This is a genomic window from Gottfriedia acidiceleris (assembly GCF_023115465.1).
Taxonomy (GTDB): Bacteria; Bacillota; Bacilli; order Bacillales; family Bacillaceae_G; genus Gottfriedia; species Gottfriedia acidiceleris_B.
Map to the genome: position 1 here is coordinate 2,248,285 of NZ_CP096034.1, position 57,671 is coordinate 2,305,955.

Genomic DNA, 57,671 nt, shown 5'->3' on the forward strand with positions numbered 1-57,671 from the left:
AAAAAATCCTTGTAGGCTTTCCGAGCGAAATCATACCAAGCCTTCAATTGACTGCTTCTGATTCTGCTATTATCATTACCCATCAATTCCAAAAAGACAAGGAAATATTAAATCATATTTTAAATAGTAATCTTAAGTATTTAGGTGTTCTTGGTGGAAAAAAACGAATCCAACGACTTTTGGAAGGTAAAAAAGGAGAGACAGAAATAAATAGTCCAGCTGGCCTGCAAATTGGGGCTGAGGGCCCAGAAGAGATTGCAATCAGTATTGTTGGTGAATTAATTCAGAGACAAAGAATCAAGAAGTTATCTAAGCATGAAGAATAATAGAATCATTGCAATTTTACTTGCTGCAGGTAGTAGTAAAAGAATGGGACAGAATAAAATGTCACTTCCATTAGGTAATTCCACAATTGGAAGTTTCGGTTTACGTAAATTTATCAATTCTAATATTGACCATGTTTTTGTCGTCACAAAAGAAGATGATTCACTAAATTGGATTAGCAAAGATCTTTTTCAAAAACCTTATAAAAATTCATGGACACATGTTCCATGTACAAGTGCTAACGAGGGACAATCATATTCTTTAAAATGTGGTTTAACTCAAGCCCTAAAAACAAAGCCTTTAGGAATCATGATTCTCCTCGCAGACCAACCTTTTTTATCGAACCAAACGATTAATGAATTACATCAAATTTATTTAAACCGTGTTAGTGAGAATTCAACAATTCCTTTTTTAGCAGCAAGCTTTCAAAGTATACCCAGACCCCCAATCATCCTTTCTCCAAATACGATACCTGATTTATTCATGTTAAATGGAGATGAAGGAGCAAGATCAATTATTCGCAATCATACTAATTTAGAAGGTTTGTTAGTTGAATTTGAAAATAAGTGGGATTTTTTCGATATTGATACAAAAGAAGCGTATGATGTAGCGAAAGGAATTGAGCTTAATGGTGATTAATCAAGGACATGCAAACTTTCATTATCCTGCTGTATGGATTCCAGATACACTTGAAAAAGCATACAAATTAAAACAGGAATTCCTTAATGACTCATGCATAATCGCAGGTGGAACTCTTTTACAAACTTATTGGGAAAAGGGAGTACAGTATCCTAAAAATCTAATAAGTATTGAAAACGTAAAAGAATTGCAGGAGTATAAGTTGGTGAAAAATAATCGTCAAACCTTTATCCTAATTGGAGCATTAACCACTTTAGATTGTTGTAGGAGTAAACCAATTTTCCTTAAAAATGTCCCAATATTAGTTGAAGCCATTCGCAATATAGCATCTCCAGCTATTCGAAATAGAGCAACAATTGGGGGAAATATTGCAAATGGTAATGGTGATGTCATTCCTGCATTATTAGTACTTGATGCGAGTCTTATATTATATGATGGACATCATATGCGAGAAATAAAGTTAACAGAATGTATAAAAGATGAGAAATATCTATCAAATTCCATTCTCGTGAACGTTAAAATACCTGTACAAACAAAGAAAGCTAGTGAAAATTATTTCTATAAAAAAATAGGATTAAGAGAGAGTTTTTGTCAAAGTATTGTGAGTATATCTGGTTATTTCAAAATTGGCAAAAAAAAGGTGATTGAACAAGTTTACCTAGCTGTTAGTGGTAGCTCTTTTTCACCTCAGAGGCTAGTAGACACCGAAGAGATGATTAAAAAGTTATACCTACCATCTTATCAATTAAAGGAAATAGCTCAAGCAATCAAAAAGGAATTCAAACCTCCTTCTGACCATTTTACATCCTCAAACTATAAACAGGAGATTACAACTAATATTATTGTTTACGAGATTACTAAAATAGTTAGTAAATAAGAGGTGGACAATGAGTGAAAATTTGATTCCAACAGAAAAAGAAAGAAGAGTTCGTCCGGATGGTTTAAGCAAGGTGAACGGTGAAATGAAATATCTAACAGACCTTTCCTTCCCAAACATGTTATATGGAAAAGTATTAAGAAGCACTGAGCCGCATGCAGAGATTTTATCTATATCAATTGATGAAGCTGAAAAACTTTCGGGGGTTAAAGCGATTGTTACTTATAAGGATATCCCTGGTTTAAATGGTTTTGGTTTAATATTCCCTGACCAACCCGTTTTTTGTAAAGATCGAGTAAGATATGTCGGTGATGCAATTGCTGCTATTGCCGCTGATACAGAAGAAATTGCTGAACAAGCATTGGAATTGATTAAAGTCGAATATAGAAAGCTACCTGTTATTGATAGCCCTGAAATGGCTCTCCGCAAAGAAGCTCCTAAATTACATGAACAAGGAAATATTTTACATCAAGCTAAATATCAAAAAGGTGATGTTTACCAAGGCTTTCGTGATTGTAGTACGATTGTAGAAGAAACATATGAATTACCTAGACAAATGCATGCCTATATGGAAACAGAAGGAGGAATCATAGTTCCTGAAACAAGTGGGAATCTAACAGTATATGTTGGAACACAGCATGGTTTTAAAGATCGTTTTCAATTGTCCAGAATCCTAAATATGCCAGAAGGAAATATTCGAATTATCTCCAGCCCAATGGGTGGTTCATTTGGAGGTAAAGATGAGTTAAATATTCAACCATATGGAGCATTGTTAGCATTAAAAACTAAATGTCCAGTCAAAATTCACCAAAGTAGAAGTGAATCTGTTAAGTCTGGCATAAAGCGTCATCCAATGAAAATTACAATGAAAACGGGTGTAAATGTAAATGGGGAAATTGTGGCACATAAAGTAAAAATTATTGCCGATACAGGTGCATACGCAACATTAGGTCCCGCTGTTTTAGATTTTGCTATCGAGCATGCTCCTGGACCATATATTATCCCTAATATTGAAATTGAAGGATTTTCAGTATTTACAAATAATGGAGTTGCTGGTGAATTTAGAGGATTTGGCGGAAATCAAATATCGTTTGCTCTTGAGGGACAAATAGACCGAATTGCTGAAAAACTAAAAATGGATCCAATTGAATTTCGTTTTAAAAATTTAAGAAAAAAAACTGATTTAGGACCATTAGGTCAAAAGATTGTACCAACAAATGGTGCTTATGATGTATTAAATCAAATATCTAAAAGACTTATACAAAATAATCATAATGAAAAAGATCTTTGTCAGCATTGGAAGTTATATGGAAAAGGAATTGCCCTTACAATGCATGGTGGGGGACTTGGATATGAAAGAATAGATCCAGCTGGAGGTCGGATATCGTTTACGAGAAAAGGTAAAATTGAAGCGGCATTTGGATTTGAAGAATGTGGTCAAGGTTTACTCGCTGTTATCCAAACATTATTAATTGAAGAATTTAATTGTACAATCCAAGATATTAATATTATTATAGGCGACACTGAACTAGTGCCAATTAGCGGTTCTTCAACAGCTTCTAGAGCTACAAGCATGGTGTGGCATTCTCTAAAAAGAATGAAAGATTCATTTAACAATCAGATTCTTGTTCTAGCCCAAAAAGCTACTAGAATACCTATGAATATTCTTAAAATGGGACCGAATGGAATTTGGTTGAAAGGTAAAGGTAGAGAAGATAAATTTATTATGTCTTATAAAGAACTTGCTCAAAAAATGCCTCAAAAGCAAGATATAATCGTTCAAACTTCTTTTGATTTTCCTACAAGTCCTGATGCATCTGTCGGAGGTAGTCACTATCTTTATACGTTCTCAACTGTTTTGGCACAAATTGAGATTGACCTCCTTACAGGTAAAATTAAGATACTTGATCTAGACCAGGTAGTTGCTGCTGGACCAGTTGTTAATCCTTTAGGGTATAAAGGACAAATAGAAGGTGGAGGTGTAATGGCTTTAGGGTATACATTGATGGAAGATTCGTTAATGGAAAATGGAGTTTATGTTTCTGATAACTTTGATACGTATCTAATACCAACAATTTGTGATGTACCTTGTAAATTAAATGTAGAACCAATTGAAAAACTTGATGAAGAAGATTCATTTGGACCTAGAGGAGTTGGAGAAATCGGAACAGTTGCTGTTGCTCCTGCAATTGCTAGGGCAATTTTTGATGCAACAGGTTGTTGGATCAATAAATTACCAATTTCACCAGAATATTTATTGAAATTAATAACTTCAAGGAGATCAGATAATGGGTATGAATAAATATGATCAAGATCAACCTATTCATTTGCTTGAACTTAATTTAAAAATAAATAATATTGAAAAACAACTACATGTTGCTCCAACAACGCGTCTTATTGACATTTTACGAGAACATTTAAAAATGACAGGAACAAAAATTTCTTGTGAAATTGGTCGATGTGGTGCGTGTGCTGTTCATATGGATCATAAACTAGTTAATTCATGTTTAATGATGGCTTATCAAGTAAATAATACTTCAATTTGTACAATTGAAGGGATAGCAGATGTAGAACTCCATCCTATACAGAAAGCTTTCTTAGAAGAAGGAGGGTATCAGTGTGGATACTGTACTCCGGGTATGATTATGGCTGTAAAAGCACTCATCGACACAAATTCAAATCCAACAGAGGATGAAATCAAAGAAGCATTATCGGGTAATCTATGTAGGTGTACTGGATATACAGGAATTATACGCTCGGTCCAAAAAGCAATTGCAATGATAAATCAGATTTAATTATTTAAGTATAAATAACACTAATTTTAAATTTTGTCCTTCTATATTTCCCCTATAGTAAATAGTGGAAATATGAGGGGATTTTTTGCGTTTAGAGATATTTTTTAATTTTCTTTATGGTGCAAATCCTGGTTTTTATACTTCGAATATAATAATCAATCTGGTGATTAATAATAATACAGATAAACTGTCCCTATTTTGTTTGTTTATTTCTTTTAAATATTTTGATGAAATCATAAATTGGTTAATTGTTTTTACTAACTGATCAGTAAAACTAGGTTTTATTTCCGAAAATTCAGAAATATGATATTCTAAAATAGACTGGGTAGTTTAGATTTTTAGTCATCAAAAAAGAAAGGGGATGATGACTTGGTTTCAAATTGTAATTTATCATTAAACGAAGAAAATCAATTAATTAGTCATGTTGACCTACATGAGGTTTTTAATAACATGGCGGAAGGATGTTACTATTTAAATTCAAAAATGGAATTTGTTTTTATTAATAAGGCTGCTGAAGCAATGATTGAAAAGCCGAAAAAAGAGTTAATCGGTGTTTGTTTGTGGGATGCATTACCTAATTATGTAGATACAGATGTATATCATTATTACAATATGGCCTATAATGAACAAAAAATTCAATCATTTGAAACAATAACGGAGTACTCGCTTATTCCATATGAAATTAGGGTCATACCCGATCAGAATGGGATATTAGCAATTTTTAGTAATATATCTGAGAAAAAAATACAGGAAGAAGAGCAGAGATATTTTGAAAAATTAAAAATAATAGGAGAAATGGCTGCTGGTGTAGCGCACGAAATTAGAAATCCACTTACTACAGTAAAAGGATTTTTACAATTAGGGTTACAAAATAAAGATTTTGAAAGCTATCGTCAAATATTTGAAGTTATGATCGATGAAATTAATCGGGTAAACGCAATTATTACTGAATTTCTCGATATTGCAAAGAAAAAGCCTAACAAGCTTGAAGAACATAATTTAAATCAAATAATAAATACTTTATATCCATTACTTGAAACAAGAGCATTAAAAGAGGACAAACTCATTATAAGAGAGCTAAATGAAATTCCTAATTTAATCATTGATCAAAATGAAATTAGACAACTACTTTTAAATATGGTTAGTAATTCTTTAGATGCAATGGATATTAGAAAAATTGTAAAAATACATACTTATATTGAAGACGATAAAATTGTTATGTCAATTAATGATGAAGGAAATGGCATTCCACCAGAAATAGTCGAGAGAATATCCACCCCATTTGTCACATCAAAAGAAAGTGGAACTGGATTAGGATTAGCAATTTGTTATGCGATTGCTAAGCGAAATAACGCAACGATTGATTTTACAACTAGTGAAAATGGTACGAATTTTAATATTAGATTTAATAGATAAGTACTTTGTTAAAGCTTTGTCTAAATTTAAATTAATTGCTATATATTCCTTATAATTTGGTTAAAAGTCATTAATTCTTATATTATTAGCAATCGTTGTCATTACACTTTCTGACATCAATTAAAAATTTTTATTGTAGTCTTAATGTTCATTAAATGGGGTGCCGAAAAGTTCGGTAAAACTGAAATTTCGGCACCCCTTATTTATTGATTAGCAGGAACTTAAAAAGCTACAATTAATACATAAATAAAAGTTCATTAAGACTAACTAACAAAGTCTGATATAATTCATAATTTAAAAAGAAGAACTTCTATTTGGCTAACAGACAAAAGGAGTGTGTAAGATGGAACGTAAAAAAATAAATAAGCTTTTAATTTGGATGGTAATTTTATCTCCGGTTTTATTCTTCCTAATACCGGTATTAGTCGGTTTAATTTTAACACATCCATTTAGACGAAAAACCGAACAAACCCCTGCCGATTATAATTTGCAATTTGAAGAAGTTGAATTTAAGAGCAATCTTGATCAAGTTGTGCTAAGGGGATGGTGGATACCAGCAAAAAATTCAACAGCTAAAACCGTCATTACTGCACACGGGTACACAGATGAACGAAGTCAAAAAAAGATTAATGGTCTTCGAATAGTTCAATCAATTCATGATCAAGGGTATAATGTATTGATGTTTGACTTCCGTAATAGTGGAAAATCAGGTGGACGAACAACAGGAATAGGATATTATGAACAGCATGATTTATCGTCGGCAGTGGAATATGTGATTAACCAACGAAATCAACAAGAAATTGTTTTGCTTGGATGGAGTATGGGTGGGGCGACATGTTTACTGGTTGGTAGTCTTCATCCACAAATTAAAGGAGTTATTGCAGATAGCCCATTTCATGATTTACAAACGTATTTGGAAGATAATTTAAGTGTATGGTCAAAATTACCTAAAAAACCTTTTACGTCAATTATTTTACGTTCGATGAAACATTTATTAAAGATTGACCCAAAAGAAGTGTCACCAGTTATATCAGTTCAAAAAGGAAATTCAACAAATTATTTATTAATTCATGGAAAGAATGATTTGAAAGTACCATTCAGTAGCAGTGAAATGATTTATGAACAAATCCCTAATGAAAACGAAAAAACATTATGGCTAACAGAACATGGCCATATTACTACATTTATTGAAGAACCAGAACCATATACGAAGAAAGTTATTGATTTTATTAATAAGACGTTTTCGTCCTATACAAATTAAATAACTAATTTGATTTTGTAAAACAGATTAACCTTAAAGAGTGGTTGATCTGTTTTTTTTATTAGAGAAAGATATTCTTCAGTACATGAAAGTTGAGCGTGTAGAAAATACTATTATTTATAAATTGGTTTAAATAAAAAGTATAATTTTTGCCCAAAAAAGCTCTATTTTACTAAAAAGGCAGGCGAACTAAGATGGCAAATGAATATCGTTCGCGAGAGGAACGTAAACGGCTGGAAAAGCCTTCTAAAATTTCCAATAAGTCTGAAGGCTTATGGAAAAAAATTACTGTAACATTATTATCAATCGTAATTGTTTTCATACTGATTGGTGTAGGAATATTTTCATATTTAGTTAGCGGAGCACCCGCATTAGATGAATCAAAACTTAAAGTACCGCTCTCTTCTACTATTGTTGATAAAGATGGCAAAGTTGTAGCAGAGTTAGGTAGAGAACAACGTACAAAAGTGTCCTACAATGAAATTCCTAAAGTTGTAGAAGACGCATTTATTGCTACCGAAGATGTGCGTTTTTATCAACATAAAGGCGTAGACATTCGTCGGGTATTCGGTGCAGTTTTAGCGAATATTACTGGAGGGTTCGGATCGCAAGGTGGAAGTACAATCACTCAGCAAGTAGTAAAAAACTCATTTTTATCATCTCAAAAAACAATTAAGCGTAAAGTTCAGGAATGGTACTTAGCTTTTAAATTAGAACAAAGATACTCTAAACATCAAATATTAGAAATGTATTTAAATAAAGTTTACTTCTCAAATGGTCTTAAAGGGCGAGGAGTATATGGTATAGCTAAAGCTTGTGATACTTATTTTAGTAAAGATTTATCTAAAATTACATTACCAGAAGCAGCAACATTAGCAGGTATGGTGAAAGCTCCAAATAGCTATAATCCTGCAAAGCACCCTATTGAGTCACAAAATCGTAGAAATACAGTTTTAAGTCAAATGAAAAAATATGGTTATATTACAGAAGAACAATATACAAGTGCAAAAGCAATACCAATGAAATCATTAGTAAAGGTGCATGAATCTGGTGAAACAAAATACAATTCATTTATCGATGTAGTCGTAAATGAAGTAGAAAAAAACAGTGATGCAAATGTCTATACTGATGGACTAACGATTGAAACAACATTAGATCCTAAAGCTCAGGATAAAGCAGATGAAATATTAAGTAGAGGTAAAAGCTTCTATCCTAGTGATGAATTTCAAACTGGTTTTGTATTATTAGATACGAAAACGGGTGAAATACGAGCAGTAGGTGCTGGTAGAAATACAAGTACTGGTGGTTTAAACTTTGCAACTGATATTAAAAGACAGCCGGGCTCTTCAATTAAACCTATTCTTGATTACGGTCCAGCTATTCAGTATTTAAAATGGTCAACTTATCATCAAATCCTTGACGAGCCTTATACATATTCTAATGGTACACCTATTAGAAACTGGGATCGAAAATATAAAGGTAATATTTCAATTCGATTAGCATTAGTCGACTCTCGAAATATTCCTGCATTAAAGACTTTCCAGGCTGTAGGAAGTGATCGTTCTAGAGAATTTGGAAATGGTTTAGGATTTAATTTTTCGAAAAATACATATTATGAATCTTATTCTATAGGAGGATTCACAGGTGTATCAGCAATGGAGATGGCAGGAGCTTATGCTGCATTTGGAAATGGTGGAATATATACTAAGCCTCACTCCGTTAAAAAAATTATTTATCCTGATAATACTGAAAAGGTATTCGCAACTGAGCCTAAACAAGTAATGAGTGATTATACCGCATATATGGTTACAGATATGCTTCGTGATGTAGTAAAAACACCACTTGGTACTGGTAAGAGAGCAAATGTACCAGGTCTTGATATGGCAGGTAAAACAGGTACGACAAACTATTCTGATGAAGTAAAACAAAAATACGGATTTCCGGATAACGCAACTCGAGATAGTTGGTTTATTGGTTATTCTTCTGATGTAACAATGGCTGTTTGGACAGGGTATGAAAAAAATAAAAAGAATAATTTTCTTGGTAAAGGGTCAACGAATATTGCAAAATACATTGCAAGAGATATGTTAGCGGCCAATGGAGATCGAAACGCTATATTTAGAAAACCTTCATCAGTTGAAGAGATTCGAAACGAATTATACATCCGAGGGGAAAAAGTAGATGATATTCCTAAAGATATAGTAATTGAGTCTGCAAAAAATGTTAAGGCAAATTATGACCCTGTTACAAGTAATATTTCATTAAATTGGACGTATCCTGCAAATCTGCTGCAAAAGACGTCTTTTGAAGTAAGTTATACTGTAAATGGTGCAGCGGGACAAACTCAAAAAATTCAGAGTACAGCAACGAGTATTAATGGAATTGTCCCTGGAGATATTGTAAAAATAACGATTATTGCTATGAGTGCTGAAGGTAAGAGTGGACCTGTTACAGTTACTGTTGATTTATCTTCAACTGAACAACCAACTACTCCACCTGCAAATGAAGGTGGACAAGGAAATGGAAATGGACAGGGAACTGGGAATGGAAACGGGACAGGAGAAGGTACAAAGCCAGGTGATCAAACGCCGGGTACAGGCGGAGAGAATGGAGATAACATTGTCAATCCAATCGTCCCTAATCCCAATAATCCGCAATAAATCTAAATTTAAAACGCATTGAGAAATATCAATGCGTTTTTTCAAGTGAATAAAGTTAAAGGAGTATTAAAATGGAAGATAAAATAAGTATTAATATTTTTTTAAAAGAGTCGGATAATCCATTTGCAAGCTATTATAGCGAAGACTATTTACACTTAAGCTCTGATTTAGAAGATTTTATATTATCTAAACTACTTAGTGCTAAAAGAAAAAAGATAGAGCTCCTTTTTGTTGGTCAAAATAAATTTGATGAAAATTCATTAAAGTCTGCAACGTTTAACTCTTTTTCTAATCTCATGAGAACTGATGAACGAATTTATGCTAGAAATATTAAAAAGACAATTATTTTATTTGTTTTTGGTATTATCATCGGCTTGTTCTATTTAAAGCTTCAAAATAGTCACGCCTATATCGGAGGCATATTAAGCATAATATGTTGGGTATTTATTTGGTCAGGTACTGAAGTATATTTCTTTGAAAATATGCAAATCAAACAAAAGATTAGAAAATGTAAGAACATTCTTAATGCAAATATTTATAAAAAATGACAATGCTAAAGCCCCCGGAAAATCAGGGGCTTTAATTGATTATCTTTATTTTTTACTATTTAATAGGACCAGCTTTTTTATAAGTATCTTTCAAGATGAAGTACGATTGTTTTAGACGTTCATGATAACTAGGCTTTTGCCATTTTTTCCAAGTAAAAGAATAAAAATCATCCGTTAAAAGTTTTCCGTTTTTTTGTCTAACAGTAGAATAGGATAATTCCTTGGTGAACTCAGTAGGACGATAAGTAAGAACTGCTACGTGAATTTTTTTTACATTTTCGTAGCTTTGAAGACCACCTTTCCATAAATCACCCATGATTTCACGTGTACTTGGATCTCTCACATTTAATAATTGCCAAGGGATACGAATTTCTAACACATGATCTTTTTTGTTTAAGGATACATCAGTTAAAGAGTTAAAATCTTTATGATGTGGGTTTCCATCTCCGTAAATTAGTTTACCTGTTTCGTAAGACTCCAAAGGTAAGTTTAGAGATTCCCCGTTTAAATTTGGGATTACTAGTGGTTTATTTAATCCAAGCATGACTTTATGATAGATGCCATTATTTATTAAATTTACTTTCGGTTCAATTGGTGCATAATGTAAAAGATGGGCGTATTCATAATAAAATGGATCATAATAGCTATCCACAAGAACTTGAGATTTATTAGGTCCATTTAAGTCAATTACAAAATCGATTCCATTTTCAGCATTAACTGTTTTAACATTTGGAAGTTGATGTTGTCCTTGACCTGGAATTGTATCCAGTAAAAGCATAATGCCCGTTTTTGACCAATCAAAAGGTTGATTCGTTTTTTCAAAATTTAAAAGAAAATTAATCGTTCGCTCGTCGCTAGACATTGCCCAATTCTTTAATTTCCGTTCATTATCGTTTTGATCAAGAGAATGAATAAAATTAGCATTTTTCATATTTGCGGTTTTGATTTTTTTCCAATCACTTGGATCACCATCTACAGAAATGACATTTTTTGAACTGTTAGGATCAAAAGATAATAAACCAAATTGCTGCTCACTTGTTTGAACATTTGACCAATATGGTCGACGTTCAGGATCATCTAATTGCATATTATTCCATGTTCGTTTAAACCATTCATCTTGCCACGAAAATACAACTCCGCCAGCCATTTTCTCCATTTGAATGTCTTCAAAAAGATGAGCATTAATTTGTCCTTGCTCAGTTTCATTATGAAATCCTTGGTTCCATCCATAACGATTGCGATGAGTCATACCTCTAGAAGATGGTACACCAAATTCTGAAATTAAAACTGGCATATTATGTACCTTCCTTAGATCATGTAAATATCCAGCATAACTATTCTTCTTACCCCGGGAATCAACATAATTCGTATAAGCTAGTTCATAATTTAAAAATTCCGGGTAATATGGGTATACGTGATAGGAAGCAAAATATCCAGGATATAATACTGACTTTGGTTTGACATGATTCGGATTTAATGAAACCATATCTTCATTTTCCTCCGGTTCACTTGGATGATGAATAGGATCTGTAGTTACCCAATTCGCAAAGCTAATTGGACGCTGCCAAGCATATTTTTCGGTTTCATATTTCACGGTATTATCTAATATACTTGCAAGCCAAACTTCAAATGGAGTTGCATTGTTTGTTTGAAAGTACTGACCATTAAAGTCAATTTGACCTTTATGTTTATCATTTGTTGATTTCATCATATTTGGGTCCCACTCTATACCTAAAATCCATCCAATAACGTATTTTGAAATGTTTGAATGGTACTTACCCGAAGCGTGACCTAGCTTTTGAGGGATTTGTGCTTTCCCATGAATTACATCAACAGTTTGACGTATATCATGTTGAAACTCTTTAGTCAGGCTCTCATTGTAAATATCGCCTAATGAATTCATCTTTTCCTCATTGATCCAAACACCGTGTAGTAAATAGAGAGGGTGTTTAGTTTTTTGATTGTATTCAAATAGTGCATCATAAAAAGCAGGAGGATGAAGGGTATATACTCGAATAACATTTGCGTGCATTTTTCCAATGGCTTTAAACCACCTTAGATATTCGGCTTTTGTAATAGCTGTTTCACCAGGAAAGTGTCCTGGATTTGCGATTCCAAGATTTACACCTTTCAGAAGGAAATCTTTTGGGGTTTTTGTTTTATCAAAAAGTTGAAAATAATTTTTACCGATTTGAGCGGGAATTGTAATATTATTTGTTTTATATGTGTATGTGTTAACTTTCTTAATAACTTTACTAGTATTTGTCTGATGAAATAGTATAAACGCCACACCAATCAATAGACAAAGCATCAGCAAAATCAGCCATCTTTTTTTATTTTGTTTCATCATTCTATCCTCCAAAACATTTAAAACTTAATTTATTCGTTTAGTATGCTAAAAGGTAATTTGCTATATGCGTTAGTAGTGAATAAGTTTAACGCCTTTTAATTAGCATTCTTTTGATAAAAAATAAAAGTAAGGTCAAATTATATATTGAAAATGTCGGTTAAAAAAAGTAAAACATGGTTAAATTAACGTTAAGAAAAGTAATTTAATTAAAATTCGTTATATTTTAAATCATGTGAGGAAAAATTATGAATAATAATGATGGAATCAAACCTTCAAGGAAATATGCTAATGGAACAGTACACGAGACTGCTAGTGGGAAATTTAAAGTATTAGATCGCTATTTAAAAGATGGTGTAATAATGATTAAGCTTCAATGGTTAGAAAGCAATGTAATTGAAGAAAACAAAGAAGTAAATGTGTCTGCTTCCATTTATAAATTTCAAAAAAGCAGAGGAATGAATGAAAATAGCGCTTTATCTCAGCCTGTAGAAGTACAATTACTACATGATATCAAAACTAGTTTAGACCGATTATTTGAAATTTTAGATTTAAGGACGGAACTTTCAAATCATGCACTAGAAAAAATTGATGAAAATAGAAAGAAAATTGACGAGAATAGAGAAACTCTAAAGACACAACAAAAAATGATTGAAGAACAAAATAAGAGAATTAACACAATCGTAGATAAGTTGATTGAAAAAATGTAATGATTAGACGAAAGATGACGATATTTTTTAAATAAACAAGTATCAACATGTTGGAGTTAAGAATGGTTTGTTTAGAGTTAACTGTAAAATAAAATACAAATTATAATGGCTCATTTTTCTCTGGTGTTTAACTTTTATAATTAATCAAAAAGACTGCTTAGCGGTCTTTTTTTTATTTGTTGAAAAAAATCATATCTAATAATTTTAAGTTAAGTCAGTATTTATCCAATTTTATTAAACTAAAAACTCAGAATGATAAATATAAATGAGTAATAGAGCATAAATAGAGTATAGCGGAGGAGTGAAGGATGATAAAGGGATTAAAATTAGTTGGGCTAATCGCTTTCATTTCAATTTTGAATGTGATTGTATTCTCTCCAGGTTTAATCGGAATCCAATTAATTAATGCGAGTGCATTTCAAACTGCATTTGGGGTATCGTTCATAATAGCGAATTTGTTAGTACTTCTATTTAGTATGTTTCAACTATATTTCAAGCCTGTTAAAGATAAGCCAATTAAGCAGCTAAAAACAAACGAAGATTTCGTTCTTGCTTTAAGTCGATATAAAAATAATAAAGTACTAAAAGAAGATATCATTACTTCAATTGAGCAAATCGAACGAATGAAAAAGAAAAAAGTCGTATTTTATAACTTATTAACCGATCGATTTTCTCCAACCGAAATTACATACAACAAGTTTGCATCTGTTGTGGACGAGGTTGAGACATTATTTTATTTAAGAATAAGAAACATCATAAATAAGATTAGTACTTTTGATGAACTTGATTATAAAAAAATAAAGGGGAAAGACGGATTACGATACTCAAAGTCATTAATTCAAGAGAAAACAAATCTTATTAATGAATATATCAAATTCGTAAAAAGGGCAATTGAATTGAATGAAGAGATTCTTGTTAATATTGATAAATTAATTTTAGAAATTTCAAGGCTAGATGAAATAGGCATCGATGATATTGAAAAAATGGAATGTATGAAAGAAATCGATACGTTAATTCAACAAACAAAATATTATAGGCAATGAATGGAAGGATGATAAAAATGAGGAAGTTTCTTTTTGCATCTATTGCAGTGATCGTTGTAGTTTTTCTTCTTGTCTATATTGGAATTAATATGACTTCAGAAGATAAAGTTGTGAAAATTACTGATAAAAATAAAAATCAGCAATTAGCTAAAATGATTTCAAAAATAAATATTTCCAAAGCAAAACCAATTAATGGTCAAATTGACTTAAGTACAGCTGATGTAGCAAGTGAACTCCCTGATATTTCTAAATTTCCTGTTTCTGTAGACAATACGACTGATCTTTTTGTTGAAATTTTTTCATCCACTGAAAAATCAAGTGATGGGAAAAATGGTTGGTTAAACGAAGTCGCAACTAAGTTTAATGATGCAAAATTCAATCTAGGTGGTAAGCAAGTATCTGTAAAAATTAGAAACATTGCATCTGGTACTGCAACAGACTTTATTAAATCTGGTAAATATGTTCCTGATGCTTTTACACCGTCAAATGAACTTTGGGGTCAAATGATTACAGCAAGTGGTGTACAAACAGAAACCGTCTCCTCGCGATTAGTTGGGAATGTTCCTGGTATTGTCATTTCAAGGACAAAATATAATGAGTTAATGAAAAAATATAGTAAAGTCAATCCGAAAACCGTCATCGAAGCAATGACAAAAAATGAACTCTCAATGGGGTATACCGACCCTTTTACTAGTTCAACGGGACTAAATTTTTTAGTTACGACTTTAAATTCCTTTGATTCAAATGATGTTCTTAGTGATACTGCTGTGAGAGGGTTTGAAAGCTTCCAAGCAAATGTGCCATTCACTGCTTCTACGACTCTACAAATGAGTGATGCAGCAGAATCGGGCGTTCTAGATGCATTTGTCTTAGAATATCAAACATTTGTTAATTTACCTAATTTAAAAAATAGTTACGAATTTATACCATTTGGAGTGCGACACGACAGTCCACTTTATGCTTTAGGGAATTTACGAAAAGAGAAAATGGATATTTTGAAAAAATTTGCAGAATTTACTGGTCAACCTAATCTTCAAGCACTTGCGAAACAAGATGGGTTTAATGGGTTGAATAGTTACAAATCACAGCTTAAAACGATTGATGGGGATACTTTAAGTGCTGCACAAAAACTTTGGAAAGGAAAGAAAAATACTTCAAATCCAATTGCTGCGGTTTTTGTAGCAGATGTTTCAGGTAGTATGGATGGTAAACCATTAAATGAGCTAAAAGAATCACTCCTTAAAGGGCAAAAGTATTTAGGAAGAGATAATAGCATTGGCTTAATCTCATACTCTGCCGATGTTACGATCAATCTTCCAATTGCAAAATATGATGCAAATCAACAGTCAAAATTTGTTGGTGCCGTATCTAGCCTCGATGCAAGTGGAGATACAGCAACAAACGATGGAATCCTTGTAGCAATTAATATGCTAAAAGAAGAAATGAAAAAAAATCCAAATGTAAGACCGCTCATTTTTGTCCTAACCGATGGCGAGACAAATCATGGGAATTCATTGAAGAATGTAAAAGGAATCATAAAAGCATATAAAATTCCAATTTATACGATTGGTTATAACGCTAATATTAAAGCGCTTGAAAGTATTTCAAATATTAACGAAGCTGCAAATATTAATGCTGATTCAGATGACGTAATCTATAAAATTCGTAATCTCTTTAATGTTCAACTTTAATTAGTAGGAGGATTTAAGAATGTCATTTTCTATGCAAGTTGTAAATGAAGAGGAAATCAAGGCAGTAATTGAAGAACAAGTAAAGCCTGTTCCAGAAGAATTAATGCAATTAAAAGCAACAGCGGATGCAAATGTAGCGATGATTATGGAATTAGACACTGTTTCAAAGGAAACATACGAAAAACGTAAGGAAATTCTTCAATCAATCGAATCATTTGGATTACAGACGATGAAATCTTCTTCAAATAAAAATTCTCTTCTAAAGGTTTCACTTGGCCAACTTGCTAAAAGTGGAGACGAAGGAGGGCAAGTTGCAAAAGGATTATCAGAGCTCCAAGTTCAATTAAAGGATTTAGATCCTAGTGCAATTAATTTTGCAAAATCGGGTTTTTTAGGTAAGTTATTTAATCCTATTCGTTCATATTTTCAAAGATTTGAAAAAGCAGATGTCGCAATCGCAGATATCGTAAAGTCACTTGATAAGGGGAAAAAAATTCTTGAAAATGATAACACGACATTAGAGCATGAACAATTATCACTACGTATGCTTTCAAAAACACTAGAAAAGGAAATCCAACTTGGAACATTAATGGATGAGTCAATTGAAAATCAAATTGAAAAAGCAAAAATCGAAGGGGAAGATCAAGAAAAAATTAAATTCATCTCTGAAGAAGTTCTTTATCCGTTACGACAACGAGTCATGGACCTACAGCAAATGTTAGTTGTAAATCACCAAGGAGATATGTCATATGAGGTTGTCATTCGGAATAATCGTGAATTAATTCGAGGTGTGGAACGTGCAAAAACGGTAACGATTTCTGCATTGAATACAGCTGTAACGGTAGCAAGTGCACTATATAATCAAAAAATTGTTTTACAAAAAATCACTGCTTTAAATCAAACAACAAATACAATTATTGAAGGTACTTCTAGATTATTAAAGGAGCAAGGTGTTGCAATTCAAAAGCAAGCGATGGAATCAGCCGTTTCTGTTGAAACACTTAAAACCTCGTTCACTAACGTCATATCAGCGTTTGAATCGATTAGTACATTTAAACAAGAAGCTTTGCCAAAAATGCGTCAAACAATCCTACAATTTCAAGAATTAGCTGAAGTCGGTTCACAACAGATTGAAAGACTTGAAAAAGGGAATCGGATTGGATTATAGGTGTTGGACTAAAAAAAACTAAGATTGCTTTGATCTTAGTTTTTTGCTTTTTCAATCTTATTAATAATTTGGAAGCACAATTAGGAGGAATAAGTTAACGAACTCTGCTTATTTTAATGCATAATTAAGTCAATCAAACATATCTTCAAAACTATAATATTACCATTTGACCTATGAGGAATTAAATTTAAAACCTTTAAGGGAGATATTCTCATGAAACTAATTGCATTAGACTTAGATGGTACTACACTCAACTCAAAAAAAATAATAAGTGAAGAAACCTTAAACTCGATTAAAAAAGCTCAGGTAGCAGGAAATATCGTTATGATTTTATCCGGGCGTTCACCAAGTTCAGTATATGATGAACTTTTAAAGTATGGTTTAAATTGTCCAGTTGGAGGCCATAACGGGACAGAATTATATGTAAATGGTAAATTAATTGAACTAAATTCCTTAGGGAGACCTCAAGTACAAAAAATTGCCTTAAATATTGAGAAAGAAGACTTACCGTACAATGTTTCTAATAATAAGGGAATATTTGCCCCTAGAAATTGGAATAAACGATTTGAACAACTTGTTTTATCAGGGCGTGTTCCTAAAGAATACTTCTCGAACAGACACTTCAAAATGTTTACTACACCTCCGAACGTATATGGACATTCTTATTTTAGCAAAGTTCAAGAAATAATTGATAATGAGGATTTTACAATTCAAAAGTTTCTTATTTTAACCCTTGATCCAAAACAAATGGAGAGACTTGAAAAAAAATTAAGATTCATAGATGAGATTTTTGTTACGAGTGCCTCACCTTTTAATCTTGAGGTTACTCATATAAATGGAAATAAAGGGTATGGTTTAAAAGCAATGGCATCCTATTTTAATATTCCATTAGAGAATACAGTTGCTATTGGAGATGAAAAAAATGACCTACCGATGTTTAATATAGCCGGATTATCAATAGCAATGGGAAATGCTGAAGAAGAAGTAAAGCTCTCATGTGATGTTGTTACTTTAAGTAATGATGAAAATGGTGTTGCTTATGCATTCGAAAAATATATTTTTAAAGAGTCTAATGTACTATAATAGTAAAGAAATCTAAATACATCTAAATATGCAATGTTTTCCTTGGCTAAATTAGTGTTGAATCATAATTTATCCAAGGGTGTTTTTATTTGTCTATTTTAACTTATGGATTAAAATATAGAATGGTGAGGGGGACTGAATATTGGTTAGAAGGATAAAAGATCTATTTACCATTAAGGGGTATAGTTTATTTGTCATCTGTTTGTTATTTGTAGGGATCGGACTTTCAATCACAACTCCTTATTTATCATTGTATTCTACAAAATATATAGGGATGAGCTCTGGAGCATTTGGTATCTTCATGGCAGTGATTTCATTAAGTGGTGTTTTAGTTAATACATTGATTGCTGAACGTTCTGATCGAGCAATTGACAGAAAATGGATTATTATGATTGCGATGATTTCATCGGCAATAGGTTATGCATCTTATTTACTATTTCATAACTATTATTTATTATTAGTTTTTGTTGCTTTATTTAATGGATTAGGTGCAGCGGCCATGCCACAAATTTTTGCATCCGCACAGGAGTCGGCAAATGCAAGTTTATCTAAAGACAAGACTTTAGCATTATCAACTTTACGCTCACTTGTTTCTTTAGGATTTTTAATTGGACCATTAGTAGGTACTTTAATTTTAAGAGCAAAAGGTTATCATGGACTATTTTGGAGTACATCTAGCATTTATGTCATGATTACTCTTCTAGTATTCTTCTTTTTAGAAAAGAGAAAACCAGTTCAGAACAATATTAAAAAGAAAAACAAGACAAAAGTCACAGTTGCTAAACGAAAACAACTAAGACTACCATTTATAGCTTTTATCTTATTATTTGCAGTTAGTTCGATAAATTGGATCAACACACCTCTTTTTATCGTCAATGAGTTACATGGTACTAATACAGATGTTGGATTAGTCGTTAGTATATGTGCAGGTTTAGAAATTCCAATCATGCTTGTGTTGGGAGTACTTTCTAAAAAAATCTCGAATCATGCATTGATGATCTACGGTTGCTTTATTGGTTTACTCTATTATTTTATCTTAAGCATTTCGACACATACATGGGAGTTAATCGTTGCACAATTGCTACAGGCCACATACATCGCAATCGTTATGGGTAATGGTATAAGCTATTTTAACGACCTACTACCAAATTCACCCGGCTTTTCTGCATCAATTTATGCAAATTGCTCGACAATCGGAAGTTTAGTTGGAAATTTAGGCGGAGGTCTGTTTGCACAAATAGCAGGGTATCGTAATGTTTATTTACTTTGTATATTATTTGTAATTTGTTCACTGTTTATATTATTTAAATCCAAAAACAATGTGGAAATGGAAATATCGACAGGTCATAGTCAATCTGTGTAGTTGATTGTTGATGAATGACACATAAATAACGTATGATTGATCGTTTTTATAAAGTTGATCATGCTCGAACAGGAAAAGGCACAGGACTTGTTTAGCCAATTGCTAAAAGTTTAATGGAAAAAATGAATGGTAAAATTACTGCAGAGTTTAAAGAGAATAAATTATTTATGAAATGTGAATGGTTTTAGAGGTAGTGTTAATTTTAAGTAAAGTCTAAGATGTAAAAATACTAAAATAGTTGAGAGTATAGGTTAAGTTCCCTTCTTGATTGGGACTTAACCTTTTTTTATTAAGTGGATAATTTAAGTAATTTACCTACTATTTATATATTTTTGTATAAATTTGGGAGTATAGAAAGTTATGAGAAGATTTTAAAACATTTTACAGAAGGATTACATTTTATAGATTTCAATTTAATAATAGGTAGATAAGATAATGATGTCCATGGGCAAATAAGAATTTAAAAACAGGAGTGGTAAGATGGGGAGGAGAAGGAAGTTGAAGCATTTATTTTTAATTATTATGTCAGTATTACTTATTTTAAGCAGTGTGAGCTACATACGACCAGTGTATGCATCTACTGATGGGTATAAGCTGTCAGAAGCAGAAAGTTTTATTTCTAGGTCGGGTTCAAATCTTAAAGTTGAAGCTTGTCCAGACGGTGGACAAAATGTTGGTGGAACGAATGATAACCAGTATTTGGAATACGGGAATTTTGATTTTGGAAGCGGTATTAATGGTGCTACAAATTTCAGTGCAAGAGTCGCAGTTAAGGGATCTAATGCTGGTGGAGACATTGAGATTTGGATTGACAGTCCTAATAGTACGAATGGTAAGAAAGTAGGTACCCTTTCAGTTACAGCAACTGCACCAGACAATTGGAATGTTTATCAAACTATGTCTACTGGTATTACTGAGGTTACTGGAGTACATAATGTCTATCTTGTATTAAAGGTTGCGGTTGGAAAAACATATGTTGCCAATATAAACTGGTTTCAATTTTCAAAATCGTTGAACAGTATTTCTCTAACAAAGCTACCAACGAAGACTTCCTATCGCATTGGTGAAAGCCTTGATCTTACGGGGTTAGAGGTCACAGGTACGTATATTGATGGTACAAAACGTGTAGAGGAGATTAGAGCTTCAGATGTGAGCGGAATCAATAGTTCTTCGGCAACAACTAATCAAACCTTAACGCTCACAATACGAGGTAAGAAAGTTACCTACTCAGTAAATATAAATCCATAGATTCTACAAAGTATTATCGCACCTCAATCAATCACAGGGGTAGAAAATGGCACAGCACCATCAATGGTCGCATTAGGTTTGCCTAGTAATGTAGATCTAGTTACTGATGGAGGAAATGTTAATGCACCAGTTAAATGGGATATTGACTCTTCAGGCTATAATCCAGCCTTAAAGGCAGAGCAGAGGTTTTCGATTTCAGGATTAGTAAACAAGCCTGAAGACATTACTAATCCAAATAATGTCGCACTGTCAACACAAATAAATGTTACTGTACTAGCTTCGTCAACTCCTGAAAAAGATACTAGTTATAAATTCAGTTTTATGGCAATTTCTGATACACATTCCAATGTAAAAGGTGATAGCAATGACCTTATATTAAATGAAACAATGCATGATGCGGTTAATAATAATGTGAAATCAGTTAGCGTCGTAGGTGACCTTACTGATTATGGGACAGATGCACAATACGATACTTTTATGTCAACGATGAATAAATATCCTGAATTAAATCGCAACTATGTATTTGGAAACCATGATGTAAGATGGATGAACGGATTCGAAACCGCTAAAAATAGATTTCTATCCCATACCGGAATGCCAGCTGTGTATTTTGATAAATGGATTAATGGATATCATTTTATTTATTTGGCAACCGAGACGGATGATAAGGACAGTGCTTACCTTTCGGATACGCAACTTAACTGGTTAAAAGTAAAATTGGCCGAGGGCGCTAAAAAATCTAAACCAATCTTTTTATTCGTTCACCAACCATTAGGTAATACTGTGTCAATGACAAGGCCAGAGGATGGCTATCAAAGTGATGAAGTACAGGACCAAAGATTTAAAGATATTGTAGGTGAATATCCTCAAAGCGTATTAATAACTGGACATGTTCATGATGATATTAGACTACCTGGTACTTTATATAATAAACAGTATTTTTCAATGATAAGAGATGGAGCAATAAAATATAACCCTTCTTATTCTAAAGAGCCAGGTGCTCAAGGGCTGATTTTTGATATATATGCCGATAGAGTTGTAATTAATGGAAGGGACTTTGCTAAAAAAAGTACAATTGCTACATGGACAATAAAAAATTATACGACGGATGCGCTTCAAGCGGATCAACAAGCACCAACTTCACCGTCAAATATTACTACAAAGTTAGTAACGGACAAAACGGCAATTCTATCTTGGAATGCATCAACAGATAATTTTAAGGGGAATGTAGGTGTAACTGGCTATGATATTTTTAACGCTGGGACTTTGATTGGTTCTACAACTGGTCGTACAAACTTTGAAATAACAGGACTAAAAGCTAATACAACATATCAATTTACAGTCAAAGCAAAGGATGCAGCAGGTAATTTATCAGAAGAAAGTAGTGCAATTAATGTTACAACATTAGCGTATGATCCGGCACCATACAATTTGACTTTGAACAAGACAGCTACAGCAAATGGTAGCTTAATAGGGAATGACCCTTCAAAGGCCGTTGATGGGTCTGCTAAAAATGATAGTAAGTGGTCTTCGAATACTAACGGAGACAAATGGCTAATGGTGGACCTTGGACAAGACTATGATATTAGTAGATGGATCGTGAAGCATTCTGGAGAAGGTGGAGAAAGCATATCTCTAAATACTAAAAATTATAAACTTCAGGGAAGTCTAGATGGAACTACTTGGAAGGATCTAGACACCGTTGCAGGTAATGTATCTAATAGCACAGACAGGTATTTTAATAAAACAAATGTAAGGTATGTCAGGCTTTACATTACGACACCTCAAAATTATGCTGAAACAGGTACAGCAAATATTTATGAATTTGAAGTATATGGACGAAGCATCGATGTTGATTCGCCTATGACAACCGCAACAACTAACGGGATTATTGGTGACGATGTGTGGAATATAAAGAATGTAAATGTTAATTTCAATGCTGAGGACAATCTGAATGGTACAGGTGTCAATCGTATTGAGACAAGGATAGACGAAGGCGAATGGGTATCCCAAAACCAATTAACTTTGACAGAGGAAGGCATACACAAAGTTGAATATCGTGCGATTGATAACGCAGGAAATGTAGAAGTAACAAAACAACTTATTATAAGTATTGATAAGACGGGACCAATCGTTACAGAATCTGTCCCGATCGATGGCAGTATTTTTGAAAATGATGAGGAAATTACGCCTAAGTTTACATTAGTAGACAATTTTTCAGGTGTTGATAACTCTAAAACAAAGGCAAAACTTGATACGTATGCATACAAAATTGGTTCACCGATTGCATTATATACATTGCCACTTGGTTTACATTCAATTGTAATCTATTCAGTTGACAAAGCTGGTAATATTGGTACAAAAACTATTCAATTTCAAACTATTACAACAAATGAATCTTTAAATGAATTAGTAAAGCACTTTGCTGATACCGAATGGATTGACAATGTAGGAATCGCAAATAGCCTCCACGAAAAGTTAGGAAATAACAATTTGAAAGGTTTCTTGAATGAAGTTAAGGCTCAAAGTGGTAAACACATCACAAATGAGGCTGCAGAATATTTACTTAGAGACGCTCAATATTTGTTGTCACAACAATAATTTGTACAAAAAGATAGAGTAGTAGTTTAAAGGATCCTCAATTTAATCGATTGAGGGTCTTTTTTACTTTCATATTTTATCAGTATAAATGGATTTGAAAATAAACATTTGAATAGTACTCTTTTACCCAATTCCACCTATTTTTAGGATAGAACTCAAAAATTACTATTTGTTAGTGAAAAATATCGTCCTATTTTCTTAGTCTGACATTCAAAAAAGGATATTCCGAATATAAAATTGAATACTTATATGGGCTATAAGCTTGAAAAATATTTTTAAAAAAGGATGTTCTAATTTGACTTTAAATTTAACACTTATGGATAACCAAGATTTTCAGAGATTCCTAGAAATAGCAACTGTTAATTTTGCAAATGATAAAGTGAAAAATGGAAGTTGGAAAGAAGAAACAGCTTTAGAACAATCTAAGGCAGCTTTTCAATCTTTATTACCAGATGGTGAAAATACTGAAAATAACTATTTGAAAAACATTGTTTTAAATGAAGAAACGATTGGTTATATTTGGTATTCTATTAACAAAAAACAAGAGCCAAATTATGCTTATTTATATGAAATTCTCATTTATCCAGCATATAGAGGTCAAGGATTCGGTAAAGAAACGATGAGTATGTGTATACAAGAAATTAATGAGTTAGGAGTAGATGATGTATGGCTACACGTTTTTGGTCATAATCAAGGTGCATTGAATCTCTATCAACAACTTGGATTTGAAATTACTGATTATAACTTAAAGGTTAGTTCTTCTCGCTTTAAATAAAAATAAAAGAATAAATTAATAGTTTAGAGGGAGCTGATCTTCATTCGTCATTCAGCTCCATTTTTTCAAATGTTGTACAGTAATTATTTAAATCTTTTTGAGGAGATATTGAGATAGAATTTTCAATCCAGAATCTAAATCCCCTAAAGATTGGGTAGAAGAAAGTGCAATACGTAAATACTTTTCAGAAGAAGATTGTCCACTCAGAAAACGATCAGAATGAAATACACGTACACCTAATTTTTTTAAATCTGCCTCTAAGTTTACTCCATTACTATGACTATGAATGGGGAGCCAACGGTAAAAACTAAGCGGATGACCAACCTTATTTACAGGGAAATAGGATGAATAGATATCGTTAACAGTTTCAGCTAACTGTTTCTTTTGTTGAACGATTTCATGTGCTTTTCCTGATAAGATCAGTTCAGTAATTACTTCCACATCAAGTGAAGATGTTTTTACGTTAAGATTAAAAATAGCCTTCAAAATTTTTTCGCGTAATACATCCCCAAAAACCATATAAGCAACTCTCAATCCAGAACAGATGGACTTTGATGTACCACAAATATATACGCTTTGTTCTGGCAGTAGGTTATACATAGGTTGTTTGTAATCAGAAATTACTCCCGCAGTTATAAATGCATGTATATCATCTTCGATTAAAATTAAACGATGCTTCCTTATGACAGAAGCTAGTTCAAGTTTTCGAAAGTCTGAAATCATTATAGTGGTTGGGTTACTACAAGAAGGCATTAGGAATATGCCGTGTATATTTAATTGACTACATTGCTTTTCAAGTTCATCCGGTAACATTCCAAACTGGTCGCAGGGGATAGGGATTAATTGAATGTGTAACATTTTTGCCAGCTCAATAAAATTTGAAAAGGTGTAAAAATCTGTTGCAATTCGATTACCTGGCTCAAATAAACTAGCCAAAGCAAGGACCAAAGCGTTCTGAGTACCAGACGCAATTGCTAAATTATCTTGTTTAGCTTTTATACCAAAAGCTTCCATCCAGTTTAGTGCTGCTGCTTTTTGATGTGGGATACCAGTGGGGTCATTGTAATTTAATAATTGATCTAAATAGCTTTTACTGACTACTTTCTGAATTGCTTCAGTCACAATACTATTCGTTTGTTCAAAAGAAGCTACAAAGCCAAGATCAATACTATTTGCTGTTTTATCTGTAGAAATCGTGATTGAATGTGCTGCATTCGGAGCAACAAAAGTTCCACTTCCTGTCATCGCATAGATTAAACCTTTTACTTCACATATCTTGTAGGCTCGAGTGATTGTCGTAAAGTTTAAGTCCAGAAAATCAGCCAATTCTCGCTGTGGTGGTAACTTTGTACCAGGTGCTAGAAAGCCATTAATAATATCTTGTTCTAGTTGTAGTGCAATCGAATGATAAAAAGGACGTTTTAAAGTCAATTTATCGGGTTTCCATGACATTGGATAATTTTCAAATGAATTTACTGGCATTTTTTCACCTCTACTGTTTAATTCCATACAATTATATCATTTTTGTATGGAATTCAAAAAATACAAATCTATATTTAATTGAGTAGAAAGTCAGTAAATATTCTTTAAACTGTACTTGATTTAATTTTTAGAAAATTGTAATCCATACAATTATTTCATTTTTTGTATGGATTCCGTATGTTAAATTAGAATAAATTTAACGATACAGGATGTGAAACTATGAAAAAGGGAAACAAACCTTGGATGGCATTTCGCTTTGCTTTTCCACACACGATACCCATTTTTGCAGGATTTTTATTTTTAGGGATAGCCTATGGGGTTTTTATGAACTCTTTAGGATTCAGTGCCATTTATCCGATTTTGATGGGGCTAACAATTTTTGCTGGATCGATGGAATTTATTGCAGCAAACTTATTACTGATGGGTTTTAATCCAATTAACGCACTTTTACTAACTTTAATGGTGAACGCGCGACATTTGTTTTATGGAATCTCAATGTTAGATAAATATAAAGGCACTGGAAAGAAAAAAATCTATCTAATTTTCGGTCTATGTGATGAGACTTTTTCGATAAATTATACCGCGGATATACCAGATAACGTAGATAAGAGATGGTTTATGTTTTTTGTTACATTCCTTAATCATTTGTATTGGGTAATTGGAGCATCTATTGGAGGAATTTTTGGATCACTTGTAAAATTCAATACTAAAGGGCTTGAATTCGTAATGACTGCCCTTTTTGTTGTTATATTCATTGAGCAGTGGAAAAAAGAGACAAAACATATTAGTGCTCTAACAGGGGTTGGACTTTCAACTATCTGTCTTATTATTTTTGGTGGAGATCATTTCATTATTCCTGCGATGCTTTCAATTCTCGTTACTCTTAGTGTACTTAGAAAACCTTCTAAGAAAGTCGAGGTATCAGTATGACGATGAATATAACACAGCAAATTATCACAGTATCAATGGTTGTTTTAGGTACTATGCTGACAAGATTTCTTCCATTTATCATTTTTCCACCGGGGAAAGTTACACCGAGGTATGTACAGTATTTAGGTAAAGTCCTACCGTCTGCAGTAATTGGACTATTGGTCATCTATTGTTTTAAAAATGTAAATATGCTTTCCGGCACTCACGGTTTGCCAGAGTTTATTTCAGTATTTATTGTTGCGATACTCCATTTATGGAAGAGAATGATGCTTCTTTCGATAGCGGGAGGTACATTTGTTTATATGATTCTTGTGCAATTAGTTTTTTAACGATATAGGAGTGAAATGATGACAAAGTATAGATGGAGTAATGAACAACTTAGAAATCAAGTAAATGTTCTTGATGGAGTAATTAATCCACATATCATTTTAAAAAATGCAACGTATTTAAATTCATATTTGAACCAATGGCTCCATGCGAATATATGGGTTTACCAGGATCGGATCGTTTATGTTGGAGAAGCTCTTCCGGAAAACTTGAATGAAATTGAAGTGGTAGATTGTCAAGGGCAGTACTTAGTACCAGGTTATATTGAACCTCATGCACATCCCTACCAACTCTATAATCCTCTTACTTTAGCGAAGCATGCTGGACAATTCGGTACAACAACATTAATAAACGATAATCTAAAATTATTCTTAGAATTGCCTAGTCAAGCTGCTTTTAAATTATTGAATGATTTTAAAAATATCCCATCAAGCATGTATTGGTGGTGTCGTTTCGACGCACAAACTGAATTTCCGAATAATGATGAGCTATTTAATTCAGAAGATGTTATGTCTTGGCTTGAAAATGAATTAGTATTACAAGGTGGAGAACTAACTGCGTGGCCAAAGTTGCTAAACGGTGACAACCAAATGCTTACCTGGATACAAGAGACAAAGAAATTAAATAAGAAAGTGGAAGGGCATTTTCCTGGAGCTTCAGAACGCACTTTAGCTAAGTTAATGTTATTAGGTGCAGATTGTGATCATGAAGCAATGACAGGAAAAGAAGTACTTTCGCGATTAATGCAGGGCTATATGGTTTCATTAAGACATTCTTCAATAAGACCTGATTTAGAAGTGCTTCTAAAGGAAATTAAAGAGCTCGCTATTCAAAAATTTGATCGTTTTTTCTTTACGACTGACGGTTCACATCCTTATTTTTATGAAAAAGGAATGACTGATGAATTAATAAAAATAGCTATCCGTCACGAAATACCGTTAATTGATTCATATAATATGGCAAGTTATAATGTAGCTTGCTATTATAATATGGAACATTTACATGGTTCCATCGCCACAGGAAGAATAGCAAATATTAATCTACTTGAAAGTAAAGAAAACCCTACACCTCAAAGTGTTTTAGCAAAAGGTAAATGGATCAAGAAAGACGGAAACCTTATCAATCAGTATTTGCCAATCGATTGGGAGAACTATCAATTTTCTAAACTAGATTTAAAGTGGACTTTACAAAAAGAGGATCTGAGTCTTTCAAGTACATATGGTATAAACTTGATAAATAACGTTATTACAAAACCATATGAAAGTATAATTGATGTAGAAAGTGATGAATTATCATACGAACATGATGAATGTTTTCTTTTAATGGTTGGGAAAGATGGTTCTTGGAGATTAAACACGGTAGTGAAAGGATTTGCTAGGCATATAGGTGGATTTGCAAGTTCTTATTCTGGTACTGGAGACATTTTAATCTTAGGCAAAAGAAAATCCGATATGCTAAAAGCTTTTGAAAGAATGAAAGAAATAGGTGGTGGCATGGTATTAGTAGAAGAGAACAAAGTTGTCCACGAAATATCTTTAGCTTTAAAAGGTAGCATGTCTGAATTAGAAATGGACAGTTTAATCCAAATAGAGAAAAAAATGATCAAATTGTTAAAAGAAAAAGGATATAAATACGACGATCCTGCTTTTACGCTATTATTCTTTTCTGCAACCCATTTACCATTTATTCGATTAACACCAAGTGGATTATATGATGTGAAAAATAATAATATAGTAGTTTCAACAGTAAAAAGAGAAACGCCACATAAAATAAAATGAGATACTCTCAATGTATATTTCCAATTTTTAAGGTATGAATCCGAATTGTAGCGGACTCGTGCCTTTTTTGTAATGAACTTTAATTTCCGTTACGATAATATTGAATTAAACATACATCTGATGTCCATTTCTAAACGACAATACAATTAAATTATCAACTTTCTCTAAAAATTTTATTTTCTTTTAATTATCTCTTTACTTTAGTAATTAAATCTTGTTACAATATCTTTCCGTCTGAAAATTCGGCTATTTATTTATATAAAGGGGGTAGAAAAAATGACATCACAACAATTTAAAGAAGAACAACAGTATCTAAACACAATTCAATCTGAAATGGAACGACAGCTAACGAAACTTGAAGGGATTCCCGTTTACACTGGTAGTGATGTAACCGAACAAGTACTTGAAGGAATTCGAGATACGAATCGAAGGAATCTTCGCTTAGCAAAAAACGAACCATATTTTGGGAGAATGGATTTTCAAGAGGAGTATAAAGATTCGGTACCTGTTTACATAGGAAAAGTAGGAATATCAGAACAATCTACAGAAAACCCATTGATAATTGATTGGCGTGCACCAATTGCAAGTATGTTTTATTCGTTTACAGGAGGGGACGATCCTGCCTATTACGAATCTCCGGAAGGGATAATCGAAGGGATAATCTATTTAAAACGAAATATAGTAATCCGCAACAAAAATCTCCAACGTGTTGTAGATACATATGTAAAAGGCGATCAAGATGTATCAACTACTGATGATTTTCTTCTATATCGATTGAGTGAAAACAAAGATAATCGCTTGAAGGATATTGTATCTACTATTCAATCTGAACAAAATGATATTATTCGTTCATCTAAAAATACACCTTTAGTCATTCAAGGAGTAGCAGGAAGCGGAAAAACAACTGTTGCTCTTCATCGACTTGCATTTCTAATTTACCAATACCGTGAAACATTAAGGGCAGATAAAATGATAATTTTTGCACCTAATAATATGTTTTTAGATTATATTTCAAACGTTCTTCCAGAATTAGGTGTAGGTGGCATTCAACAAACAACATTTTCTGATTGGGCATTAAATACCCTCGACCATGAAGTCAAACTAAAGGATTCATCAGAAAACCTAAATAAATGGTTTGCAACTGGTGCTAACCGGCTTGAAATCAATCGTTTTAGTCCAGGTAAATGGAAAGGCTCAACTCATTTTATGTCATATATTGATCGATGTATGGATATGTATGAAGCCTCAGCTGTTCCTGAAAAAGATTTCAAACCTTGGAAAAACAGAAAGATTGATAAAGAAACCCTTAAACATTGGTTTAGTATTGAATATAAACATTATCCACTTGCCAAACGGAGAGAACGCATTGTTGCAAGGCTCAAGAAATGGATTGATAATGAGCTAAAGGTGATAGAAGAAACAAATATAAGAAAAGAGAAAAAGAAAAAAGCTACTCAATATTTGAATTCTTATATGAAACAATGGCCAAAGCATACTGCACTTTCTTTCTATAAATCTCTATTCACAACAACAAAGGATGCTTCTTTTGTAGACGAAATACCAGCAGATATTATTAAATTTACATCTTTAAATTGTAAAAAGAAAGAGATGGATCAGGAGGATTTGGCTCCGCTAGTCTATATTCACAATCGTCTTTTTGGAATTGAGTCAAAGCAAAAGTTCCATCATGTAATAGTAGACGAAGCTCAAGATTTTTCACCTTTCCAAATTGCATTATTAAATAAGATGACGCTTGGAAATTCGTTCACCATTCTCGGCGATTTATCCCAAGCCATTCACGAGTATCAAGGGATTAATACTTGGGATGAATTTTTAGAGATATTTAATAAAAAAGAAGTAACCTATTACGAGTTAAATAGAAGCTATCGTTCTACAATGGAAATTATTCATTTTGCGAATGAGATTATAAAAAAAGCAAATATACCTGTTAGCTTAGCAAATCCAGTATTTAGAAGTGGAGAACAAGTTAAAATACAAGAAGTAGATCATACAAATCGAATTCAAGTAATCATTAATTCCATTCACCAATTAAAAAAGGACAAAATGGATACAATTGCAATTATTGGCCGTACTGAGGATGAGTGTGCAATTTTACATAGTGAATTATTTGCAGCTGGAGAAGAAGTATCTTTTATTCATTCAAAAGAGAGAAAATATGAAGGTGGAATTTCAGTAGTACCGGTGTATCTTTCTAAAGGACTTGAATTTGATGCTGTACTACTTGTTGATGTAGATGATGCGCATTATGAGGAAACGAAACAAGATGCAAAGTTACTTTATGTTGGATGTACTCGAGCACTTCACAATTTGATCGTATTATATACCGGAAACAAATCTCCACTGATTGGAAAATCACCACTTTAGACAGTTTAAATACAATGTTAATTATTTTAACTCAATTAATTAATAATTTACAAAAGAGTATCGATTTTACAGATCGATGCTTTTTTATTTTGACTCGAATGAACTTTCTAAAACTCTTGACTCATAATTTATTAAAACAGACAGAAAATCCTTCTGTTTTTGTCAAGAAATTACCTAAAATATGGTAAATCTTGCTCATTTCAACAAGATTAGTAGTCTATTAATATTGAAGTATTAAATAAAAAGTAGGTGATCATCATCGAGACAAAACAAGAAGTCGTATTGTGTTTGAAGGATTTAAAAAAGGACTATGGTGGAAAATCGGTTTTAAAAGGCATTGATTTAACTATTCAACGTGGACAAATTATTGGTTATATTGGACCAAATGGAGCAGGTAAAAGCACGACTATAAAAATTTTATTAGGACTAGAAGGAAATTACTCTGGGAATGTTGAGATTTTTGCGGAAGAAATTTCAGATCAGAATGTTGAATACAAGAAGAAAATTGGGTATGTTCCTGAAATTGCTGAACTGTACGAAAATCTTACAGCTAGAGAGTATTTAACATTCGTTGGAGAACTATATGGGATGGATTTTAATAAAGCTGATGATAAGGCTTTGAAGTTAATGAAGGTATTTGGTTTGGAGGAAGTTTATTTATCTCGAATTTCTTCTTTTTCAAAGGGGATGAGGCAAAAAGTCCTAATCATTTCAAGTTTAATACATAATCCTGATTTATTGTTTTTGGATGAGCCACTAAGTGGGCTTGATGCAAATAGTGTAATGGTTTTTAAAGAAATTCTAGCCATTTTAGCTGCAAATGGAAAAACGATTTTTTATTCATCACATATTATGGATGTAGTAGAGAAAATAAGTAATCGAATTATTTTGATCAATGATGGTAAAATCGTTGCAGATGGTAGTTTTAAAGAATTAAAGGAGCAAAATGAAAAAGGATCATTGGAACAGATTTTCAATCAGCTTACAGGGTTTAATGAACATCAAGCTTTAGCTGAGGAATTCGTATCAATTGTTAAAGGGGGATAATTATGAAGGATTTCCCTATGTTAAAAATCTTAGCCTTTTTTCGACCTATATTTGAACTGTTCGGTGTTGAATATCCAGTCATGCGTAAAATATTAGCAGTTAAATTAACAATGGATAGCCGTAGGACACCGACCATTTTTAATCAAAACAACAAAAAAACAAAGAAAGACGAAGAAAATGGAATCACAAAATCATTAGGAATATATGCTTTACTTAGTCTGATGCTCATTCCATTAGTGCTTTTTGGAAAAAGTTTTGTGTATGAAATGAGCGCTTTTTTTGGCATTATTATGTTCCTCATCATGACATCAATGATCTCGGATTTTTCAACAGTCTTACTTGATGTGAAGGACAAGGGGATTCTTCATACAAAACCAATTGGGAAAAAGACGATTACTGCTGCAAAAATGGTACACATATCAATCTATCTTTTATTAATAACGACATCAATTACAGCTTTGCCAGTCATAGTTGGGACATTTAGACATGGATTTTTATTCTTAATTTTGGCGATTGTAGAGCTACTTCTCATCAATTTATTCATAGTTGTCTTAACGTCGATTATCTATTTTTTCATTTTAAGATTTTTTGATGGTGAAAAGTTAAAAGATATTATCAATTACGTCCAAATCGGACTATCAATTTCAATTGCTGTAGGTTATCAACTTGTTGGTAGAGCATTTAGCTTTGTAAATCTAGATATGTCATTTTCGCCTACTTGGTATCATTTTCTTATTCCCCCAATATGGTTCGGTGCGCCATTTGAGTTAATTTTAAATCGTAACACAAGTACATATCTTATTGGATTTTCTATTTTGGCAGTAATAATCCCTATTATTGCGATCATGTTCTATAGTTTATTGATCCCGTCCTTTGAGAAAAATCTTCAAAAATTATCAAATAATAGTGGCATGAATAGAAAAAAAGACAGTAATTGGAAGAAGTGGCTGTACAAAGTATTTTGCAGTAATAATGAAGAAAAGGTATTTTTTAGATTTGCAGATAATATGATGCGAAACGAGAGGGAATTCCGTTTAAAGGTTTATCCATCATTGGGATTATCACTCGTTCTTCCATTCGTTTTTCTATTGAATCAATTACAAATTTCTTCCTATCATCATATCGTTTCAAGTAGGAGTTATTTAACGATTTATTCGTCTTGTTTAATCATTCCGAATGCAATCGCAATGCTAAAATATTCCGGGAAATATAAAGGTGCTTGGATTTATAAAACAGCGCCAGTATCAAACCTCGCACCATTATATAGTGCAACTTTAAAAGTATTTATCGCAAATCTATATTTTCCTATCTATTTTATTTTAAGTTTAATTTTTATAGGAATCTTTGGTTTTGTCATTTTACCTGATCTATTAGTTGTTTTTGTAAGCTCCATTTTATATACAATTATTTGCTCAAATTATCTTAAAGGAACACTTCCATTTTCAGAGTCGTTTGAGGATGCTCAACAGAATTCTGGTATTAAAATAATGATTGCCTTAGTTTTAGGCGGGTTATTAGCATTAATTCACTGGGGGATAACTTTTATTCCATTTGGTGTAATGATCTACTTAGTATTGCTAATTATCGTGACTTTCTTTTCGTGGAAGCACGCTTATAAAACGATTTGGAATTTTTGGAACGAAGAATTATGAATAGTATTTATTTCTAAAAAGTAGAGGGCCAATGCTTTCTACTTTTTATATTTTATTTCTTGGGTAAGATAAACAAGTGACTTGAGCAATTAAATAGAACTTTTTAGTTGATTGGGATAATATGGGATTGTAGCTTGAATAAAAAGTTTGTGAGAGGACGTTGACTATGTCTAATTTATTCAAACCATTCAAATACAAAGGATTAGAATTAAAAAATCGTGTTGTAATGCCACCTATGTGTCAATATTCAGTCCATTTAAAAGATGGGATACCAACAGATTGGCATTTCGTTCACTATACTAGTCGAGCAATCGGAGGTACGGGTTTAATCATTATTGAAATGACAAATGTTGAAGATCGTGGCCGCATTTCAGATTATTGCCTAGGAATTTGGAGTGATGACCATATACCGGCATTTAAGCGAATTATCGATGAATGCCATAAATATGGTGCAAAAGTTGCGATTCAAATTGCTCATGCAGGACGTAAAGCTGAAGATGCTCCAATTCCAGTGTCCTCCTCACCGAACGCTTTTAACGAGAAATCAAAAACTCCACATGAGTTAACAAACATAGAAGTTAAAGAAATGGTTGAAAAGTTCAAAAAAGGTGTAGAGCGCGCGGTTCTTGCTGGTGTAGATACGATTGAGCTTCATGGTGCACATGGCTATCTTATTCACCAATTTGCATCTGCTTATACGAATCAAAGAACAGATGAATATGGACAAGATAAATTTTTATTTGGAAAAGAAGTTATTAAAGCAGCTAAAAGTGTAATGCCAGCTGAAATGCCACTTATCATGCGAATTTCTGCATTAGAATACGTAGAGGGAGGCTATGGACTAGATTATTCTGTGGAAATGGCTAAAGCATTCCGTGATGCAGGTGTCGATATCTTCCACATTTCATCCGGTGGTGAAGGTCCAATCGGTTCAGGAGGTAGACCTGGATCTCATCCTGGATATCAAGTCAAATTGGCTGAACAAATAAAGAAAGAAGTAGAAATCCCTGTCATTGCAGTAGGGAAATTAGATGATGCTAATCTTGCAGAATCTGTACTTGGCAATCAAGAAGCTGATTTAATCGCTGTTGGTCGTGGGATGCTAAGCAATCCTTATTGGGCGAATGAAGCTTCTATCCTTCTTGATGGGAAACCTTTGACTCCAAAACCGTATGAGAGAGCATATTAAGAATAAATTAGTAGAAAAGTACGCTGAGTGATCAGCGTACTTTTTAAATCAGGCTATAAAAAAATCGGATAGTTTCTAACTAGACCTCATTTTGAATTTACTTCATCAAAATATGGTTTGTTCGCAAAATAGTACATAACAGCCATCATAAATTCTCCACCAATAAGATTTCCTATTGTTACAGGAATAAGATTTCGAATTATACCTGATATAGAAATAGTGGCAGGATGATCAATTACAAGTGCAATTGCAAAGGAGCACATATTGGCAATACTATGCTCGTAACCGGACATAAAGAAACAAAATACAAATAACATCATCGCAGTAATTTTTGTTAGATTTTCAGTTTCACCAAAAGACATTGGTATGAAAAAAGCAAGACACACGAGCCAATTACACAAGATACCCCTTGCGAACAAATGGAAAATAGAATTATCTATTTTATGTTCGACAACTGATAATAGAAATGCACTTGAGTCAGGAGCATCAAAAAGTCCAGTAGTATAAATAATAAAAGCAAAAAGACATGCCCCTAATACATTTCCTACATAACTATATACCAAAAGCTCAAAAACTTTAGGCCATTTCATTTTATCTCTCAATGCAGCATAGGTGTAATAAAATGTATTCCCAGTAAAGAGATCTCCACCACCATACCAAATCAACACAATAGCTGCTCCAAATGTTAATGCAGCAATTGGGTAAGCAACAGGAGAATTAACTAAGAAAAATCCGTTCCCTGTCTTGAATGCTACCATTACACCGAATCCAATAAACATACTTGCAAGCATACTTCTTAATACGTAGCGAAGATGGCTTTGTTCAAATATTTTTTGTTTCTTTAAGGCTAACTTTTCTACTTCTAACAACGGTTTTACTTCCATCGAATCACCCCTTCTTAATTTGTCCATAAATGTTTAAGAAATAGCATTTTTGAAAATTTTTATGGTAAAATTTAATTATTAACAATTTTCCGTATAATTAAATCAACTCTTATTAATGTCTTGATCGATAACGAATAGTAGATATGTATAGTTTATTGGAGGGGTTAATTTGAAAGAAGTTATCGTACGCCCATATACGTTTGAGGATGCAGAGGCTAAGTTACAATTACATGTAGAAAATAAAGAACATTTTGAAAAATGGTCTCCTACGTTAAGGAAAGAAGACTTTTACACCGTTGAAGGGCAAATGAATAGTATTAAAGAGTTTATGGAAAAAAGTGCAGAAGATAGTAGATATGATTTTGCAATCTTTCTTAAAGTAGACAATGATCTAACTTTAATAGGAGAAGTACAATTCATTTTTGTTACACGAGGACCTAAACAAAGTTGTATGGTTGGTTACCATATTGCGGAAAAATTTAATGGACAAGGATATATGACGAAAGCTTTGAAACTTGCTCTGAAAATTGCATTTGAAGATTTGAAGTTCCACCGTGTGACATCAGAAGTTAATCCAGAAAACTTAGGTTCTTTACGCGTCCTTGAAAAGGTTGGATTTGTGAAAGAAGGCTATTATCGTAAAAACTTAAAAATTAGAGATCAGTGGTATGATCATGTTTGTTTGGCAATCTTAGAAGAAGAATTTGCAGAGAAGGTTACACAAAGCTAATTTAGTAAAATAAATATTTTGATTCATTTAAGATAGACAGTTTACTGTTTATCTTTTTTAATGGAAAATAATCCCAGTAGCTATGTAAAAAGTTTAATTTTACATTAATTGAAAATAATTTCCTATGCATTATGACATATTTTTTAATTTGTCATAAAATTTTAACAATAAAAATAAAGGAAAATTGGCATATTTTAGCTAATTAAATAAGAAAGGGAGTCCATTCTCTCTTTTCTACTTTATAATCGATGCAACAATTCGATTAAAGTGCAAGATGCTCAAAGTAAAAACTATGGTAAAAAAAGGAGTGGTAGGGATGAATTTCTACATTTTATCGGAAGAGAAAGAAAACCAAAACATTCATTATTACTGTATCGCTGCAGGTAGCCATCGCTACGACTTTGCTGTTATCTTTTCGGAAAAATTTCTAGGGAAAGCAATGGTTGTCTCTATTCAAAGTGGAAGAATGGTATTACTTTGCAGAGAAGACATCGATCATCCAGAACACTGGGACCAAAAGCTTGGCATTGCAGCTGAAGACATCAAAGAAATTGAATCATTTTTTCATTCCATCTTAGAACAACGAATTTTTAGTGATCAATATTAAAAAGTGAGAGTCTCCTTATTTTAGGAGACTCTTTTTATTTATCCATCTATAATTAATATAAGTAATTGCTCCACCAACAAATGCAAGTATTAGGGGTAAAATAAACGGTATTTCTGAATAAATAGGCAATGTAAGAATACAAAAGAATACTGTTATCATACAATTTCTAGGTATGTATTTTTTTAATACTTTTTCATCAAATTTATATTCGTAATCATCTTTTAAATGGTTATTTTTAGCTTTTTTAAAACTTATTCTTAACACGAACAGTTGACTTAAAGCTATTAAAATGAGCACAATTATAATTGGCTCCGGTTTCCCGAAGTTATCCCAGTCTTACAGGTATTGGATTTGGTACGTTCATCCGTGTAATTTCACCTAATTTCATTTTCTGTACTACTATATTATTAATAAAAAAATGAGCTGCCATAGCAACTCACGAAATTCAATTAAACGCAGTGCTTTAGTTGAATAAGCAATTAAGCTTTTATAAACATCTCAATATTGGTTTTAAATAAGCTATTTGGTATATCAGCACTTAATTTCATTGGATAAACATTTTGTATACTCTTACTTAGTTTTTTAGCAAATGGGATTGGTCCTGACTCTTCTAAAACAAAATCTGGCGCTGGCGGTAAATTAAGTACTTCCCAGTTCGTTTTACTTAGTTGGAATGTAAAATTAAAAATTTTATTTTTACCGAAATCGACATCGCCTATACCATATATCTCAGTACCATCTGCTAAATCCCCTTTAATTCTTACCATATATGTATCTAGCTTATTTATAGATTCTCCTTCATTAAATAGAGGTTCAACTAACATTTCATCATCATTATCTACATCATAATCAACGATTTTCCATATTGGAAATTCGTTAAAGTCAGATAGTTCCAAATCGTGAATAGACTTTTTCTCAAACATACATTTCCTCCAAATTTATACTTTATGTAGTTACCTTCTTCAAAAAAATAATAATTTTTAATCAGATTTAACTCTTTTCTTATGCAACTAAACTGTTATTTAGTTGTATAAGAAAATCATCAATCTTTTATAACTGAGCCTAAAAATAAGAAAACTATTTTTGCCAATAATCTTGTTCAATTTTTAAAAATGTAAGAACAATGGGAGAATAGCAATATAAAACGAACTCCACTATGACTCTCTATTACGGAGAAACACTTTTCACAAACCGTACCAGTAGGAATTTATTATTTAAAAGGAAATGATGCTGATACGAATTAAAATTAGAATATGGAAATAGTGTAAAAATTTTCCATTTATTAGAAAATATAATTAATTGTATGTTAAAATTGTATTTAACTACTTACAATTAAAAAGAGTTTGTTACAATTATATCTCTTGTTTGTTTTTTAGTGTGTATAATCGCTTGTTTTGTTAATTGAATTTATAGGTAATTAGACCTTGTAAATTACAAAAAATATATATTATCAAATCCAAAAGTTCTATTTTCGAGTAATCTAAAAGGTGTTTTTGAGTGTTTACTAGAAAATAATTCCAAGAGAAAGGAGGAATTTGACAATTTTTATTTAGAACGGATGTAACTACTTATAAAATTTAATCCAATAGTTTTCATTCATTAATGAGTGGATTAATGTTTCATTGTTACATTTGTGTTTCTAGTTAATTTTCTTTGAATCTATTAAAAAAGGGGCTCTACAATGAAGAAAAAAAATTATTTAGCTTTACCTGTATCTACAATCCTTTTATTTTCAAGTATTTATTCTGGGACAGTTCAAGCTGCTTCTGTAACAGGAGCTAATAGTACAGTTGCTAATCAGCTAAACTCTGGCAAAAACCTTAGAAAAAGCCAAATGAAAGAAGTGCCAAAAGCAAGTGGTAAGGTACTACCTAAGAAGGCAGAATCTAAAATTGAAACAAAATTAAGAGATAAATTAAAAAATAAACAATCAGTAACGAAACATAATGAACAAACTGGTGAATTAATCGTTAAATATAAAAAGAAAGTGACTACAGGTGAAATTACTACACTTCAGAAAAAATATTCTTTAAAGTCTTCAAAGAAATTAAAGAATTTAAACGCTGAAGTAGTAAAAATCCCATCAGGTGAAAGCACTAGTGAGTACATAACGAAACTAAAAAAGGATTCAAATGTTGAATCTGTACAACCGAACTACAAATATTACCCATCTGACTTCGATAGTACGCCTGACTATTTTAATCAAGGTAAAGGTAAATTATGGGGACTTAATAATACCGGGCAAACGATTAATGAGAGTTTAGGAAAAGAAGATATTGATGTAAACGCACCTGAAAGCTGGAATCAATATGGTTCTAAACTATCGGAAGTATTAGTAGGTGTAATTGATACTGGTGTGGATATTAGTCACCCAGACCTAAAAGGGAAAATTTGGACAAACCCTGGTGAGACAGGGGATGGTAAAGAAAATGATGGGATCGATAATGATCACGATGGGTATGTTGACGATGTCCATGGCTGGGATTTTTATAACGACGATAACAGTGTTTATGATCCACTTGATGGAGATGAGCATGGTACACATGTTTCCGGAACAATTGCTGCAGAGTTAACAATAGATAAAAAAGGTATCGTTGGTGTCGCTCCAAACGTAAAAATAGTACCGTTAAAGTTCCTTGGTCCTTATGGCGGAACAACTGCAGATGCTATTGAAGCAATCGAATATGCCAAGAATAAGGGAATTAAAATCACGAATAACAGCTGGAGTGGTGGAGAATACGATCCATTACTTGAAGAAGCAATTGAAAATTCAAATAGCTTATTTGTAGCTGCTGCTGGTAATGATGGAATGGATAATGATGAAGAAGGGGCTTATCCTGCTAGTTACGAAAGTTCTAATATCTTATCAGTTGCCGCTGTTGATAACAAAGGTAACTTAGCGTCTTTCTCAAACTATGGCGCCGAATCTGTTGATGTTGCTGCTCCTGGAGTTGACATATTAAGTTCAGTTCCTAAATACCCAATCGATGAAATTTTAGCAAAATTGAAAATTAAGGGTGGAGCTGGAGCATCAGCTCAAATTGCTGGAGAAAATTACAAGGCAATTTTTGATGGTATAGGCTACGAAAAAATTAAGGATTCTGAAAGACAAGATGTTTTTGACAAAGCTTTAAGCTATTTAGATATAAAGGATAGTAAGAAAATTTTACTTGTTCAAGATGATGAACATGATCTTGCTCAAATATTCAATGACGAACCAGAACTATCAAAGATATTTAAAGACTATTCACCTATATATAATGAACTGTTGCCTAACGTGGATAAAGTAACAATAAGTTCTGAATCCTCTCTTTCAGATTACAAGAGCAGTAACGATTTATCCTCTTACGAAGCTGTAGTTTGGTATACGGGTAACGGACTTGGATTTTTCTCTGAAGATGGTACAACTTTAACTAAAAATGATACAGACATGTTAAAAAATTATCTTTCCAGTGGTGGTAAATTATTATTATCTGGTGTAAACGCCTTATCTGGACAAGAGAAATCAACATTTGTTAAGGATACATTAGGTTTAAATGTATACCCAGATATGGGACCAAGTTTGAATGTAAAAGGATTAGCTGGAATCTATGATCATACTAATTTAAATGTAAATAGGTTTGATTTCCCATACTATTTCGCTGATTTTCTTCAATCTAATAATTCTAAGGCAGTCATAAATTCAGAATATGTTTCTGATTATTCACAAGCATATGATTATTATAGTGGAACATCTATGGCAACTCCACATACTACAGGTACTGCTGCTATTTTATTAGGCTTACAACCGAACATGTCACCAGAGATGCTTAAACTATATACAAGTGCAAAAGGAACGAAATTAGATTCACTAAAAGGTTTTGTAGGCACTGGAAATATGGTTAGAGCATCTGATATTGATAAATTTGATGACAATGATACGCCAGGAGTCCCATTAGATAAGTTTGTTAAAGATGGCAAATTAGTAGAGAAAACTCCTACTAGTGTTGGAAATAAAAATGATGTTTATGCAATATCGTTAAAAGAAGGCCAAGGAATTACATTCTTATTGGATGGTCAAGCAGGAACCGATTTTGACTTGTACGTTTATAATGAATCAACATCGAGCGTAAATAATAAAAATGGTATGGTTGCTAATTCAGAGAACGTAAATACCTCGAAAGAAAAGATTAACTTTATAGCTCCTAGAACTGGTATTTATTTTGTAAATGTTTATGACTACAAAGGTACAGGAAACTATAAACTTTACACTGGTAATTTCGATGGTTCGTATGAAGATGATTCTAGCCTTGTGACTTTAGATGGAGATTGGATGCCAGTAATGAATCAACAATTTTCAGAACAAATGGCAGGAGTACTTAATTCTAAAGGAGAAGTTAGTTTTTCATTTGTTGGGTCTAGTATTGAATGGCAAGGTTATAAAGATCCAACACAAGGAATTGCCGATGTTTATATAGACGGCAATAAGATTGCTTCTCCATCTCTTTATAATAGTACGTTCAAATCAAAACAAAGTTTATTAAAATATGAATTTAAAACTTATGGCAATCACTCTATCAGAATTGTATGGGCAGGAAAAAGTGATCCAGCGGCAAGAAAATCAGCTACAGGGATTAATTTAGATAAATTTGTTGTAAAAGAAAATCCTATTTCATTGAAAACATCTTTTGACACTAATATGAAATATCCTGTGATTTCATGGACAGCAAAGAACTGGGCTGAAGCATATACTATTTACCGTAAAGAGTCTACGGAAAAAAACTATGCAAAAATAAATACTATCAAAACAGCATCTTATGTGGATAAGACAGCAAAACCAGGCAAAAAATACGACTATGTTGTAACTATTAATATAGATAATAGAGAGACACCTTTTTCATCACCAATTACGTACGTTTATGATGATGATATTAAAGGAAGAATCTATATATCAGGTACTGCAAAAGGAGATCTTAATACTGACGCTAAAGATTTAAACGACGTTTGGGCTAAAAATTTAGAAGCGGGCAAAACATATGAAATTTCGTTAACTGGCCCTACTAATGCAAACTTTGATCTTTCATTATACAACATTGGTACATCATCTATTTATGGTTCGAAAGAATTGAAAAAGTCTGCTAGTAGCACGTCTAATGAAAAAATTGTCTTTAAACCAACAAAAACTGGAATGTACTATATCGTTCCTTTTGCTGTAAAAGGCTCTGGGCAATATAGTATAAATATTTCAGTGCAAACAACGAAATCAGTAGAAAACAATGATTCCAATATTAAATACACTGGAACTTGGAGTCAGTTAAATTATAAGAGCGCTTCTAGTGGAACAATTAATCAAACAAAAGGCTCTACTGGATCGCTTCAATACAATTTTAGTGGTACGGGTATAACTGTATATGCTTTAAAAGATAAGAATATGGGTAGAGCAGATATTTATATCGATGGTAAAAAAATAAAGCAAGTTGATCTTTACTCTTCAAGCCGTAAATATAAGGTAAATGTATTCGATCTACAAAATCTAGCAAATAAAGCTCACACGATTAAAATTGTTGCTTCTGGTACAAAATCTAGTGCAGCAACAAACAAGTTAATAAATGTTGATTCATTTAAATTAACTCAGTTTTCTTCAGTTAAATAATAATCGTAAGCATTTGCAAAACAAAAAATCCTGATTGCTCTTTTGAGTCGATCAGGATTTTTTTTTGAATTTAAACTATTTAATTTACCTTTATCAAAGGAAATAAAAAGGTAACAAATTTTGTGAAATATTTTGAATGATATAGACGTTTTGATTTAGAGTATGTATCGGAAGGGGCAAGAAAAAAAGAATTAACCATTGGTATTTCAAAATCATTTGGCTTCGGTGGGTCATAAATCTGCTATTATATTGAAAAAGTACGTTTAACAGTCTAAAAGCCTCTTTTTAGTAAGAGGCTTTATTTTTAAGGGACCTTTACGAATACCTAATTAATTCAGATCATTCTGCTCATTAAGATTCTTCATTTCACCATTTTTAACTAAATTCAAAAATAGATAGATTAAATAGAAGAGGAATACAACAAAAAGCCCAACTAAAAGTAACATTAGTAAATAAATCGGATTGTAATGAAGTCCTAAAGTTGTTGTTTCTTTACCCAATTTGTAAAAATATTCTAATGGTGTTCCTTTTTCCGGAGCCATTGTGTAAAAGTAATTAGATGTAAAGGGCTCCATCCATTTCATAAACAAATTATTTACAAAGATTGATAAAATGTACAATATAATAATGAGCGACATTGTTTTTCGCAAAATTTTCAAATTAATTACAATCATATTATTGAAATACGCCCACAATACAATTCCTACGATTAGCATATGCCCCCAAAGATACGCCATTCCTTGCCATGTTAAGAGAGATTGATAGTTTGTAAGACCGTTTGCAAATATAATGCTTACTAAAGCAGCAGGAAGGTTAAAACAAAACGCAATTGAAAATAACAATTCACTTTCAAATAAAAATGCAAAAAATAAAATAAAATTAGCAAAATGACAAATTTGTAAAGGGATTTCTTCAGGTGAAATTTGATTCACTTTGTGATAAATTTCAATATTACGCCCAACTAAAAGAGCAATCCCAATAAGTGAGAAGCACATACCAATCAATCGTATCTTTTGATGGTTAAAGCGCCTAAATAGAAAATAAAACAAAGTGACAAATAGAAAAGGGCTCGCCATAAATAAAAAATGGAATGGACTCCACATTTGAAAGGTCATTGAACTATACTTTCCTTCATGTAGTAAAATTCACTTGTTTTCAACGCGATTTACCCCCATTACTTTTTATTGTAATTTGATTTGAGCAAAAAACGTATCATTAAGCGATCAAACTAAAGACATCAAGTAAACAACACCTATTATTGATTTATTCAAAAAATTTTTAGAAAGAACCTGTAATGTTTACTCTTAACTTGTACAAAAAAGGAAATGTTAATTAAGGTATCGGAGGGGATTTTGGTGACAATTCACTCGTTTATATATTTATTAATCAAATGAATACAATGATGATCATCTGTATACCCTAGAATTCTTTCATTTTCTTCATCAACAAAACTATCAGATAAACTTTATATGTAAAAGAGTAGAAATTTAATTTTTAGTTCAATGATAAAATTTCTAAAATCTTAACACATTATTCGTTATTGACAACTAAGTTAATTCATACTATTATTATCTCGAGTTAAAGATATTTTTTGAAATTTAATTTGGAGGTAGAAATAATGGAGAATGAATGCTAAACCTTTCGTTTTACTTTTATAGCACAAATATAAAGAAGTTTATGATGAATAAAAAGCATGATATGTTTTTTGGAATACTGTTTAAAAAATTCAATTCAAATTTTTTTATAAAATTATCTCGAATTAAAGATAAAAAACAAGTAGGAGGATTTAAAAATGTTAAATATGGGTTTATTAATTATTCGTTTAGTAATCGGTTTACTTTTTGTAGGTCATGGAGCTCAAAAATTATTTGGCTGGTTCGGTGGTCATGGACTGAAGGGAACAGGTGGATGGTTTGAATCAATTGGCATGAAACCAGGTGTTACAATTGCACTTTTCGCAGGGTTAGCAGAACTGATTGGGGGAATTTTATTTACACTAGGACTATTAACACCACTTGCAGGAATCATGATTGCTGGAACAATGGTAATGGCAATTATTAAAGTACATGCGCCAAATGGATTATGGGCAACTGCGAATGGATATGAATACAACTTAACATTGCTTTCAGTTGCTATTGGTATAGCTTTAATTGGACCTGGTAAATATGCGTTAGATCCATTTTTATTCTAACTGATCACTTTAGAAATTGATTTTACAAATTAAAGATTAATTAGTATAAAAGTGCTGTTAAATAATGAATCTGTTCATAAAAAAATGAAATAATAGAAAATGTAAGACAAATATTAGTGAGCTAATCGGGCTTTGTTCGATTAGCTCACTTGCATTTTAAATAAATATTATTTATAGCAAATTTTTCAATATAAAATTTAAATGTACTACTCTTTAAGAACGATTTTTCACAAATTTCGATGATACATAAAAAAACTTTACTAAAGTCAAAATGATTACTTTGATTCCATCTGTCTACATATGATTTAGTAATTAAAATCTAGGAGGAAAAAAATTGGGTTATCGAATTGAAAAAGATTCAATTGGTGAGATAAAAGTACCCGTAAATAAACTTTGGGGAGCTCAAACGCAGCGAAGTTTTGAGAACTTTAAAATCGGTACTGAAAAAATGCCTATTCAATTAATTTATGCTTTGGCATTAATTAAAAAGAGTGCAGCAATTACAAATAAAAAACTAGGAAAATTGGATAGCGAAAAAGCAGATGCAATCATTAGTGCTGTAAATGAAATATTAAATGGTAAGCTTGACAATCACTTTCCACTTGTTGTTTGGCAAACAGGAAGTGGTACACAAACAAATATGAATGTTAATGAAGTAATCGCTCACCGTGGGAATGAGTTTTTAGCAGAAAAAGGAAACAATAAAAAAATTCATCCAAATGATGATGTCAATATGTCTCAAAGTTCCAATGATACATTTCCAACAGCAATGCATATCTCAAGTGCTCTTGCTGTTAATGAGCAATTGCTCCCTGCATTAATAAATTTAAAAATGACATTAAACGAAAAGATGAATAAATTTAAACAGATTATAAAAATTGGCCGAACACATTTACAAGATGCAACACCAATAACATTAGGTCAAGAGATAAGTGGTTGGCATCGTATGCTTGAAAAAAATGAAGAAATGATCGTACAAAGTATGAAGTTTATTGCTGAATTAGCTATTGGTGGGACTGCTGTTGGTACTGGAATCAATGCGCATCCGAGTTTTGGAACGATGATGGCTGAAGAAATTAGTTCGTTAACTGGACTGAATTTTAGTTCTGCTGAAAATAAATTCCAAGCATTAACAAGTCATGATGAAATCGTTTATACACATGGTGCTTTAAAAGCATTGGCTGCAGATTTAATGAAAATAGCGAATGATGTCCGTTGGATGGCAAGTGGTCCTAGAAGTGGTATAGCTGAAATAACCATACCCACAAACGAACCGGGAAGTTCAATCATGCCAGGAAAAGTAAATCCAACCCAATCTGAAGCACTGACAATGGTTGTAACACAAATTATGGGAAATGATATGACAATAGGCTTTGCCGCTAGTCAAGGAAATTTTGAACTGAATGTGTTCAAACCAGTCATTATTTACAATTTTCTGCAGTCAGTTAGACTACTTTCAGACGCAATCAGATCATTTGACGATCACTGTGCAAAAGGCATAGAAGCAAATATAGAAGTGATTGAACAAAATCTAAATCGATCACTTATGCTCGTAACCGCATTAAATCCTCATATTGGTTATGAAAAAGCAGCATCAATCGCAAAGTTAGCATTTAGCGAAAATTTGACACTTAAAGAAGCTGCATTAAAAACGGGCTATCTATCGGAAGAAGAATTCGATCGAATTGTTAGACCTGAAAATATGATTTAGTCAGATTTGAATACTTTAAAGAATCAAAAAAATCCTGATGGCCACTTTAGAGCCATCAGGATTTTTTTATCAATACTCACATACCATCGACTAATTTTCTATCAACTTTTCAATTTGTTCACCGATTTTAGAAAAAGGGACGGAAAAAGTCAGTTTAATATTCGATTGAAACTGTTGATTAATGGCGGATGCTATAAAATAAGTATATTAATATTAAAAAAATTATCATAAATTCACATTAAGTTCACATCAATAGATTATAATCACTTTATCCTTAAATATTATTTAAACAGAAAGAAGGCGGATTAATTGAAGCCCATTAAAACAATTTCAGCAGAAGAGATGCAAAAATTTGAAGATAAACTAAAAAAACACAATTGGATTTTAATGTTAATAACAGTAATCACTATACCATTTATCGTAAGTAACTTGTAAAAAAAGAGAAGTACTTATACTGTTCTGTTTTCTTTTTTACATATGCCCCCAAAAGAATAGGTCAATAAAAAAGCCAAGAATTTTTTCTTGGCTTTTTTATTTTTATCACATTTATTTTTTAAACACAAACGCAATGTATACAACTTTGAAACAACCTATGAGTAAAAATAAAACATTTAAAAACCAAGGGTATGTATCAATTTTATAACGAATCATGAAAGCTTGAAAGAAGCATTAAATGAACAAGTAGGTACTCATATTGTAAATAAAGGCAATAAATACTAGTAGGCTACTAGTTGGGGTCTATGTAAAAGCGTCTCATTCTGGAACTCTCCAATGAATAAGATAAAAGACGCACTGTTTGGAGCTTCAGAGATTGCATTAGAGCTAGAGAAAGTTGCAATTCATGAACAAGAGCATGGTACTGTTGATATAGTTGAAGTAATGGATATCCACTCTGGTGCAATGAACGTAGTCCAGGGAGAAATATTAATGAAAATTGACTTTCGATTTTCATAATTACAAGAAGAAAGTAGGAAAGTTCGTTTTAAATCATTAAATCGCTCATTCTTGATCAATTGGAGAAGCAATCTGATCATTATAGGTATCAATATAAATATTTCCATTTGCTGCCAGAACAGCATACACTACTTCCTTCGTTTGTAAATTACGCTTTTTAAGCTCTTCTTGTACCATTAATTCTGACAGATTATTTTCTTTTAAATTTTTTAAGATAATTTCCCCATCCATAATCAACTCAATAGGTAATTTACTTTCCTGTCTTGTCGGTATATTTAAATCTTGTTTTGTTACGTTTCGGTATTGAGGTTTTTGTAAAAAAGATACTTTACCATTTGTCTCAACTACTACATAAAGAACTTCTTCTATATTAAAAATTCCTTTTTCCCTTAATTGTTGATTTAAATAGTCTAGAGAATAGCGCATTTTTCTCATATTGGCCTCTAATATTTTTCCATCTTCAATTATGACAGTTGGATTGCCTGCAAGTAGATTTCTACCTATTCTACTTTTCAAGGAAATAAAACTAACGAGTAAAATAACTAAAACCAAAATTAAAAAAGCTAATACTGCATGGTGAATTTTTATATTTAAATTGAAAGCTAAATTAGCAATAATGCTTCCTATTGAAATAGCCCCAATAAAATCAAAGGTATTCATCTCAGCAATGATTTGTTTTCCTAATAGTTTAGCACCGATGAACAAAATCAAAAATGCTAGCATTGTTCTTGTAATAATTTCAAAATGTTCAGGCATGGGCAGTTTCTCCTTTTACCATTAACCTTAATCTATTTTTAGTTATTATTATCAATAAAGTATTTATGTAATCTCATGATTAAAGAAGTTTAAATTGATAAACAAATTTGAATTGTGTAGAAAATTAGTTTGTGCTATTTAATAGTTAAATATAATCAAGCTAATATGCTACTTATTTCAATAAATAGTATTTTTTTAGATCTTAGAATCTTATATTTCAATTACTGCTATTTAATAAAAAAGCACATAATTTTCATTAAGTTTTCACTTTTATGGTGTAATTTTTAATAGAAACAAAAATAAATGAGTACTTTTTATAAAAAAAGCAATTTTGAATAAAAAGGAAAGAGTAATCTAAATTTTTTTGAACGTTAATTCAGCTTTTAAAAATGAAACCATCTGAAAAAAATGTATTTATAAATATTCTAGAAATAATATGCTAAGCAATTAAAAGAATTTTAAGATTTACTCATTATAATACAAGATGGTAATAAGAATTGGAGGTATTTAAATGGGTAAAATGAGTAAAAAATGGGTCACTATCTGTTCAACTGCAATTGGAGCGATTTATGCTGCAGGCTATTTTACAACTGATATTCAAGATTCGAATGTAGCGTCGCCAAAAACTGAACAGGTTAATGTTCCTTTAAATAAAAATAAAAATAAAATTGTAAAAAAAAGGTTTTATAAAAATGGAATTTTTTATGGTATGGGTTCTAATCGACGTGGAACGATTCAAATCGCCTTAAAAATAGATGAAGATAAAATTATAGATGTAGAGATAAGTAATTATGGTATGCATTATTCTGAGAATGACATAGTAAAATTACCAAATGAAGTAGTAAATGTTCAAAGTTCACAAGTTCGGAATGTGTCAGGAGCGACATATAGTACACAGGCCTTTAAAGATGCTGTTCAAGATGCTCTCTTAAAGGCAAGGAACATATAATGAAGAAAATCATAAGAAAAACGAAATTATTCATGGATACGGTTGTTGATATTAAAGTAGTCACATCAAAATCGTTAGATGAAACGGAAATTTCAATTAATCGTGCATTTAATTTTTTTCGAGAAGTTGAAAGAGCATGTAGCCGATTTAGTTTGGAAAGTGAATTAATGAAAGTGTGTAAACAAATTAATACTCCAGTAGCTGTTAGTCCATTATTATTTGAACCCTTAAAATTCGCGTTAGAGGTGGCTAAATGGACAAATGGAATATTTGATCCTACGGTTGGTCAAATATTGGAAAATGCTGGTTTCAATCAACACTATTTAACAGAAGATTTCATACAAAATAATACATCTGATAAAGTTTCTTACTCTGATATTTTCTTAAATGAAGAAGATAAAACTGTACGATTAAAAAAGCCATTAGTGATTGATTTAGGTGCTGTTGCCAAAGGGTTTGCCATTGATCTTGCTGTAAATGAATTGAGACAATTTGATGGATTCATTGTTAATGCTGGCGGGGATCTTTTTGCAGGAGGATTAGATGAATTAGGGGAAAACTGGAAAATAGGAATTCAGCACCCACTATATAAGGAAAAAATCATTCACACAATAGAAATATCTAACATGGCGGTTTGTACTTCTGGAAGTTATGAACGTAAAAGTGATTTAAACCCAGAAGTTCATCATATTATTAATCCAAAAAATAAAAAATCACCAACTGAGTTGATTAGTTGTAGCATCATCGCACCGTATACAATGATGGCGGACGCATTTTCAACTACATGTTTTTTAATGGGTAGAAAAAAGGGACTAACTCTATTAGAAGAAGTTGATTTAGGGGGCATTTTAATTTCATCTGATTTACAAATTTATCAAAAAGGAGTGGACAATATTGACTATTAAACAATGGATCAAATCACCAAAAGGTTATGTAATTCTGTCCTTAATGATTTTACTTTTAATTGCTACAATTGATTATCAAACAAGTAGAGGCGCAATTAACTGTATGATTGCCGTTTTTGTGGGAACAATTACAGATATATTATGTGCCTTAATTTTAAAAAGGAAAAATATTAAGCCATACGGAGCGGTTATTACTGGAATTATTGTCGCAATGATTTTAAGTACAACCACTGCATGGTATGTGATTGTTATCACAACATTTGTTTCAATTTTATCAAAATATTTAATTGTCTTTAAAAGGAAACAAATATTTAATCCAGCAGTTTTTGGTCTATTAATGTCTATCATCCTTTTTCATACTGAACAAAGTTGGTGGGGCGCATTTGGAGATCTTCAAGGTTGGACAATTATATTTTTATTAATGATTGGTTATATAGTTGTCAGTCGTGTAAATAAATTTCCAATGGTATTTTCATTTTTAGGAACATACTTCATGCTCTTAATACTGACTCAATTTTTTCATATTGGAGATGCATCGGATGCTTTTCGCAGTCCATTTATAAATGCTTCTCTTTTCTTTGCATTTTTTATGCTCACTGATCCCCCTACATCACCAGCGAAAGACAAACAACAAGTTATTTTCGGTTTTATTTGTGCACTAGTAGGAGTAACAATTTATAGTTTATTTGGAGGATTAACCTATTTATTTACTGGCTTGATGGCCGGCAATCTATTTAATTTATTGAAATCAAAGCCTTCAATTCAAAAAGTTCAAACAAAGGAATCAATCTTTTCATAATGTATCACGTATTCTATTTCTGCAGTTGTTACAACGAAGGATGGATTTAAAGTGAAAACAGAAAAAGAAAAAATTACTGTAAAACGCTAATTTTTTTAGTACAAGCCAGCTTTATAAGCTAGGCTTGTTTTTTTGTATTAATTTTATACGGGATACGTCTTCTTATCTAATTCCAATGTATCACTGTCTACACTTGTTTCTTGATCCTATGAAATTATTATTAATTTTAAAATGTTAGCGTTCTGTTACCAATGTGATATTGAGTAAGAAAGCATGAAGTAATACCTTTACATAAGTACATAATTTTTTTATAGAGGACTTTCATTTAACTTGATTAATGTGAAAAAGGTGAAATTTAATGATTTATTTATTACTAGTTGTTGGAACTATATTAGGGTACATTCTGCTAATTCTACCAGCATATGTATATGCAATAATCCTTTTAGTGGGTTCATTGTGTTCTTTTATTGCAATTTATATTGAATTAACTATTTTAGAGAAAAAAGTAAGAGCTGATCTATTATAAACTACATAAATAATCAAAAATAAGAATATGTTTTAGTTAATTATTATTATAACTAAAAAGGAAGTACAATTATTTGCATAAAGAGTGTAGAATTCTAAAAAATTCTACACTCTTTTTCATTAGTTTTTTATTCTATAATCTATTAAATATCCTCAAACATATAACCATATCGAGGGACAGAAACAATCTTTTGACCGTTCCGGCTAAACATTTTTTTTGTTGAAAGTTAGTGGGGTTTCCAAAGTTAAGAGCGAAATTCTCAAATAGCTGATAGCACGTGGAGTTTACTCGTTCAAAAATTAGATTTGTATTAAATCATAAATTTGATACAAAATGTTTATCATTTAGAAACATTTTTTTGCTATGATTTGATAAAGGTCAATATTGACATATACATCATATTGAATTTAGAGGTGAAAATATGAAAAACAATATTAAAAAATTATCAATGATTGCGATTAGTAGTTTCATATTATTATCAGGTTGTTTAGTAGTTAAGGCTCAGAAAAATGTAAGTGTTTCTAAAACTGACCCGATACTTGTTGAGCTAAATAAACTAACACTGAAAGAAAAAATCGGACAAATGATTATCGCAGGTTTCGATGGAACAACATCAAGTAATGCAGATACTCTTTTAAAAAATTATAAATTAGGCGGCGTCATACTTTTTGGAACAAATATAAAAAGTCCAAGTCAATTAGTAAATTTAACAAATGACATTAAAACATATAATAAAAATAACAAGGTACCTTTGTTTCTCTCTGTCGATCAAGAAGGCGGTAGAGTAAATCGAATGCCTTCAACGGTTATAAATACACCCTCGGCGAGAACGATTGGAAATAAAAATAATATGCAATACGCATATAATATAGGTAATATGATTTCAAAAGAACTATCGTCTTTTGGATTCAATACTGATTTTTCACCAGTATTCGATATACAAAGTAATCCTAAAAATACAGTAATTGGAGATCGTTCTTTTGGAACAAATTCAAGTATCGTTTCAAACATTGGTATTGGAATGATGGATGGAATTCATAAAGGAAACACAATTCCTGTAATTAAACATTTCCCAGGGCATGGAGATACGTCAGTAGATTCTCATTTAGATCTTCCTATAGTGAATAAAGATCTATCAAGTTTAAAAAAGTTTGAGCTAGTTCCATTCAATAATGCAATTAAAAATCATGCGGATATGGTGATGGTAGCTCATATAGTAGTAAAAAAAGTAGATTCAAAGTATCCAGCATCTATGTCAAAAGCGGTGATAACTGAACTGTTACGAAAACAATATGGCTATAATGGTGTTGTCATAACTGATGATATGTCAATGGGAGCTATAGCTAAACACTATAACTTAAGTAACGCAGCAGTAACCTCTATTAATGCAGGTAGTAATATTATTTTAATCGGACATGGAAATGAAAATGTTAAAACCATATACAATAGCATCTATACAGCCGTAAAAAATCACAAAATATCAGAAGACACAATCAATAAAAGTGTTTATAAGATTCTGGCTTTAAAACAGAAATATAAACTTAATAATAATAAAGTTCAACCTGTCAATGTTACAAATTTAAATAAACAAATCAAGAAAGCCGTTACTTATAACAATGAAACTAGTAATAAGCAGTACTTACTTTTAAAAAATATTTCAACGAAGGGGAATGAAGGGAAAATTATCAATGCAGAATTTAATGTAATGAATTCGAATATTGACCTAGTAAGAGAAAAATGGGGAAAAGAAGACGGTAGTGTTTATGTGGCCGCTGCTAAAGGAACATATAACACGTACACAAAGAGAAACGTAGTCATTGGATATCAAAAAAGCCATTTAATATTTGAATTACGTTCTTTTGATCCTCAGTTAAAATCTTTAACGATCAATCATATAAAGAATTATTTTGGTTCACCTAGTTCAGAAGTTACTACCTCAAATAATGAAAAAATAATAACGTATTCAATTGGATCTAATAAGCTTAAATTTGTTTTTCCTTTAAAGAATAAAATAATAGTATTGGATCATTATTCAATTTACAATCCTAATAATGTTGCTAAATAATATGAGTCATTAATATGAAATAACAAACTATTAACCTGTTCCTATAATGGAGCTGGTTTTTTATTTTACTCGAATTGTTTTGTTTTCACTTCTATTTGATAACTAAAATAAATCATTACTTTATCGAACTATGAGTCTACAAATGTTATTAATTTTAAAATGTTAGTGTTTTGTTATCAATGTGATATTGAGTAAGAAAGCAAGAAGTAATACCTTTACATAAGTACATAATTTTTTATAGACGATTTTGATTTAATTTGATCAATGTGAAAAAAGGGTGAATTTAAATGTTTTATTTATTAGTTGTAGGAACTATATTAGGGTACATTCTGTTAATTCTACCTGTATATGTATGCGCAATAATTCTTTGTGTGGGTTCATTGTGTTCTTTTATTGCTATTTATATTGAATTAACAATTTTAGAGAAAAAAGTAAGAGCTAATTTATTATAATCTATCTAACTATTTAAACTATAAAAGAAAAATAATTATATGCTAAAAAGAGTGTAGAATTTTAAATATTCTACACTCTTTTTTATTCGTTTTTATATCTTTCATCTATTACATATCCTCTTGTTCAAACATATAACCATATCGAGGGACAGAAACAATTCTTTGACCGTATTTACCTAATTTCTTACGTAATCTATATAAAAGGGTATTAATTTCTTCCCGTCCTACATCAGGCTGCTCAATATCATTCGTCATTCGTTCCGGCCAAACATTTACTTTAATTTCGTTATAGCTTACTGCGCTGTTGGCTCTTTGATATAACAACAAAAATAATTCTGTATCTTTACTAGTTAGATGGATTCTTACGCCATCAATTAAAATTTCTCTCTTAACTACATTCACTGATAAACCATTGAAATCATTTAGGTGTTTGTCTAAAACTAATGGCATATCAAGTGTGTCTCCAAGGTTCTGCTCTGATAGATTATGAAAAATAAGTACAGCAGCACCACTTGCAAGACTTATACAATCGCCATCACGAAGGAAAAAGGGTTTATTTTTTTCGATAGAAATATGATTTACTTGTGTTCCATGTTTACTCATGAGATCAACGATTGTGTAATTTTCTTCTTTATCGAAACTAATTAAAGCATGTTTTCTTGAGATATATTGACTAGTAAAAGGAATATCTGGGAAATCATTCCCCCACGTACGCCCTAGTAATGTTTCATTTAAGGAAATAGGAATTCTATTCTGGTTTGTGGCTGTTTCTCCTTGTTTTATAGAAAGATACACGTTTTGAATACTCATGAAGTTACTCCTTTGAAAACTAATCTAGTTAAACCAAAAAAGAGTGTATCATATGAATCTAATTTGTAAAGATAATTCATTATTTATAGTATCTTCTAATGTGGAAAAAAACAGGAACTAGATTATTAACTTTTTAAAAGAGTACATCAAATTCAATACTAATTTAACACTAAATTGATCTGAATAGTAGACCATTATTCGATTTAAAATCCTAAAAATGTTAATAACTAATTAATGCGAGAATTTGTCAATAAAAATTGTAAAGAGCTAATCGTCAAGTATTGGATTAGCTCTTTTTTTAGTTAATTAAACTTTATTAATAATTTAATAATTATTTCAGCTTAGGATTTTTATTTAGCATCTCAATATTTTTATTTCTTTCTCCGCCATCAGATAGGTCTTCAGCAAATTCATGGTCGGCGTTCTTACCTAACATAAGCTCAGAAGTACGTATTGTGCTGGATGGCAAATTATTATTCGCTGCGGCTTGCTCGTTCCATTTACTCATTAATATCACCTCGTAAAATTAGTATTGGAATTTGTCCATGTATTTATTTAGAATTATGTAAAGAAATGAGTAAGTTTGAGGAGATTCAGATTTAACCAGGAGTTAGAAACATGGAAATGATTGATTTAGATGCCACTGCAGCGGAATAATGCTTATCTAATCGTTCTAATTTATACTACGTTGTACATCCATTTGTTGGAATACTTTACCAGTTGTCTCATATCGTTTAATAGAGGGACACGTAATGAATGAATTGTGTTATATGGAAGAGAGGATGCCAGATGATGAAACGATTTGCAACGTATTATCCATATGAACGAAAATTATTAATCGAGGGTCTTCACAAACTCATTCAAGAGGAAACGAACAATCCACAGTCGTTTGTTGATTCAAGATTCACGTTCGCTCATTTGGCTAAAGATATTGGAATGAAAGTGGTTCTTGTTGGGTTCGGAGTAAGTGCAGTAGCATTACTGATTCCAACGAGTAAACTTTTCCTATACCCAGTCCGCATGGTCATAGAGAATGCATACTATCATGTAATCGATTGGGTGCATTATGATGTCGGGCATCACATTCACAAGTTAATAGCAATGAAGATCAATTTAGGCCACTATATTGCTTCGATTGATGCACATCAAACAACCAGTAGTCCGCTTGAAAAAGACGGTCATTATATCCTTGATAAAATCGATGGAAAAATGAAGAATCATTTCGAAGGAGTTAAAGATTTTCTGGAACGAAATAAATGAAGATCTAACTCCTTGCCTTGTTGGGGAGTTTTTATGTTGGACTTTAAGTAAACGGATTTTTTGCCAAGATTTTCGAAAAGTAATACATATGCTTTGGAAATGACTGGTTCATGTTTAATAGGTGTACACATACTCAAATCTGTTTACTCCTATTTAATTATCTAATAACAATATTGGTATTTAAGAGATAGATATTACATTTGATCTAATGGAAATTGGCGGAAACCAGGATATTCCAGGCCTTAATCCCCCATAAAAACATAATATCGAGTGAAAGGAGTACGATAATGGATCTATTCTTTGATCACCTTGTTTGGTTTTTTAAGAAACCAGAGAAAGCAATTTTCCCCTTAAGTCAAAAAGGAATTCATGTTGTGAAAGGAGGACGGCATGAATCTTGGGGTACATATAATACTCTATCTTATTTCGGCTTAAGTTATATTGAGTTTTTAGGCATTGAAAATTTATCAATAGCTGAAAAACATGAGGAAAATCGATTAATTACGCTAATCGTAAAACAGCTAGCAAAAGAAAGTCGGGAAGGTCCAGCGACAGTAGCAATCCGAACAAATCAGATTGAGGAACTTGCAATTAAACTTAAAGCAAAAGGACTTACAATATATGGACCGCTTACTGGGGAGAGAGTTCGTGCTGATGGCCAGGTAATCAGGTGGACATTATTATTCCCTGAATACCCGGAAAAAAAGGTTAAGTTACCATTTTTTATTAAATGGGAAAAATCAGATGAAGAAAGATATTCGGAATTTGAAGACCAAGGACTGATTGGATCACATATATTAGGGCAACCAAAATTGGAAAGCATTGGTTTTGTGGTAAATAATTTGGATGAGACATCAAAATTTTGGGAGAATTTATTTGGCCTTAATCAAGGAGAGGAGTATACTGATTCCAAAATCAATGCACGTTGTAGAATATTAAAATTAAACGGAACTAATTTATTATTGTGTACACCAATTGGAGATGGTCCAGCTGCTAAGGTATTAAAAGAAAAAGGGGATACACCTTTTTTAGTGAACCTTACTGATACAAATCAAAATCACTTGTTTGAAATGTTTGATGGTTATTGGAAGTTCGAATAAT

General features: G+C 31.9%; 46 protein-coding genes (1 of these 46 running past the window's edge). 38 read left to right on the forward strand and 8 right to left on the reverse strand.

Annotated features, from left to right (window positions below; all coding sequences use genetic code 11):
• The 9 genes from MY490_RS10940 to MY490_RS10980 form a co-directional block, all read left to right on the forward strand.
• Window positions 1–326: the end of an XdhC family protein gene (locus tag MY490_RS10940; protein WP_248269212.1), read on the forward strand. 718 nt of this gene lie to the left of the window's left edge; the window shows 326 of its 1,044 coding nt (coding positions 719–1,044); the start codon falls outside the window, past its left edge; it ends in the stop codon at window positions 324–326.
• Window positions 316–963, forward strand: coding sequence for an NTP transferase domain-containing protein (locus MY490_RS10945; protein WP_248269213.1), 648 nt, complete (start codon window positions 316–318; stop codon window positions 961–963). The genes MY490_RS10940 and MY490_RS10945 overlap by 11 nt, the downstream gene beginning before the upstream one ends.
• Window positions 953–1,840 carry an FAD binding domain-containing protein gene (locus MY490_RS10950; RefSeq protein ID WP_248269214.1) on the forward strand — a complete coding sequence of 296 codons (888 nt, stop codon included), beginning with the start codon at window positions 953–955 and terminating at the stop codon, window positions 1,838–1,840. The genes MY490_RS10945 and MY490_RS10950 overlap by 11 nt, the downstream gene beginning before the upstream one ends.
• A 10-nt stretch (window positions 1,841–1,850) precedes the next feature.
• The gene (gene pucD / locus MY490_RS10955; protein WP_248269215.1) at window positions 1,851–4,142 is read left to right on the forward strand and encodes a xanthine dehydrogenase subunit D; all 2,292 of its coding nucleotides are present in this window, start codon (window positions 1,851–1,853) and stop codon (window positions 4,140–4,142) included.
• Window positions 4,135–4,635 carry a (2Fe-2S)-binding protein gene (locus MY490_RS10960; RefSeq protein WP_248269363.1) on the forward strand — a complete coding sequence of 167 codons (501 nt, stop codon included), beginning with the start codon at window positions 4,135–4,137 and terminating at the stop codon, window positions 4,633–4,635. Before pucD ends, MY490_RS10960 begins: the two co-directional genes overlap by 8 nt.
• A 369-nt stretch (window positions 4,636–5,004) precedes the next feature.
• Window positions 5,005–6,051: an ATP-binding protein gene (locus tag MY490_RS10965; RefSeq protein WP_248269216.1), complete on the forward strand. Its 1,047-nt coding sequence runs from the start codon at window positions 5,005–5,007 to the stop codon at window positions 6,049–6,051.
• A gap of 343 nt (window positions 6,052–6,394) precedes the next feature.
• The gene (locus MY490_RS10970) at window positions 6,395–7,312 is read left to right on the forward strand and encodes an alpha/beta hydrolase (protein ID WP_248269217.1); all 918 of its coding nucleotides are present in this window, start codon (window positions 6,395–6,397) and stop codon (window positions 7,310–7,312) included.
• 194 nt (window positions 7,313–7,506) lie between these two features.
• Entirely contained in the window at window positions 7,507–9,972 is a 2,466-nt protein-coding gene (locus tag MY490_RS10975) for a transglycosylase domain-containing protein (RefSeq protein WP_248269218.1), read from the forward strand.
• 71 nt (window positions 9,973–10,043) lie between these two features.
• On the forward strand, window positions 10,044–10,520 hold the full coding sequence (locus MY490_RS10980) for a hypothetical protein (protein WP_248269219.1): 477 nt from the start codon (window positions 10,044–10,046) through the stop codon (window positions 10,518–10,520).
• A 55-nt stretch (window positions 10,521–10,575) separates the two neighbouring features.
• Here the strand turns inward: MY490_RS10980 and MY490_RS10985 are convergent, their stop codons facing one another.
• The gene (locus MY490_RS10985) at window positions 10,576–12,867 is read right to left on the reverse strand and encodes a hypothetical protein (protein ID WP_248269220.1); all 2,292 of its coding nucleotides are present in this window, start codon (window positions 12,865–12,867) and stop codon (window positions 10,576–10,578) included.
• Between the two features lie 248 nt (window positions 12,868–13,115).
• Between MY490_RS10985 and MY490_RS10990 the strand changes: the two genes are divergently transcribed.
• From MY490_RS10990 to MY490_RS11030, 9 genes are all read left to right on the forward strand, one after another.
• Window positions 13,116–13,577: a hypothetical protein gene (locus MY490_RS10990; RefSeq protein WP_248269221.1), complete on the forward strand. Its 462-nt coding sequence runs from the start codon at window positions 13,116–13,118 to the stop codon at window positions 13,575–13,577.
• Between the two features lie 308 nt (window positions 13,578–13,885).
• Window positions 13,886–14,620, forward strand: coding sequence for a hypothetical protein (locus MY490_RS10995; protein ID WP_248269222.1), 735 nt, complete (start codon window positions 13,886–13,888; stop codon window positions 14,618–14,620).
• An 8-nt stretch (window positions 14,621–14,628) separates the two neighbouring features.
• Complete coding sequence (locus MY490_RS11000; protein ID WP_248269223.1) at window positions 14,629–16,311, forward strand: vWA domain-containing protein; 1,683 nt, start codon at window positions 14,629–14,631, stop codon at window positions 16,309–16,311.
• A gap of 19 nt (window positions 16,312–16,330) precedes the next feature.
• Entirely contained in the window at window positions 16,331–17,479 is a 1,149-nt protein-coding gene (locus MY490_RS11005) for a toxic anion resistance protein (protein ID WP_248269224.1), read from the forward strand.
• A gap of 213 nt (window positions 17,480–17,692) precedes the next feature.
• Window positions 17,693–18,562: a Cof-type HAD-IIB family hydrolase gene (locus MY490_RS11010; protein ID WP_248269225.1), complete on the forward strand. Its 870-nt coding sequence runs from the start codon at window positions 17,693–17,695 to the stop codon at window positions 18,560–18,562.
• 142 nt (window positions 18,563–18,704) lie between these two features.
• Window positions 18,705–19,925 carry a sugar efflux transporter gene (locus MY490_RS11015; protein ID WP_248269226.1) on the forward strand — a complete coding sequence of 407 codons (1,221 nt, stop codon included), beginning with the start codon at window positions 18,705–18,707 and terminating at the stop codon, window positions 19,923–19,925.
• A gap of 498 nt (window positions 19,926–20,423) precedes the next feature.
• Window positions 20,424–21,173, forward strand: a complete 750-nt coding sequence (locus MY490_RS11020; RefSeq protein ID WP_248269227.1) for a carbohydrate-binding protein — start codon at window positions 20,424–20,426, stop codon at window positions 21,171–21,173.
• 63 nt (window positions 21,174–21,236) lie between these two features.
• Complete coding sequence (locus tag MY490_RS11025; protein WP_248269228.1) at window positions 21,237–23,774, forward strand: OmpL47-type beta-barrel domain-containing protein; 2,538 nt, start codon at window positions 21,237–21,239, stop codon at window positions 23,772–23,774.
• Between the two features lie 295 nt (window positions 23,775–24,069).
• Window positions 24,070–24,549 (forward strand): GNAT family N-acetyltransferase, encoded by a 480-nt coding sequence (locus MY490_RS11030; protein WP_248269229.1) that lies wholly within the window; start codon window positions 24,070–24,072, stop codon window positions 24,547–24,549.
• A gap of 87 nt (window positions 24,550–24,636) precedes the next feature.
• Here MY490_RS11030 and MY490_RS11035 read toward each other — a convergent pair whose 3' ends face one another.
• Complete coding sequence (locus MY490_RS11035; protein WP_248269230.1) at window positions 24,637–26,031, reverse strand: aminotransferase-like domain-containing protein; 1,395 nt, start codon at window positions 26,029–26,031, stop codon at window positions 24,637–24,639.
• Window positions 26,032–26,250: 219 nt separating this feature from the next.
• On the opposite strand from MY490_RS11035, the gene azlC reads away from it, so the two are divergent.
• The 7 genes from azlC to MY490_RS11070 all read left to right on the forward strand — a co-directional run bounded on the left by azlC (window position 26,251) and on the right by MY490_RS11070 (window position 35,339).
• The gene (gene azlC, locus MY490_RS11040; RefSeq protein ID WP_248269231.1) at window positions 26,251–26,961 is read left to right on the forward strand and encodes an azaleucine resistance protein AzlC; all 711 of its coding nucleotides are present in this window, start codon (window positions 26,251–26,253) and stop codon (window positions 26,959–26,961) included.
• Window positions 26,958–27,290: a branched-chain amino acid transporter permease gene (locus tag MY490_RS11045; protein ID WP_248269232.1), complete on the forward strand. Its 333-nt coding sequence runs from the start codon at window positions 26,958–26,960 to the stop codon at window positions 27,288–27,290. The genes azlC and MY490_RS11045 overlap by 4 nt, the downstream gene beginning before the upstream one ends.
• Window positions 27,291–27,308: 18 nt before the next feature.
• A complete protein-coding gene (locus tag MY490_RS11050; RefSeq protein ID WP_248269233.1) occupies window positions 27,309–29,066 on the forward strand; it encodes an adenine deaminase C-terminal domain-containing protein in 1,758 nt (585 codons plus the stop codon).
• Window positions 29,067–29,342: 276 nt separating this feature from the next.
• On the forward strand, window positions 29,343–31,451 hold the full coding sequence (locus MY490_RS11055) for a HelD family protein (protein ID WP_248269234.1): 2,109 nt from the start codon (window positions 29,343–29,345) through the stop codon (window positions 31,449–31,451).
• 288 nt (window positions 31,452–31,739) lie between these two features.
• Entirely contained in the window at window positions 31,740–32,498 is a 759-nt protein-coding gene (locus tag MY490_RS11060) for an ABC transporter ATP-binding protein (protein ID WP_248269235.1), read from the forward strand.
• Window positions 32,499–32,500: 2 nt separating this feature from the next.
• Window positions 32,501–34,150 carry a hypothetical protein gene (locus MY490_RS11065; RefSeq protein ID WP_248269236.1) on the forward strand — a complete coding sequence of 550 codons (1,650 nt, stop codon included), beginning with the start codon at window positions 32,501–32,503 and terminating at the stop codon, window positions 34,148–34,150.
• Window positions 34,151–34,316: 166 nt separating this feature from the next.
• Window positions 34,317–35,339 carry an NADH:flavin oxidoreductase/NADH oxidase gene (locus MY490_RS11070; protein ID WP_248269237.1) on the forward strand — a complete coding sequence of 341 codons (1,023 nt, stop codon included), beginning with the start codon at window positions 34,317–34,319 and terminating at the stop codon, window positions 35,337–35,339.
• 86 nt (window positions 35,340–35,425) lie between these two features.
• Here the strand turns inward: MY490_RS11070 and MY490_RS11075 are convergent, their stop codons facing one another.
• Window positions 35,426–36,223 (reverse strand): formate/nitrite transporter family protein, encoded by a 798-nt coding sequence (locus tag MY490_RS11075; RefSeq protein ID WP_248269238.1) that lies wholly within the window; start codon window positions 36,221–36,223, stop codon window positions 35,426–35,428.
• Between the two features lie 169 nt (window positions 36,224–36,392).
• Between MY490_RS11075 and MY490_RS11080 the strand changes: the two genes are divergently transcribed.
• Window positions 36,393–36,953, forward strand: coding sequence for a GNAT family N-acetyltransferase (locus MY490_RS11080; protein WP_248269239.1), 561 nt, complete (start codon window positions 36,393–36,395; stop codon window positions 36,951–36,953).
• Window positions 36,954–37,269: 316 nt separating this feature from the next.
• Window positions 37,270–37,560 (forward strand): SAV0927 family protein, encoded by a 291-nt coding sequence (locus MY490_RS11085; RefSeq protein WP_248269240.1) that lies wholly within the window; start codon window positions 37,270–37,272, stop codon window positions 37,558–37,560.
• Between the two features lie 479 nt (window positions 37,561–38,039).
• Here the strand turns inward: MY490_RS11085 and MY490_RS11090 are convergent, their stop codons facing one another.
• Window positions 38,040–38,483, reverse strand: a complete 444-nt coding sequence (locus tag MY490_RS11090; protein ID WP_248269241.1) for a hypothetical protein — start codon at window positions 38,481–38,483, stop codon at window positions 38,040–38,042.
• A gap of 758 nt (window positions 38,484–39,241) precedes the next feature.
• Between MY490_RS11090 and MY490_RS11095 the strand changes: the two genes are divergently transcribed.
• Entirely contained in the window at window positions 39,242–43,192 is a 3,951-nt protein-coding gene (locus MY490_RS11095) for a S8 family serine peptidase (protein WP_248269242.1), read from the forward strand.
• Between the two features lie 329 nt (window positions 43,193–43,521).
• Here MY490_RS11095 and MY490_RS11100 read toward each other — a convergent pair whose 3' ends face one another.
• On the reverse strand, window positions 43,522–44,307 hold the full coding sequence (locus tag MY490_RS11100; RefSeq protein ID WP_248269243.1) for a TMEM164 family acyltransferase: 786 nt from the start codon (window positions 44,305–44,307) through the stop codon (window positions 43,522–43,524).
• 677 nt (window positions 44,308–44,984) lie between these two features.
• On the opposite strand from MY490_RS11100, the gene MY490_RS11105 reads away from it, so the two are divergent.
• The 3 genes from MY490_RS11105 (at window position 44,985) to MY490_RS11115 (ending at window position 48,048) form a co-directional block, all read left to right on the forward strand.
• Window positions 44,985–45,383 (forward strand): DoxX family protein, encoded by a 399-nt coding sequence (locus tag MY490_RS11105; protein ID WP_248269244.1) that lies wholly within the window; start codon window positions 44,985–44,987, stop codon window positions 45,381–45,383.
• A gap of 334 nt (window positions 45,384–45,717) precedes the next feature.
• Window positions 45,718–47,094, forward strand: a complete 1,377-nt coding sequence (gene fumC / locus MY490_RS11110) for a class II fumarate hydratase (protein WP_248269245.1) — start codon at window positions 45,718–45,720, stop codon at window positions 47,092–47,094.
• Between the two features lie 771 nt (window positions 47,095–47,865).
• Entirely contained in the window at window positions 47,866–48,048 is a 183-nt protein-coding gene (locus MY490_RS11115) for a hypothetical protein (protein WP_248269246.1), read from the forward strand.
• A gap of 45 nt (window positions 48,049–48,093) precedes the next feature.
• Here the strand turns inward: MY490_RS11115 and MY490_RS11120 are convergent, their stop codons facing one another.
• Entirely contained in the window at window positions 48,094–48,804 is a 711-nt protein-coding gene (locus tag MY490_RS11120) for a DUF421 domain-containing protein (RefSeq protein ID WP_248269247.1), read from the reverse strand.
• A 511-nt stretch (window positions 48,805–49,315) separates the two neighbouring features.
• Here MY490_RS11120 and MY490_RS11125 point away from each other — a divergent pair.
• From MY490_RS11125 to nagZ, 5 genes are all read left to right on the forward strand, one after another.
• Window positions 49,316–49,753 carry an FMN-binding protein gene (locus MY490_RS11125; RefSeq protein WP_248269248.1) on the forward strand — a complete coding sequence of 146 codons (438 nt, stop codon included), beginning with the start codon at window positions 49,316–49,318 and terminating at the stop codon, window positions 49,751–49,753.
• The gene (locus MY490_RS11130) at window positions 49,753–50,658 is read left to right on the forward strand and encodes an FAD:protein FMN transferase (protein ID WP_248269249.1); all 906 of its coding nucleotides are present in this window, start codon (window positions 49,753–49,755) and stop codon (window positions 50,656–50,658) included. Before MY490_RS11125 ends, MY490_RS11130 begins: the two co-directional genes overlap by 1 nt.
• A complete protein-coding gene (locus MY490_RS11135; RefSeq protein WP_248269250.1) occupies window positions 50,648–51,457 on the forward strand; it encodes an RnfABCDGE type electron transport complex subunit D in 810 nt (269 codons plus the stop codon). Before MY490_RS11130 ends, MY490_RS11135 begins: the two co-directional genes overlap by 11 nt.
• 358 nt (window positions 51,458–51,815) lie before the next feature.
• Window positions 51,816–51,983 carry a hypothetical protein gene (locus MY490_RS11140; RefSeq protein WP_248269251.1) on the forward strand — a complete coding sequence of 56 codons (168 nt, stop codon included), beginning with the start codon at window positions 51,816–51,818 and terminating at the stop codon, window positions 51,981–51,983.
• Window positions 51,984–52,404: 421 nt separating this feature from the next.
• Window positions 52,405–54,048: a beta-N-acetylhexosaminidase gene (nagZ, locus tag MY490_RS11145; protein WP_248269252.1), complete on the forward strand. Its 1,644-nt coding sequence runs from the start codon at window positions 52,405–52,407 to the stop codon at window positions 54,046–54,048.
• A 560-nt stretch (window positions 54,049–54,608) separates the two neighbouring features.
• Here nagZ and MY490_RS11150 read toward each other — a convergent pair.
• The gene (locus MY490_RS11150; protein WP_248269253.1) at window positions 54,609–55,310 is read right to left on the reverse strand and encodes an FHA domain-containing protein; all 702 of its coding nucleotides are present in this window, start codon (window positions 55,308–55,310) and stop codon (window positions 54,609–54,611) included.
• Between the two features lie 331 nt (window positions 55,311–55,641).
• Window positions 55,642–55,818, reverse strand: a complete 177-nt coding sequence (locus MY490_RS11155) for a hypothetical protein (RefSeq protein WP_248269254.1) — start codon at window positions 55,816–55,818, stop codon at window positions 55,642–55,644.
• 281 nt (window positions 55,819–56,099) lie between these two features.
• Here MY490_RS11155 and MY490_RS11160 point away from each other — a divergent pair, with 281 nt between their 5' ends.
• Together MY490_RS11160 and MY490_RS11165 are read left to right on the forward strand one after the other, a co-directional pair.
• Complete coding sequence (locus MY490_RS11160) at window positions 56,100–56,570, forward strand: hypothetical protein (protein WP_248269255.1); 471 nt, start codon at window positions 56,100–56,102, stop codon at window positions 56,568–56,570.
• A gap of 287 nt (window positions 56,571–56,857) precedes the next feature.
• On the forward strand, window positions 56,858–57,670 hold the full coding sequence (locus MY490_RS11165; RefSeq protein WP_248269256.1) for a VOC family protein: 813 nt from the start codon (window positions 56,858–56,860) through the stop codon (window positions 57,668–57,670).
• Window position 57,671: the final 1 nt, after the last annotated feature.

Coding starts and splice junctions, on each gene's coding strand:
- MY490_RS10945 (WP_248269213.1), top strand. CDS start 316: ATGAAGAATAATAGAATCATTGCAATTTTACTTGCTGCAGGTAGTAGT.
- MY490_RS10950 (WP_248269214.1), top strand. CDS start 953: ATGGTGATTAATCAAGGACATGCAAACTTTCATTATCCTGCTGTATGG.
- pucD (WP_248269215.1), top strand. CDS start 1,851: ATGAGTGAAAATTTGATTCCAACAGAAAAAGAAAGAAGAGTTCGTCCG.
- MY490_RS10960 (WP_248269363.1), top strand. CDS start 4,135: ATGAATAAATATGATCAAGATCAACCTATTCATTTGCTTGAACTTAAT.
- MY490_RS10970 (WP_248269217.1), top strand. CDS start 6,395: ATGGAACGTAAAAAAATAAATAAGCTTTTAATTTGGATGGTAATTTTA.
- MY490_RS10975 (WP_248269218.1), top strand. CDS start 7,507: ATGGCAAATGAATATCGTTCGCGAGAGGAACGTAAACGGCTGGAAAAG.
- MY490_RS10980 (WP_248269219.1), top strand. CDS start 10,044: ATGGAAGATAAAATAAGTATTAATATTTTTTTAAAAGAGTCGGATAAT.
- MY490_RS10985 (WP_248269220.1), bottom strand. CDS start 12,867: ATGAAACAAAATAAAAAAAGATGGCTGATTTTGCTGATGCTTTGTCTA.
- MY490_RS10990 (WP_248269221.1), top strand. CDS start 13,116: ATGAATAATAATGATGGAATCAAACCTTCAAGGAAATATGCTAATGGA.
- MY490_RS10995 (WP_248269222.1), top strand. CDS start 13,886: ATGATAAAGGGATTAAAATTAGTTGGGCTAATCGCTTTCATTTCAATT.
- MY490_RS11000 (WP_248269223.1), top strand. CDS start 14,629: ATGATAAAAATGAGGAAGTTTCTTTTTGCATCTATTGCAGTGATCGTT.
- MY490_RS11005 (WP_248269224.1), top strand. CDS start 16,331: ATGTCATTTTCTATGCAAGTTGTAAATGAAGAGGAAATCAAGGCAGTA.
- MY490_RS11010 (WP_248269225.1), top strand. CDS start 17,693: ATGAAACTAATTGCATTAGACTTAGATGGTACTACACTCAACTCAAAA.
- MY490_RS11025 (WP_248269228.1), top strand. CDS start 21,237: ATGGTCGCATTAGGTTTGCCTAGTAATGTAGATCTAGTTACTGATGGA.
- MY490_RS11035 (WP_248269230.1), bottom strand. CDS start 26,031: ATGCCAGTAAATTCATTTGAAAATTATCCAATGTCATGGAAACCCGAT.
- azlC (WP_248269231.1), top strand. CDS start 26,251: ATGAAAAAGGGAAACAAACCTTGGATGGCATTTCGCTTTGCTTTTCCA.
- MY490_RS11045 (WP_248269232.1), top strand. CDS start 26,958: ATGACGATGAATATAACACAGCAAATTATCACAGTATCAATGGTTGTT.
- MY490_RS11050 (WP_248269233.1), top strand. CDS start 27,309: ATGACAAAGTATAGATGGAGTAATGAACAACTTAGAAATCAAGTAAAT.
- MY490_RS11055 (WP_248269234.1), top strand. CDS start 29,343: ATGACATCACAACAATTTAAAGAAGAACAACAGTATCTAAACACAATT.
- MY490_RS11065 (WP_248269236.1), top strand. CDS start 32,501: ATGAAGGATTTCCCTATGTTAAAAATCTTAGCCTTTTTTCGACCTATA.
- MY490_RS11070 (WP_248269237.1), top strand. CDS start 34,317: ATGTCTAATTTATTCAAACCATTCAAATACAAAGGATTAGAATTAAAA.
- MY490_RS11075 (WP_248269238.1), bottom strand. CDS start 36,223: ATGGAAGTAAAACCGTTGTTAGAAGTAGAAAAGTTAGCCTTAAAGAAA.
- MY490_RS11085 (WP_248269240.1), top strand. CDS start 37,270: ATGAATTTCTACATTTTATCGGAAGAGAAAGAAAACCAAAACATTCAT.
- MY490_RS11090 (WP_248269241.1), bottom strand. CDS start 38,483: ATGTTTGAGAAAAAGTCTATTCACGATTTGGAACTATCTGACTTTAAC.
- MY490_RS11095 (WP_248269242.1), top strand. CDS start 39,242: ATGAAGAAAAAAAATTATTTAGCTTTACCTGTATCTACAATCCTTTTA.
- MY490_RS11100 (WP_248269243.1), bottom strand. CDS start 44,307: ATGACCTTTCAAATGTGGAGTCCATTCCATTTTTTATTTATGGCGAGC.
- MY490_RS11105 (WP_248269244.1), top strand. CDS start 44,985: ATGTTAAATATGGGTTTATTAATTATTCGTTTAGTAATCGGTTTACTT.
- MY490_RS11115 (WP_248269246.1), top strand. CDS start 47,866: ATGAATAAGATAAAAGACGCACTGTTTGGAGCTTCAGAGATTGCATTA.
- MY490_RS11120 (WP_248269247.1), bottom strand. CDS start 48,804: ATGCCTGAACATTTTGAAATTATTACAAGAACAATGCTAGCATTTTTG.
- MY490_RS11125 (WP_248269248.1), top strand. CDS start 49,316: ATGGGTAAAATGAGTAAAAAATGGGTCACTATCTGTTCAACTGCAATT.
- MY490_RS11130 (WP_248269249.1), top strand. CDS start 49,753: ATGAAGAAAATCATAAGAAAAACGAAATTATTCATGGATACGGTTGTT.
- MY490_RS11140 (WP_248269251.1), top strand. CDS start 51,816: ATGATTTATTTATTACTAGTTGTTGGAACTATATTAGGGTACATTCTG.
- nagZ (WP_248269252.1), top strand. CDS start 52,405: ATGAAAAACAATATTAAAAAATTATCAATGATTGCGATTAGTAGTTTC.
- MY490_RS11150 (WP_248269253.1), bottom strand. CDS start 55,310: ATGAGTATTCAAAACGTGTATCTTTCTATAAAACAAGGAGAAACAGCC.
- MY490_RS11155 (WP_248269254.1), bottom strand. CDS start 55,818: ATGAGTAAATGGAACGAGCAAGCCGCAGCGAATAATAATTTGCCATCC.
- MY490_RS11160 (WP_248269255.1), top strand. CDS start 56,100: ATGATGAAACGATTTGCAACGTATTATCCATATGAACGAAAATTATTA.
- MY490_RS11165 (WP_248269256.1), top strand. CDS start 56,858: ATGGATCTATTCTTTGATCACCTTGTTTGGTTTTTTAAGAAACCAGAG.